The organism is Acinetobacter sp. 22301, from assembly GCF_052045285.1.
Classification (GTDB): Bacteria; Pseudomonadota; Gammaproteobacteria; order Pseudomonadales; family Moraxellaceae; genus Acinetobacter; species Acinetobacter pittii.
In genome coordinates this window covers 1-57,671 of the sequence record NZ_JBQEOR010000015.1, presented here as the reverse complement: position 1 = coordinate 57,671, position 57,671 = coordinate 1, and the positions used below count along the sequence as shown (strand labels likewise).

At 39.4% G+C, this 57,671-nt stretch carries 52 protein-coding genes, 4 tRNA genes and 1 pseudogene (1 of these 57 running past the window's edge); 13 read left to right on the top strand and 44 right to left on the bottom strand.

What is annotated here, in order from left to right; all coding sequences use genetic code 11:
• The 6 genes from ACTJJH_RS17080 to ACTJJH_RS17055 form a co-directional block, all read right to left on the bottom strand.
• A protein-coding gene (locus ACTJJH_RS17080) for a bile acid:sodium symporter family protein (protein ID WP_304595343.1) crosses the window boundary here: on the bottom strand, positions 1 to 146 show its 5' end (the start). Its footprint begins 742 nt before the window's first position; only the first 146 of its 888 coding nucleotides appear in the window; its start codon is at positions 144 to 146; the stop codon falls past the left edge of the window.
• Positions 147 to 177: 31 nt separating this feature from the next.
• Positions 178 to 1,563 carry an outer membrane protein transport protein gene (locus ACTJJH_RS17075; protein WP_440601498.1) on the bottom strand — a complete coding sequence of 462 codons (1,386 nt, stop codon included), beginning with the start codon at positions 1,561 to 1,563 and terminating at the stop codon, positions 178 to 180.
• Between the two features lie 160 nt (positions 1,564 to 1,723).
• A complete protein-coding gene (locus ACTJJH_RS17070; RefSeq protein WP_440601497.1) occupies positions 1,724 to 2,770 on the bottom strand; it encodes an AbrB family transcriptional regulator in 1,047 nt (348 codons plus the stop codon).
• Positions 2,771 to 2,819: 49 nt separating this feature from the next.
• A complete protein-coding gene (locus ACTJJH_RS17065) occupies positions 2,820 to 4,319 on the bottom strand; it encodes a tripartite tricarboxylate transporter permease (RefSeq protein ID WP_000382837.1) in 1,500 nt (499 codons plus the stop codon).
• 12 nt (positions 4,320 to 4,331) lie between these two features.
• Positions 4,332 to 4,778, bottom strand: coding sequence for a tripartite tricarboxylate transporter TctB family protein (locus ACTJJH_RS17060; RefSeq protein ID WP_440601496.1), 447 nt, complete (start codon positions 4,776 to 4,778; stop codon positions 4,332 to 4,334).
• Positions 4,779 to 4,830: 52 nt separating this feature from the next.
• Positions 4,831 to 5,883, bottom strand: coding sequence for a Bug family tripartite tricarboxylate transporter substrate binding protein (locus ACTJJH_RS17055; RefSeq protein WP_005071167.1), 1,053 nt, complete (start codon positions 5,881 to 5,883; stop codon positions 4,831 to 4,833).
• A 793-nt stretch (positions 5,884 to 6,676) separates the two neighbouring features.
• On the opposite strand from ACTJJH_RS17055, the gene ACTJJH_RS17050 reads away from it, so the two are divergent.
• The 6 genes from ACTJJH_RS17050 (at position 6,677) to tcuB (ending at position 13,775) form a co-directional block, all read left to right on the top strand.
• On the top strand, positions 6,677 to 7,606 hold the full coding sequence (locus ACTJJH_RS17050) for a LysR family transcriptional regulator (RefSeq protein WP_002115857.1): 930 nt from the start codon (positions 6,677 to 6,679) through the stop codon (positions 7,604 to 7,606).
• 277 nt (positions 7,607 to 7,883) lie between these two features.
• Positions 7,884 to 9,194: an MFS transporter gene (locus ACTJJH_RS17045; protein WP_014208455.1), complete on the top strand. Its 1,311-nt coding sequence runs from the start codon at positions 7,884 to 7,886 to the stop codon at positions 9,192 to 9,194.
• A 91-nt stretch (positions 9,195 to 9,285) separates the two neighbouring features.
• Complete coding sequence (locus ACTJJH_RS17040) at positions 9,286 to 10,080, top strand: substrate-binding domain-containing protein (RefSeq protein ID WP_368579262.1); 795 nt, start codon at positions 9,286 to 9,288, stop codon at positions 10,078 to 10,080.
• 132 nt (positions 10,081 to 10,212) lie between these two features.
• A complete protein-coding gene (locus ACTJJH_RS17035; RefSeq protein ID WP_440601495.1) occupies positions 10,213 to 11,142 on the top strand; it encodes a LysR family transcriptional regulator in 930 nt (309 codons plus the stop codon).
• Positions 11,143 to 11,245: 103 nt separating this feature from the next.
• Positions 11,246 to 12,652, top strand: coding sequence for an FAD-dependent tricarballylate dehydrogenase TcuA (tcuA, locus tag ACTJJH_RS17030; RefSeq protein WP_032036853.1), 1,407 nt, complete (start codon positions 11,246 to 11,248; stop codon positions 12,650 to 12,652).
• Positions 12,642 to 13,775 carry a tricarballylate utilization 4Fe-4S protein TcuB gene (gene tcuB / locus ACTJJH_RS17025; RefSeq protein ID WP_086266006.1) on the top strand — a complete coding sequence of 378 codons (1,134 nt, stop codon included), beginning with the start codon at positions 12,642 to 12,644 and terminating at the stop codon, positions 13,773 to 13,775. Before tcuA ends, tcuB begins: the two co-directional genes overlap by 11 nt.
• Positions 13,776 to 13,853: 78 nt before the next feature.
• On the opposite strand, the gene ACTJJH_RS17020 is transcribed toward tcuB, so the two are convergent.
• The gene (locus tag ACTJJH_RS17020) at positions 13,854 to 14,387 is read right to left on the bottom strand and encodes an HPP family protein (protein ID WP_005129579.1); all 534 of its coding nucleotides are present in this window, start codon (positions 14,385 to 14,387) and stop codon (positions 13,854 to 13,856) included.
• A gap of 97 nt (positions 14,388 to 14,484) precedes the next feature.
• Here ACTJJH_RS17020 and ACTJJH_RS17015 point away from each other — a divergent pair, with 97 nt between their 5' ends.
• Together ACTJJH_RS17015 and ACTJJH_RS17010 are read left to right on the top strand one after the other, a co-directional pair.
• Positions 14,485 to 15,033, top strand: a complete 549-nt coding sequence (locus tag ACTJJH_RS17015) for a TetR/AcrR family transcriptional regulator (RefSeq protein ID WP_322977301.1) — start codon at positions 14,485 to 14,487, stop codon at positions 15,031 to 15,033.
• 14 nt (positions 15,034 to 15,047) lie between these two features.
• The gene (locus ACTJJH_RS17010; RefSeq protein ID WP_322977303.1) at positions 15,048 to 15,707 is read left to right on the top strand and encodes a VOC family protein; all 660 of its coding nucleotides are present in this window, start codon (positions 15,048 to 15,050) and stop codon (positions 15,705 to 15,707) included.
• A gap of 88 nt (positions 15,708 to 15,795) precedes the next feature.
• Here ACTJJH_RS17010 and ACTJJH_RS17005 read toward each other — a convergent pair whose 3' ends face one another.
• The 3 genes and pseudogenes from ACTJJH_RS17005 to ACTJJH_RS16995 form a co-directional block, all read right to left on the bottom strand.
• A complete protein-coding gene (locus ACTJJH_RS17005) occupies positions 15,796 to 17,025 on the bottom strand; it encodes a CaiB/BaiF CoA transferase family protein (RefSeq protein ID WP_440601494.1) in 1,230 nt (409 codons plus the stop codon).
• Positions 17,026 to 17,077: 52 nt separating this feature from the next.
• Positions 17,078 to 18,399, bottom strand: a pseudogene (locus tag ACTJJH_RS17000) (MFS transporter).
• 227 nt (positions 18,400 to 18,626) lie between these two features.
• Positions 18,627 to 19,847, bottom strand: a complete 1,221-nt coding sequence (locus tag ACTJJH_RS16995; RefSeq protein WP_002055095.1) for an acyl-CoA dehydrogenase — start codon at positions 19,845 to 19,847, stop codon at positions 18,627 to 18,629.
• A gap of 245 nt (positions 19,848 to 20,092) precedes the next feature.
• Here ACTJJH_RS16995 and ACTJJH_RS16990 point away from each other — a divergent pair, with 245 nt between their 5' ends.
• Complete coding sequence (locus ACTJJH_RS16990; RefSeq protein ID WP_440601493.1) at positions 20,093 to 21,040, top strand: LysR substrate-binding domain-containing protein; 948 nt, start codon at positions 20,093 to 20,095, stop codon at positions 21,038 to 21,040.
• Between the two features lie 89 nt (positions 21,041 to 21,129).
• On the opposite strand, the gene ACTJJH_RS16985 is transcribed toward ACTJJH_RS16990, so the two are convergent.
• Positions 21,130 to 22,305, bottom strand: coding sequence for a zinc-binding dehydrogenase (locus tag ACTJJH_RS16985; protein WP_033848162.1), 1,176 nt, complete (start codon positions 22,303 to 22,305; stop codon positions 21,130 to 21,132).
• Positions 22,306 to 22,708: 403 nt separating this feature from the next.
• Between ACTJJH_RS16985 and add the strand changes: the two genes are divergently transcribed.
• Positions 22,709 to 23,704, top strand: a complete 996-nt coding sequence (gene add, locus ACTJJH_RS16980; protein ID WP_440601492.1) for an adenosine deaminase — start codon at positions 22,709 to 22,711, stop codon at positions 23,702 to 23,704.
• 210 nt (positions 23,705 to 23,914) lie between these two features.
• Here the strand turns inward: add and ACTJJH_RS16975 are convergent.
• From ACTJJH_RS16975 to rpe, 14 genes are all read right to left on the bottom strand, one after another.
• Positions 23,915 to 23,991: transfer RNA gene (locus ACTJJH_RS16975), tRNA-Pro, on the bottom strand.
• Between the two features lie 4 nt (positions 23,992 to 23,995).
• A tRNA-His gene (locus ACTJJH_RS16970) sits at positions 23,996 to 24,071 on the bottom strand.
• A gap of 33 nt (positions 24,072 to 24,104) precedes the next feature.
• Positions 24,105 to 24,181, bottom strand: a tRNA-Arg gene (locus ACTJJH_RS16965).
• 56 nt (positions 24,182 to 24,237) lie between these two features.
• Positions 24,238 to 24,314 (bottom strand) — tRNA-Pro (locus tag ACTJJH_RS16960).
• Between the two features lie 142 nt (positions 24,315 to 24,456).
• Positions 24,457 to 25,521, bottom strand: a complete 1,065-nt coding sequence (gene nadA, locus ACTJJH_RS16955) for a quinolinate synthase NadA (RefSeq protein WP_002115913.1) — start codon at positions 25,519 to 25,521, stop codon at positions 24,457 to 24,459.
• Between the two features lie 144 nt (positions 25,522 to 25,665).
• Positions 25,666 to 26,886 (bottom strand): bifunctional glutamate N-acetyltransferase/amino-acid acetyltransferase ArgJ, encoded by a 1,221-nt coding sequence (gene argJ, locus ACTJJH_RS16950; RefSeq protein ID WP_304595334.1) that lies wholly within the window; start codon positions 26,884 to 26,886, stop codon positions 25,666 to 25,668.
• A gap of 133 nt (positions 26,887 to 27,019) precedes the next feature.
• Positions 27,020 to 27,499, bottom strand: a complete 480-nt coding sequence (locus tag ACTJJH_RS16945; protein WP_005071208.1) for a methylated-DNA--[protein]-cysteine S-methyltransferase — start codon at positions 27,497 to 27,499, stop codon at positions 27,020 to 27,022.
• A 12-nt stretch (positions 27,500 to 27,511) separates the two neighbouring features.
• A complete protein-coding gene (locus ACTJJH_RS16940; protein ID WP_044102872.1) occupies positions 27,512 to 27,832 on the bottom strand; it encodes a DMT family transporter in 321 nt (106 codons plus the stop codon).
• Between the two features lie 149 nt (positions 27,833 to 27,981).
• Positions 27,982 to 28,977, bottom strand: coding sequence for a cation transporter (locus tag ACTJJH_RS16935; RefSeq protein WP_033848156.1), 996 nt, complete (start codon positions 28,975 to 28,977; stop codon positions 27,982 to 27,984).
• A gap of 28 nt (positions 28,978 to 29,005) precedes the next feature.
• Positions 29,006 to 29,761, bottom strand: coding sequence for a copper resistance protein B (locus ACTJJH_RS16930; RefSeq protein ID WP_320124611.1), 756 nt, complete (start codon positions 29,759 to 29,761; stop codon positions 29,006 to 29,008).
• The gene (locus ACTJJH_RS16925; RefSeq protein ID WP_320124612.1) at positions 29,748 to 31,685 is read right to left on the bottom strand and encodes a copper resistance system multicopper oxidase; all 1,938 of its coding nucleotides are present in this window, start codon (positions 31,683 to 31,685) and stop codon (positions 29,748 to 29,750) included. Before ACTJJH_RS16925 ends, ACTJJH_RS16930 begins: the two co-directional genes overlap by 14 nt.
• A gap of 41 nt (positions 31,686 to 31,726) precedes the next feature.
• Entirely contained in the window at positions 31,727 to 32,122 is a 396-nt protein-coding gene (locus ACTJJH_RS16920; protein WP_320124613.1) for a hypothetical protein, read from the bottom strand.
• A gap of 103 nt (positions 32,123 to 32,225) precedes the next feature.
• Positions 32,226 to 33,047 carry a Cof-type HAD-IIB family hydrolase gene (locus tag ACTJJH_RS16915; RefSeq protein WP_440601491.1) on the bottom strand — a complete coding sequence of 274 codons (822 nt, stop codon included), beginning with the start codon at positions 33,045 to 33,047 and terminating at the stop codon, positions 32,226 to 32,228.
• A gap of 356 nt (positions 33,048 to 33,403) precedes the next feature.
• Complete coding sequence (gene rpe, locus ACTJJH_RS16910) at positions 33,404 to 34,090, bottom strand: ribulose-phosphate 3-epimerase (protein WP_000043044.1); 687 nt, start codon at positions 34,088 to 34,090, stop codon at positions 33,404 to 33,406.
• 184 nt (positions 34,091 to 34,274) lie between these two features.
• On the opposite strand from rpe, the gene ACTJJH_RS16905 reads away from it, so the two are divergent.
• Positions 34,275 to 34,547 (top strand): DUF2218 domain-containing protein, encoded by a 273-nt coding sequence (locus ACTJJH_RS16905; protein WP_000843456.1) that lies wholly within the window; start codon positions 34,275 to 34,277, stop codon positions 34,545 to 34,547.
• A 5-nt stretch (positions 34,548 to 34,552) separates the two neighbouring features.
• On the opposite strand, the gene fghA is transcribed toward ACTJJH_RS16905, so the two are convergent.
• The 6 genes from fghA to ACTJJH_RS16875 all read right to left on the bottom strand — a co-directional run bounded on the left by fghA (position 34,553) and on the right by ACTJJH_RS16875 (position 39,732).
• The gene (fghA, locus tag ACTJJH_RS16900; RefSeq protein ID WP_320124615.1) at positions 34,553 to 35,398 is read right to left on the bottom strand and encodes an S-formylglutathione hydrolase; all 846 of its coding nucleotides are present in this window, start codon (positions 35,396 to 35,398) and stop codon (positions 34,553 to 34,555) included.
• The gene (locus tag ACTJJH_RS16895; RefSeq protein WP_005071224.1) at positions 35,367 to 36,818 is read right to left on the bottom strand and encodes a C13 family peptidase; all 1,452 of its coding nucleotides are present in this window, start codon (positions 36,816 to 36,818) and stop codon (positions 35,367 to 35,369) included. The genes fghA and ACTJJH_RS16895 overlap by 32 nt, the downstream gene beginning before the upstream one ends.
• A gap of 135 nt (positions 36,819 to 36,953) precedes the next feature.
• Positions 36,954 to 37,745 carry a class I SAM-dependent methyltransferase gene (locus tag ACTJJH_RS16890; RefSeq protein WP_440601490.1) on the bottom strand — a complete coding sequence of 264 codons (792 nt, stop codon included), beginning with the start codon at positions 37,743 to 37,745 and terminating at the stop codon, positions 36,954 to 36,956.
• 9 nt (positions 37,746 to 37,754) lie between these two features.
• Positions 37,755 to 38,420 carry a tRNA (adenosine(37)-N6)-threonylcarbamoyltransferase complex dimerization subunit type 1 TsaB gene (tsaB, locus tag ACTJJH_RS16885; protein WP_044102883.1) on the bottom strand — a complete coding sequence of 222 codons (666 nt, stop codon included), beginning with the start codon at positions 38,418 to 38,420 and terminating at the stop codon, positions 37,755 to 37,757.
• Positions 38,421 to 38,555: 135 nt separating this feature from the next.
• On the bottom strand, positions 38,556 to 39,083 hold the full coding sequence (locus ACTJJH_RS16880) for a gamma carbonic anhydrase family protein (RefSeq protein ID WP_079284351.1): 528 nt from the start codon (positions 39,081 to 39,083) through the stop codon (positions 38,556 to 38,558).
• A gap of 22 nt (positions 39,084 to 39,105) precedes the next feature.
• Positions 39,106 to 39,732 carry a CoA pyrophosphatase gene (locus ACTJJH_RS16875; RefSeq protein ID WP_014208431.1) on the bottom strand — a complete coding sequence of 209 codons (627 nt, stop codon included), beginning with the start codon at positions 39,730 to 39,732 and terminating at the stop codon, positions 39,106 to 39,108.
• A gap of 114 nt (positions 39,733 to 39,846) precedes the next feature.
• Between ACTJJH_RS16875 and ACTJJH_RS16870 the strand changes: the two genes are divergently transcribed.
• A complete protein-coding gene (locus ACTJJH_RS16870; RefSeq protein ID WP_035360780.1) occupies positions 39,847 to 40,395 on the top strand; it encodes an NUDIX hydrolase in 549 nt (182 codons plus the stop codon).
• Between the two features lie 58 nt (positions 40,396 to 40,453).
• Here ACTJJH_RS16870 and filF read toward each other — a convergent pair whose 3' ends face one another.
• The 6 genes from filF to filA all read right to left on the bottom strand — a co-directional run bounded on the left by filF (position 40,454) and on the right by filA (position 48,673).
• Entirely contained in the window at positions 40,454 to 42,454 is a 2,001-nt protein-coding gene (gene filF / locus ACTJJH_RS16865) for a putative pilus system protein FilF (RefSeq protein ID WP_081405191.1), read from the bottom strand.
• A 12-nt stretch (positions 42,455 to 42,466) separates the two neighbouring features.
• A complete protein-coding gene (gene filE, locus ACTJJH_RS16860; RefSeq protein WP_284087879.1) occupies positions 42,467 to 43,753 on the bottom strand; it encodes a putative pilus assembly protein FilE in 1,287 nt (428 codons plus the stop codon).
• A gap of 17 nt (positions 43,754 to 43,770) precedes the next feature.
• Positions 43,771 to 45,435 (bottom strand): putative pilus system OmpP1/FadL family transporter FilD, encoded by a 1,665-nt coding sequence (gene filD, locus ACTJJH_RS16855; protein WP_017387473.1) that lies wholly within the window; start codon positions 45,433 to 45,435, stop codon positions 43,771 to 43,773.
• Between the two features lie 12 nt (positions 45,436 to 45,447).
• Positions 45,448 to 46,644 (bottom strand): putative pilus system protein FilC, encoded by a 1,197-nt coding sequence (gene filC, locus ACTJJH_RS16850; protein ID WP_068906706.1) that lies wholly within the window; start codon positions 46,642 to 46,644, stop codon positions 45,448 to 45,450.
• A gap of 45 nt (positions 46,645 to 46,689) precedes the next feature.
• The gene (gene filB / locus ACTJJH_RS16845) at positions 46,690 to 47,523 is read right to left on the bottom strand and encodes a putative pilus system C39 family peptidase FilB (RefSeq protein WP_014208424.1); all 834 of its coding nucleotides are present in this window, start codon (positions 47,521 to 47,523) and stop codon (positions 46,690 to 46,692) included.
• 298 nt (positions 47,524 to 47,821) lie between these two features.
• Positions 47,822 to 48,673 carry a putative pilus system protein FilA gene (gene filA / locus ACTJJH_RS16840; protein ID WP_204085860.1) on the bottom strand — a complete coding sequence of 284 codons (852 nt, stop codon included), beginning with the start codon at positions 48,671 to 48,673 and terminating at the stop codon, positions 47,822 to 47,824.
• 355 nt (positions 48,674 to 49,028) lie between these two features.
• On the opposite strand from filA, the gene ACTJJH_RS16835 reads away from it, so the two are divergent.
• Positions 49,029 to 50,381 (top strand): anthranilate synthase component I family protein, encoded by a 1,353-nt coding sequence (locus ACTJJH_RS16835; protein ID WP_440601489.1) that lies wholly within the window; start codon positions 49,029 to 49,031, stop codon positions 50,379 to 50,381.
• Between the two features lie 3 nt (positions 50,382 to 50,384).
• On the opposite strand, the gene hisC is transcribed toward ACTJJH_RS16835, so the two are convergent.
• The 7 genes from hisC to ACTJJH_RS16800 form a co-directional block, all read right to left on the bottom strand.
• Entirely contained in the window at positions 50,385 to 51,470 is a 1,086-nt protein-coding gene (hisC, locus tag ACTJJH_RS16830) for a histidinol-phosphate transaminase (RefSeq protein ID WP_440601488.1), read from the bottom strand.
• Positions 51,471 to 51,539: 69 nt separating this feature from the next.
• Positions 51,540 to 52,829 (bottom strand): histidinol dehydrogenase, encoded by a 1,290-nt coding sequence (gene hisD / locus ACTJJH_RS16825; protein WP_262762618.1) that lies wholly within the window; start codon positions 52,827 to 52,829, stop codon positions 51,540 to 51,542.
• A 106-nt stretch (positions 52,830 to 52,935) separates the two neighbouring features.
• Positions 52,936 to 53,619, bottom strand: coding sequence for an ATP phosphoribosyltransferase (gene hisG, locus ACTJJH_RS16820; RefSeq protein ID WP_005071248.1), 684 nt, complete (start codon positions 53,617 to 53,619; stop codon positions 52,936 to 52,938).
• Positions 53,619 to 54,875 (bottom strand): UDP-N-acetylglucosamine 1-carboxyvinyltransferase, encoded by a 1,257-nt coding sequence (murA, locus tag ACTJJH_RS16815; protein ID WP_262762617.1) that lies wholly within the window; start codon positions 54,873 to 54,875, stop codon positions 53,619 to 53,621. Before murA ends, hisG begins: the two co-directional genes overlap by 1 nt.
• A gap of 6 nt (positions 54,876 to 54,881) precedes the next feature.
• On the bottom strand, positions 54,882 to 55,133 hold the full coding sequence (ibaG, locus tag ACTJJH_RS16810; RefSeq protein ID WP_002115399.1) for a BolA family iron metabolism protein IbaG: 252 nt from the start codon (positions 55,131 to 55,133) through the stop codon (positions 54,882 to 54,884).
• A gap of 138 nt (positions 55,134 to 55,271) precedes the next feature.
• Positions 55,272 to 55,610 carry a ribosome hibernation-promoting factor, HPF/YfiA family gene (gene hpf / locus ACTJJH_RS16805; protein WP_005071251.1) on the bottom strand — a complete coding sequence of 113 codons (339 nt, stop codon included), beginning with the start codon at positions 55,608 to 55,610 and terminating at the stop codon, positions 55,272 to 55,274.
• Positions 55,611 to 55,777: 167 nt separating this feature from the next.
• Positions 55,778 to 57,226 (bottom strand): RNA polymerase factor sigma-54, encoded by a 1,449-nt coding sequence (locus tag ACTJJH_RS16800; protein ID WP_016803219.1) that lies wholly within the window; start codon positions 57,224 to 57,226, stop codon positions 55,778 to 55,780.
• Positions 57,227 to 57,671: the final 445 nt, after the last annotated feature.

Genomic DNA, 57,671 nt, shown 5'->3' with positions numbered 1-57,671 from the left:
ATGAGCTGACAAAACAAAGCAATAAATACGGCTTTGGGATGCTGGCGAACACGTTTAAAATCCTTGAGGGTCAATTCCAACCCCATACCTGCCATAATAATCGCCAAGGCTATGGGTAAGAATACGGTAATTACCAATGAATCCATTCTCTATTTCCTCTTTTAATTTTTGTATTGTTTAGAATTTATATCCAATTTTTAAGCCATAGCTGACTGAGTGATTATCCTTAAACTCACCTACATAATAGTCACTACCCGCCTGTGCACCAAGCTGAGCCTTTGCATCGCCTAACCAGTAATACTTCACGCCACCAGAAATAAAGTATTGCGATGTCGGGCTATATTGAGCACCCACGCCCAAGTTGTAATATCCCTTGCTTGGGCCACCCGTTGACACTTTATCACCTGCTCCCGAGTCCCATCCAACCGACACAGAGCCTAACCATTTAGGTGAAAAGCGTTGTCCAACCCCCAAATTTAAAGACCATTGGTCGTCATAATAACGAACCAAATTAAAACCTTCCGGACGGCTTGGCGTTAATAGTACGCCAACAACTTTTGAGATCTCACCAAAGCGATAAGGCTGTAGAGCGAGATCACTCCAATTTACCCAGCGTAAACTACCAAACATTAACGTTCCCTGACGAAGTCCGGTCTGGAACTCCAAATTCACTGAATCAGGAGATTTAAATTTTGTTGTACCTGTATCTTCTTGTTCTGGCAAATTGGCAATAATCTGGTTTAAGTAAGCTTTCTTTTGTGAAGTCATCTGACCAATAGAAATCATGTAGTCTAGATGCTGATTAACTAAATCACGACCTTGTTGAGTGCTTAACATCTCAATGAGTGGAGCATTTTCAGTCGCGTTTAGTTTGTGAGTAATGGCTGAACGGTAGGTTAATGAGACTTTCACAGCTTTTTCCGGAATCTGGTAGGCAAGCCCTGCTAACCATCCCAAGTCATCTACAGTTTTGGTGTGAAAGTCATAGCCGTTGTAAAGACTAAATACATTACCTCTTAATTCAACCTGACTTTTAAAGGTTTGATAGACTGGCCCCGCATAAAGATTCCAGTTTTTTGTGGGTTGATACCCCAAAATAAAGCTTAAATTTTGTATATCAAATTCTGATTTTGCATTTCCTGTAGGAGCCTGACCAGAAGTAGCATTGGCAAGTCCTGCTGTTGTAATGCCGGGTAACATCACCGTGTCTTTTGGCGTTGCGACAAAGCCATTTAGTCCTGAATATTGTGTGTCGGCACCAAATGGTTGATCGTAAAGCAAGCCAAATGAATACTGCGGTGCTAACTGTAGTTTTAACGCTGCGGTAGGTCGATAATCGGTGTTGGCTATATCTGAAATTGAATGATGTGACGGGTTTGTGCCCGACTCTACACCACTTAAATCGGCATCTGTGATTCCTAAACTTGCTTCAAAATAGTTACCCGGTTGTAAAAATGCCGCTACAGACTGCCCTGTTTTATCAAATGCAGCAGCATGTAAAGTGCTTGTGCAAATTGAAGTTATTCCTAAGATCAATATTTTTTTATTCACAACAAAACTCATGGATCCATCCTGGATATTTTTTATTTTGATTCCTCACTTTATGTAGATTTGAATGCTTCTGCTTAGCTCCAAACGCCAATGATTTGACCGTAGATGCCATATTGAAAAGTTATGGTTTGTGTAGCAGCAAACACAACAAAGTTTTTATATTAAAAAGCTCTTACTTTTTAGATTTAAAAAATAATTGCAGACTGTATTGATAAAAAAAGCGTGTAGTGAGAATTACAAAAATTAATCTTGAAAGTTGAAAGGAAACGACGATGGGTACTGCGAGTCCGAGAGCTTTAGCCATCAGTGACATTTCTGCAATACCTCCGGGTGAAAGGCCTAAAATCAAGATTTGTTTTTCTGTATGACTTAAATTAACCAGTAATAAAGCAACGCTTATTGATAGCACTAAAGCTAGTAAATTGAATATCAGTGTGATTCCAATAAATTTTTTATTTTTCCTTAAAAAGCTAAATGGAAACTTGCTACCTAATGACCAACCAATACAGACTTGACCAAAGGCAGTAAACCATTCAGGCAATTTCATCTGAAGTATTCCACAAAATGACAATAACCCAATAATGGCAAGTGGCCCCAAAATCCAAGCATTCAAAAGATTAAAGAATTGAAAAACCTTACCCACAAACAGAGCTAGACAAAACAGTAAGATGACCTGAAAAAAGTTAAATTGATCCGACACTGGTATCTTTAAACCAGTCCATTCGACATGAAAATAAAGCTCCATAAAAATTGGAACCAGCACAACCAAAATCACAATTCTTAGGCTATGAGCGGCAACGACTTTATCGACTTGAGCTTGGTAGCGCTCTGCAATATTCACCATTTCACTGGCACTACCAATGGCCGAAGAAAACCATGCAGTAGCCCAATCCAAAGTATTAACTCGATATTGCAATCCAGCCAGCAATGTACCCAACACAAGTGACCATGCCAAACCTATGAGGATAAAGCCCCAATATGCTGCCACTGCCTGTACCAAAGCTGGTGAAAAGTATAGGCCTAAAGCCATACCAATAATGACCTGCCCTATGCGTCGCCACTGGGGATCACAGGCAAGTGAATGACCAACACTACCGAACAATAAGGCCGTCAATAAAGGTCCAAGCAACCAAGGCAAGGGAATATGCAAATATTTGGCAATTAAAGCTCCGACCAGAGCAATTGCTAATCCTTTGAGATTTGAGCTTATTTTTTCCATAATTCAGAGCAATAATAGCCAACCAATGCTGACTACTATTGCTGTCCTATTAAGCTTGCTGTTTTTTGATAAACAAGTATTTACGAACGATTGGCAAGATCAATAATAATCCTGACATGATCCAAAGTCCTATACTAATGTTACTGCTCCATAAGACATCAAGTTCCCCTTGAGAAATTGAAAGTGCACGGCGCAGATTCGATTCCATTAATTCGCCAAGTACAAAACCAAGAATCAGTGGAGCTAAGGGAAAATCAAATTTTCTGAGAATATATCCACATACACCTAAGCCCATACATAACAGCAAGTCAAAGATATTGCTATGAATAGCATACACACCAACAAAACTCACACTTGCGATGATCGGAATCAGAATGTAATTAGGAATACTCAGCATGCGGGCAAAGAAGCCTACCAATGGCAAGTTTAATACCAACAGAATGATATTACCTACCATAAGCGATGCAATCAGCGACCACACCAATACAGGTTGTTGAACAAATAACTGCGGACCTGGTGCAATATTGTACATAAGCAACGCGCCCATCATGACAGCAGTCGTCCCCGAGCCCGGCACACCGAGTGTCAACATAGGTACAAATGAACCACAAGCGGCTGCGTTATTCGCACTTTCTGGTGCAGCAAGCCCACGTAAGTCACCTTTACCAAACTTGCTACTATCTTTTGCCATTTTTCGTTCAGTGGTATAGGCCATCGCACTTGCAACGGTTGCACCTGCTCCTGGAAGAATACCCAAGAAGAAACCAATCACTGAACTGCGGATAATAGCAACCAACGAGAAAAAGAACTCTTTAAGATTAAAAAGAGAACGCTTTCCTTGTTTTAAGGCAACTTGACCAATTGTCGTACGTTCGAGCATTAATAGGATTTCGCTTACACTAAATAGGCCAATAACCAAAGTAGTAAAAGCAATACCGTCACTTAAACCCACACTGTTAAAGGTAAAGCGATATACACCTGTAATTGCATCCATTCCCACAGTTGAAAGTGCTAGGCCCATGAGTGCCATAATTAAGGTTTTAAAAGGCTGCGTACTGACCAGACCAGTTAAACAAACAATTGCAAAGACCATCAAAGCAAAATATTCAGCAGGACCAAATGCAATTGCCCATTTCGCCAATATAGGTGCAAACAATACAATCCCAATAAAGGCAACAGTACTTCCAACAAAGGAACTGACCGATGACAAAGACAATGCAATTCCTGCCTTACCTTGCTGTGCCAATGGATAACCATCTAACGTGGTCATAATGGCTCCAGCATCTCCGGGTACGTTTAACAGAATCGCTGAAATACGTCCGCCATATTCACACCCCAAATACACTGCTGCCAATAAAATCAAGGCGCTATCTACAGGTAAACCCAAGGCATAAGCAAACGGCAATAAAATTGCCACACCATTAATTGGACCTAAACCCGGTAATAAGCCAACAATCGTTCCAATAAATGCGCCAATCAAAGCAATTAAAAGATTCTGCGGCTGCAAGGCAACCTCAAACCCCATCATTAAAAAACTTAATACATCCATATCGGGTCATCCTTAACCAAAAAATCCAAGTGGTAATGGCACATCCAAGAAACGGTCAAACATATAGTAGGTACTGATGCTAAGTACTAAACCTGTCACCAAAACCGGTATGGTTTTGCCATGGAAAAGTTTGCCCACTGCAATGGTCATCAACAGGGTTGCAACAATAAAGCCGAGCCATTCAAAAACTAATGCATATAGCGTTAAAGCCACCGCACATAACGCTAACTTAACGACTAGATGTTCTGTCCATCCCAATTCCACGGGCTCAAACATAATGGCTGGTCGAATAGTGAGATACGCTGCACTCGCTGTAATTAAGCCCATTAATAAAATAGGAAAAGCTTTAGGGCCCACTGGATCGTAGGAAATTGGGGCTTCAAAATTGCTCGCATAAATCAACAAAAATAACCCGCAAACCGTAATAATGGCGGTAAGAATCCGTTCAGATTTCATCATCTATCCTCAGAAAAAACTGAGCTGAAAATAGTTTCTCAACCCAGCCAATTTGTTATTGTGATAATTTATATTCTTGCGATAACTGCCGCATTTCCGCGGTCTGTTTATAAACATAAGCTTTGAGTTCTTCACCTGTCAGCTGAAATGGGAGTAGATCCTGATTTTCACGGACTGCGTCAAATTTCTGGTTAGCCATCATTTTATCGAAGGCATTTTTCCACCAACCATAGGCTTCATCGCTCACCTTTGGTCCCATATAGAAACCACGGATGACTGGCCACTCAATGTCATAGCCTTGCTCTTTTGCAGTAGGTAATTTTGAGAACTTTCCGTCTAAACGTTTGTTAGCAAAAACAGCCAAAACCCGAATATCACCAGACTCTAGGTATGAACTGACTTCACTAATATTGCCTACCCCAACTTGAATATGCTGACCCAGTAATGAAGTCAGCACTTCCCCACCACCTTCAAGTGCAACAAATCTTAAATCGGCAGGACTAATACCTGCTTTTTTTGCCAACATTGCTGTTTGCATCCAGTCTTGACCGCCCACACTTCCAGCACCACCAAAGCTGAGTGCTTTTGGGTTTTCTCTGAGTGCTTTCATCAAGTCATCAAGGTTTTTCAATGGTGAGTCTTTATGTACCGAAACCAGACCATAATCGACGGCGACGCCAGACAACCATTTCACATCTTTTTCAGTGAAATGTCCGAATTTTCCTTGTGCTAAGTTCAAGAGTGAACCAGTGGAAAATGCAACCACGGCATTATTATTCGCAGGATCACTGTTTACGATTTTGTTATAGGCTACGGCACCTACCCCACCCGGCATATAGGTTACGCGTATTGGATCTTTAAGCTGGTCTGTTTGTTTAAAGCCAGATTGAATCAATTTACAGGTCATATCAAACCCGCCACCCGGCTTGGCTGGGGCTATACATTCCGGACGTTTTGGCTGACCCGCCTCTTTAGAAGCATTTCCTGATCCACACCCAGCCATTGTCACACTGACGCATGTTAATGCGAGTAAAGTTAAATTTTTCATGTTACATACATCCTTATAACGTTTTGCTCTATTCATATTTTGATTTTTACCAATCTCCATAATCGACCTCCTTGGCACGATCATGCTTATCGGTTTTTAGTTTTGGTTTTATGTTTTGAAATGCGCTTTTTCACAGCGAACTTCAGTAATGCAGCGTTACTATAAAAATTACGAATCAATCGACTGAAAAAAATCGCTAAGTAAAGGGAAAGTTAGGATAATCACCAGTTCTATAATGAGAATTAAAACCTTTGCAAAAATATCTAAAAATGCTTCGGTTAAATAATACTGATGAATAACAACAAGATAGTAAAAACGTAATCTATTGAGTTGTCTTTTGCATATCCATGCTATGGGTAACGTTAATATTCAAATAAATAAAACTCTTTACCCAATCTTCCCTTCTGATCAAATGAGCTAAATACTCATATATTGTTCCAATAGTTATTTAATCAGCTACTCTTCTTCATAATTTGAAAATCCATCATATTTTTTAATGCATCATGCATTTAATGTGCTCCTTTTTTCATTTGAAAAGATTAAAGCACAGATCAAGAAAACATCGTGATACCAATAAATTAAAGGGGGCATTAGTAAAATTAAATAGGTTGAAATTCTAAGAATAGGGAATGTAAAAGACTAAAAATTTAAGGGTAAATGTATCGTAATAATAAATAAAAGTTAGAGAATAAATTTTAATATTAAAGTTGAAAAAGATCGTTTTATTGTTTTTAGAATATCAAATTGAAGATCTTTTTTATGGATTGCTGTTAATATTAAAGCGCATGATAGATTTCCCAATCCTTCATATCTGTATCAATTAAATCAAGGATAATGAGCGAACACATTTATTATGGAAATCAAACAAATAAAGTATTTTTTGACTGTGGTTGAAGCGGGCAGTATTGGTAAAGCTGCCCAAAAACTTGATGTGGGCGCTTCAGCAATTAGCCAGCAAATTAGTAAATTAGAACAAGAGCTAAGCATTCGCCTATTACAGCGTAATGCCTTTGGTGTCACTCCTACTCCCGCAGGTCTCGCCTTTTTAAAACATTCTCAACTTATTTTACGTCAAGTGAACTTCGCGGTAGATGCTGCCCATTCTGCACGACTATCTGGACATGTCAGCCTTGGCTTTCCACCGACCATTACGGCTTTGATTGGTATCCCTTTAATGAAACTAATGTCTGAACGTTACCCAGACATTCGTTTAGAGATTGTGGAAACGCTATCGGGCAATCTAATTCAATCCATTAACTCGCGTCAGCTCGATATCGCGATTATTTTTACCAATGAAATTGATAAACAGTGGTCAATACAGCCTTTGGTACGCGAGCAAATGTATTTAATGGCACGCAAGGAAGTACTAGAAAAATATGGTCTTGCCGAATGCATCAAAAGTGGTGTGATTCAGTCTCAACAAATTGGAGACCTTCCTTTAGTATTACCACGCCAGCGCCATAGTTTAAGAAAGTTGCTTGAGCACAAGATTGGTCAGCTTAATGTCGTCTATGAAATTGATGGCCTACACTTACTCATGGACAGTCTAATTCACCTCGACCTTGCCAGCGTCCGCCCAGGTAGCGCTTGTCTGCAAGAGTACAAACATAAGCTTCAATTACTCAAGTTAGTAGACCCTGAAGTTGAACGAATCAATTACTTGGTAAGCCTTGCCGAAGAAGAATTATCACCTGCTGCACTTGCCGCAAAGTCAGCGATTAAGGCTTGTGTGAAAGATTTGATTCAAAACCAGATTTGGCCATGTTCTGAAATTATTTTATAAAGAGTCATTAATTTTATTAAATACCTAATTAATTTTGCCCTCTCACTCCCTCCTGCTTTTTGAGATTACATTTTCGTCCGAATGATAAGTGGTTTGCTACTTATCGAAATATAGATGTGTAGTTTGAACTGGAAACAAGGCATCACATTTTCTGCAAAGGACCTCGCTAAATCTCATCTCTAACCCATTTGCTCTTTAGATTTATTGATTGAATCAATTTAGGTCCAGCCTCGAAAATCGTGAATGTTTCCATTTTGTCAGGCCAAGGAGGTCTCCAATGGATGTCGTGAATAACCGTAGGGCTACTTTTAAAAAAATATTAAATGTAACGAGTGGCAACTTTTTAGAGCAGTACGACTTTTTTCTTTTTGGTTTCTATGCCACTTATATCGCGGCAAAATTTTTCCACTCTGAAAATGAATATGTCTCTTTAATGATGACATTTACCGTATTTGCTGCGGGCTTTCTTATGCGTCCTCTCGGCGCTATTTTCTTGGGCGCTTATGTCGACAGAGTTGGTCGACGCAAAGGTCTCATTGTTACTTTAAGTCTTATGGCCATCGGAACCATCTTAATTACCTTTGTACCGGGTTATGAAACCATAGGTATTATTGCGCCGATTTTGGTGGTGATTGGACGTCTATTACAAGGCTTCTCGGCAGGTGTTGAATCTGGCGGTGTTTCTATTTATCTAGCAGAAATTGCAACGGATAAAAATCGTGGATTTATCACAAGCTGGCAGTCTGGCAGCCAACAAGTTGCTGTTGTGTTTGCCGCATTACTTGGCTACTGGCTCAACACCATCTTAACTACTGCTCAAGTGGGTGAATGGGGCTGGCGTATTCCGTTCTTAATCGGTTGTTTGATTATTCCGTTAATCTTCTTGTTCCGTCGTACTTTAGAGGAAACCGAAGACTTTAAAGCACAAAAGACTCATCCTTCAACAAAAGAAATTTTCAGCACACTGGCAAGCAACTGGCGCATCGTACTTGCAGGTATGATGATGAGTGCCATGACTACAACCACGTTCTATTTCATTACGGTTTACACCACAGTATATGCAAAACGTACTTTAGAAATGTCAGTAACAGATAGCCTTTTAGCAACCGTGTTTGTTGGTTTGTCTAATTTCTTCTGGTTACCAATGGGTGGTTTGCTTTCAGACAAAATTGGTCGCCGCCCAGTTCTAGTCGGTATTACCACACTTGCTCTCTTTACAAGTTATCCAGTTTTAAGTTGGTTAGTGAGCAACATTAGTTTCTCAAACCTTCTAATTACGCTTGCTTACTTCTCATTCTTCTTTGGTATGTACAACGGAACCATGGTCGCAACCCTTGCAGAAGTGATGCCGAAACGTGTGCGTACAGTTGGTTTCTCTTTAGCGTTCAGCCTTGCAGCCGCTATTTTTGGTGGTATGACACCAATGGCTTGTACCTTCCTTGTCGAAAACACAGGCAACCCAAGTACCCCTGCTTTCTGGCTCATGCTTGCTGCGGTCTGTAGCCTCATCTCAAGCTTGTATCTATGCCGCGGTTCTAAACAGAAAAATACTGACGCGATTGCTGAACCTGCAAAAATTAGCGCTTAAAACAACAACTACTTAACCTGAAATTTTAATGAACAGTACGGCAGATCTTAAATCTCCGTACTGTGTTCTCCTGTCATTAAAGCGAGATACTATGAAAAAGTCCCCTATCTTCATGACCATTTGCCTAGCTGGTGCTGGCTTAGGCTCAACTCTTGCTAACGCAGATACAATCGAAGTGATTAGCTCAGGCGGTTTTTATTCATCTATGGAAAAACTCATTCCATTATTTGAAAAACAAACTGGTCACACGGTTCACCTTTCGTCTGGTTCATCAATGGGTGCATCACCAACTGCAATTCCAAATCGACTCGATCGTGGTGAACGTTTTGATGTCGTTGTGTTAGCTGCACCTGAACTCAACAAGCTCGCAGAAAAGGGTTATGTAGACCCAAATTCACAAAGTGCTTTAGTAAATTCAAGCATTGGCATGGCTGTGCCTAAAGGTGCACCAAAGCCAGATATTAGTTCTGCAGAAAAATTTGAAAAAGTTTTATTAAATGCCAAGCACATCGGCTATTCAGCAAGTGCGAGCGGTACACATCTTGAAAAAGATGTTTTCCCAAGCTTCCCACCTATCGAGTACAAAGTAATTTCGAGTAAAGCAGAAAAAGTGGTAGGCGACCGCGTTGCAAAACGTATTGCCGAAGGCCAGTTTGATATTGGTTTCCAGCAAATTAGTGAAATCAAACCTTTTACTGGCAAATATGGTCAAGTTGAATTAGTCGGCCCAATTCCTGCGCCTTATCAAAAAGTGACGGTATTTGCGGCAGGCATTGGTAAAAATTCGGAACATGCAAAAGTCGCAAAAGAGTTAATTAAATTTGTGAAATCGTCACAAGCAACACAAATTATTGAAGAACAGGGTCTTGAGCAGGTTAAAGAATAAAAGCTCTAAAAGGCAACGTCTTGAGGTGATGTTGCCTTTTCTCTTTTAGTGGTTTACTCAAAGCAATAGAACAAAAACTATAGCAATAAACCAGTGTAGAATTAATCCATAAAGGTTAATGTAGTATTTGCCGTGGAACTTAAACAATTAAAGTATTTTATTGCAGTGATCGAGTCAGGAAGCTTGGGGAAAGCTGCAAAAAATCTCGATATTGGAACTTCTGCATTAAGCCAGCAAATCTCAAAATTAGAAAGCGAGCTTTCTATTCGCCTTTTACAACGTACCGCTTTGGGTACGGTTCCCACCCCTGCGGGTTTAGCTTTTTTTCAACAAGTGCAGCTGGCGCTTAGGCACTTAGACCATGCTGTAGACTCTGCGCATTCCTCACGTTTAAGTGGTCACGTCACCGTCGGTTTTTCACCGAGTGTTGCAGCTGTTATTGGCACAAACTTTTTAAAACTCATGAGAAATCGTTATCCCGATATTAAAGTCCGTTTAATTGAAGGGTTATCGGGTGACCTCAAAGCCTTGGTAAATGCAAGGCAGCTCGATGTTGCCATCATCTTTAGTGACGATGTCGACCCACAGTGGGCCATACAGCCTTTAGTCAAAGAACAGATGTTTTTAATCTCGCCTAAAGAAGTGTTGAGTCAGTACCACCTTGAAAGCTGTATCGATACTCAGACCATTACTCATTCGCAGCTTAAAGAACTTCCCCTGATTTTACCGAGTCAACGACATGGGCTGCGCTTGTTGCTCGAACAGAAAATTCATCAGCTTAAAGTGGCCTATGAAATTGATGGGCTGCATTTGTTAATGGAAAGCATTAGCCAACTCGAAATGGCAACCATCCAACCTGCGGGTGCATCGTTAAACTCACGGCAAGACCTATGTTTACTGCGCATTGTAGAACCTGCAATTGAACGCATTAACTATTTAATTAGCCTCTCTGAAGAAGAAATCTCACCTGCTACTTTAGCCACCAAAGTAGTGATTCGCGCCTGTGTAAGCAACTTGATTAATGAAAAGCGCTGGCCCGGTGCGGAACTCATAAATACTTAAGCGCTTAGTGTTTATTTTTACTAAACACCCATTCAAGCTTAGCCTCTCACTTCACCTTTCCTTTTAAAGCTACATTAGCCCTAGCTGAGAAAGGGAGAAATCCATGCATGATGTGATTGTAATTGGTGGTGGGAATGCCGCACTGTGTGCCGCGCTCACGGCAAAAGAGAGTGGCGCTTCTGTGCTTGTGCTAGAAGCAGCACCTAAAGAATGGCGTGGTGGTAACTCACAACACACTCGTAACCTTCGCTGCATGCATGATGCTCCTCAAGATGTATTGGTCGATGCCTATCCCGAAGAAGAATATTGGCAAGACCTACTTAAAGTGACTGCGGGCAAAACCAATGAGCACTTAGCCCGTCTGGTCATTCGTAGCACGGCGACTTGTCGTGACTGGATGCGTAAACATGGGGTGAATTTTCAGCCGCCGCTATCGGGTGCTTTGCATGTTGCACGTACCAATGCGTTTTTTATGGGTGGTGGTAAAGCCCTCATTAATGCGTATTACCGTAGTGCCCAAGAACTTGGCATCGAAATTTTATACAACACAAAAATTAAAGATCTAAAGTTAAACCAAGGACATTTTGAAGCTGCAATTGCTGAAGATGGCCGTGTGTTTAAAGCCAAAAGCTGTGTATTGGCCGCAGGTGGTTTTGAGTCAAATTTGGAATGGTTAAGAGAAGCATGGGGACAAAATGAAAATGGCGAATGGCCTGCCGATAACTTCATTATTCGTGGTACCCGCTTTAATCAAGGCAATTTGCTTAAATTTATGATAGATCAAGGCGCCGATATTATTGGTGACCCATCACAATCGCATTGCGTCGCTGTAGACGCAAGAGCACCGTTATATGACGGTGGTATTTGTACTCGTATTGACTGCGTTTCCTTGGGAATTGTGGTCAATAACAAAGCTGAACGTTTTTATGATGAAGGCGAAGACTTCTGGCCAAAACGTTATGCGATTTGGGGCCGTCTTGTTGCCAAACAGCCACAGCAAATTGCTTATTCGATTATTGATTCAAAAGCGATTGGTCGCTTTATGCCACCTGTATTTGCTGGCGTAAAAGCAAATAGCATTCATGAGTTAGCCGAAAAAATCGGGCTAGATGTCAAAACCTTATGCCATACCGTAGAAGAATTTAATCAAGCCTGTGTGCAAGGCACCTTTAACCATACTGTTTTAGATGACTGCACCACCGAAAATATTGTTCCCAACAAAACCCACTGGGCCGTTCCTCTCGACCAGCCACCCTTCTATGCCTATGCCCTTAAGCCCGGCATTACCTTTACCTATTTAGGCTTAAAAGTAGAAGACGATGCTGCTGTGCGTTTTAACAATAAGCCAAGCAGCAACCTGTTTGTCGCAGGTGAAATGATGGCAGGTAACGTACTTGGTCAGGGTTATACCGCAGGCGTTGGTATGTCAATCGGAACGACGTTTGGACGCATCGCCGGAAAAAATGCAGCCCACTATGCACTTTCACAAGGAGTTGAACATGAATGCTAATAGCAAAGCCCTAATTCCAGTTGTTCAGCTCTCTGACCATGAGCAAGAAGTTCAAAGAGCCCTACAGATTTGTAATGCTTGTCGCTACTGTGAGTCATTTTGCGCTGTTTTTGCGGCCATGACCAAACGTCTTGAGTTTAATCAAGCCGATATTCATTACCTCGCAAACCTGTGCCATAACTGTGGTGCGTGTTTACACGCTTGCCAATATGCCCCACCGCATGAGTTTGGAGTAAACATTCCTAAAGCGATGGCACAAGTACGTTTAGAAACTTACCAAGAATTTGCGACCCCTCAGCCTTTAGGTCGACTTTATAAATCTGTGGGTATTCCTTTTGTCTCGGTGTTAACACTTATTTTCTTTTTTTGCATGTTAGCCGTAGTGTGGTACAAAGGCACCGACCTGTTTGCAGGCTATCAAGGTAATTTCTATGCGATTTTCCCGCATAACTTTTTAGCACTATTGTTTGGAGCGACCTTTACAGTTGCGATTGTTTTGCTCGGCATCGGGATTAGTAAATTCTGGCGACAAACCTCAAAAGTCATTCATGGCAAAGTTGAAAAACCAGACCTAGTTCAAGCCACCCAAAATGTATTAACACTTAAATATTTAGATGGTGGACATGGCAAAGGCTGTAATGAGCAAGATGACCGTTACACACAAATCCGCCGAGTGTTCCATCACCTGACTTTTTATGGCTTTATGCTCTGCTTTGCAGCTACAGGTGTAGCGACTTTATATCATTATTTTCTTGACCTACATGCACCTTATCCTTACCTAAGCTTGCCTGTGATTTTAGGAACTCTGGGTGGAATTGGCTTAGTGATTGGACCATCCGGTTTGCTCTATTTAAATCTTAAACGCCATCCGTTGCATGGTGACCGTGAGCAAAAACCTGTAGATCGAGGCTTTATTTTCCTTCTACTTATCGTTAGCGCTTCAGGGTTAGCACTCATGGCATTTCGTAATACCCCTTACATGGCACTTTTACTGATTTTCCATTTAGCTACGGTCATGACATTCTTTATTACCATGCCATTTGGAAAGTTCGCACATGGTTTTTACCGCAGCGCTTCTTTACTCAAATTTGCCATCGAAGAACGTATTTCTAAGAAGTCATAATTTCATTCAAAAGTATTCACTATCTTGGCGTAGTGAATACTTTTATTATTTTTAAGCTCAAAACACTTCATGCCATCCCTACTTTTTACTGTTTAAAATTCCCAAGCCATACATTGGCCACTTCGTACTCGCTTTAATATTATTAATGAGCATCGCCACTAAAACTAAAGACACTGCACCAACCAAAACAGGGAAAATTAAGAAACTCCACTCATAATGTATGCTGCTTGCGGTGAGTAAAATAACCAAAGGATTGGCCCCAGCAGGTGGATGAACGCATTTAAAAACTTGCATGAGCGCAATGGCACAACCCACTGAAAAAGCAATTGTAAAAATGGAAACACCGACAAATTTTAGAAAAAACAAACCCACAAAAGCCGAAATAAGATGCCCAAATATGATATTTCTCGGCTGTGCCAAAGGTGACTGCGATACGGTATAGAGCAATACACAGGTTGCACCAAACGGCGCCATGATAAAGATATTGTGTGTGAGCTTACTCAACCACAACAGTATAAAAATACTGAGTGTCCCCCCAACAAGGCTTCTTAAGACATCAACTTTAGTGGGCGACGGAGCCAGTTTTTCTTTGCCATAAAAGATCGAGAACATGGTTTTATTCCTTAAACAGACATTGCTTTTTAAAAAGCATATAGATAAAATTTCAAATAGTACAGATCTGTACTATTTTATTTTTTGGAAAAGTTTTATGTCAAAATCTGCCTTAAAAATATTAGATACAGCCGAGAAGTTATTTAATGAAAATAGTTTTGGCGGGGTTGGCGTTGACTTGATTCGTGATGAATCTGGCTGCTCTAAAACCACCATGTACACGTACTATAAAAATAAAAATCAACTGGTTAAGTCTGTGCTCGTTGCACGTGATGAGCGATTCAAGCAAAGCCTTTTGGGCTATGTAGGAGATACAACAGGGTTAGAGGCCATAAATAAAATTCTGGATTGGCACACCAATTGGTTTAGACAAGATTTTTTTAAAGGCTGTTTATTTGTAAGAGCAGTCGCTGAATCTAACCAAGATGATCAAGACATTATTTCTATTTCTAAAGCCCATAAACAATGGATTAAAGTGTTGATTGCGCAAAACTGCAATATACCCAATGGTGAAGCTTTATCTGAGCTGATCTATACGGTGATTGAAGGGCTAATTAGCCGCTTTTTAGTCGATGGTTTCGATGAAATACTTGCGACAAACATGAAAAACTCTATTAATCAATTATTTAATATTCATAAACATTAGCATGAGAACTTAAAATGGAAGTGGACCATATTTTTATTTGTGTACAATCAGGCGCTCCCGAAGCTGAAACTTTAAAAAAATTCGGTCTAACAGAAGGTTCATCCAACAAGCATCCGGGTCAAGGTACAGAAAACAGACGCTTTTTCTTTAAAAATAGCTTTATCGAATTAATCTTTTTAAATAACCCAGAAGAAGCCTCAAGCGATCTCACCAAACCAACTCTGCTTTTTGAACGACTCAGTGCTCAAGATAATATCGCATCCCCTTTTGGTATTTGTTTTCGCCCTAAAAATAAAGATGATAACGGCGCAAAATTTCCTCATTGGGTGTACAAGCCAAGCTATTTACCAGCCAGCTTAGAAGTAAATGTTGCCAAGGATGCTGTGGTATCTGAACCGATGTGGTTCTTCCTTTCATTTGCTTCACGACCAGACCTTGCTGCAAAAGAAAAACAACAACCACTTGTGCATAGCAAAGATTTATCAGAAATCACCGCGATCAAAGTTTCTATTCCAAACCTCGAACAGCACCCTACTTCGTTACTGTTCAACGCGCTCGATCATTTTGAAGTGACAGATGGATCAGAGCATTTAATGGAAATCAGTTTTGATCATGAGCCTCAAGGAATGATTCATGATTTTAGACCAGAACTACCGCTTATTTTTAAATATTAAGGCTCTTATTTTCCAATAAAAAAAAACTGTGATTTACTTCAAATCACAGTTTTCATTAAAATTAAATAACATTAAAAACCACAATAGCTTAAGCAATTTTCCCATCAATAATGCCCTTCTCTTTTAATGCAGCAAGCTCCTCTGCTGTTTTAAATCTCGATAAGATTTGAGCGGTATGTTCACCTAGTTCTGGTGGTGCATGATGATATTCAACGGGAGTATCAGACAACTTCATGGGTGAACCAATCGTTTGAAAGTTTTTATTTAAACGATGAGGAATGTTCACCACCAAATTACGATGCACAATTTGTGGTTCAACTAAGGCATCTTCAATAGAGTTGATGACACCTACGGGAACTTTTAAAGCATGAATCATGTCGACCCATTCTTTAGCAGTTTTTTGCAAAAAGTGCTCCGACAATAAAGGAATCAGTTCATTTCGATGTTTTACGCGGTCCTGATTACGCACAAATTTTTCATTTTCGAGTAACTCTGAATAACCAATCGCAATACACAAATCTTTAAACTGTTTGTCGTTACCGCAAGCAATAATAAATTCTTTATCCCTAGCCTTAAAAGTTTGATACGGCACAATACTTGGGTGTTGATTACCCATGCGCTGTGGGGCTTTACCTGAGGCTAAATAGTTCATTCCCTGATTTGCCAGTGCCGCGACCTGTACATCAAGTAAGGACATATCAATATACTGACCGCGCCCCGTGTGTGAGCGTGCAATCAATGCGGCCTGAATGGCAATGGTGGAATATAGACCAGTTTGAATATCTACCACAGCCACTCCAACTTTTTGTGCACCACCGCCTGCCACATCATCAGGCTCGCCAGTAATGCTCATTAAGCCAGACATACCCTGAATAATAAAATCATAACCGGGTTCTTCTGCACGTGGGCCATCTTGCCCAAAACCGGTAATCGAGCAATAAATAATATTTGGGTTTAGCTCACTTAAGGAAGCATAGTCCAAACCATATTTAGCCAAAGATCCTGTCTTATAATTTTCAATCACGACATCGGCAGTCTTGGCAATTTCATAAATTAAGGCCTGACCTTCGGGTGTGGTTATGTCTACCGCAACCGAATATTTATTACGGTTGGTACACTGGAAATAACCAGACTCACGGGTCATGTTTCCATCTTGATCGGGCATCCATGGTGGACCCCACATACGGGTATCATCACCTACTCGAGGACGTTCAATTTTAATCACTTCTGCGCCAAGGTCTGCCAAGATTTGCCCACACCACGGCCCAGCAAGCACACGACTTAAATCTAAAACCCGAATTCCTTGTAATGCACCCATAACGATACCCTTATCCTTTTAGAAGGTACTCAACGCACCTTCTTGTCATTGTTTATGATTGTCTTTGTGGATCGTACTGACGATCTTTAATAAATAGACCCGGCAATACACCCGCAACAAAATACGCAGCACCCATCACAATAAAGGCCATGGTAAACGTACCGCCCGACGCTAAGAATCCAATCGTGGCTGGTGCAATCGCTGCCCCAACACGACCAATGTTATAAGCACCGCCAATGGCTGTTCCGCGCACATCGGTTGAAAAACTTTCAGCCATATAAGTCGCGTTCACACCGTATGGAATGCCATATAAGAAGCCAAAAGTGATTAATAAATACAAAATATTGTCAGGGGTATTGAAGAAAATAATGATTGGCAAGAACACAGCGCTGGCAATTGTTCCAAACACAAAAACAGCACGACGGTTAAATTTGTCAGCAAGATAACCTGCTAAAATTTTGCCTAAAATCATTGCAGTGTATGAACCCACCATATAACTGGTTAAGTTTTTAAAGTTCATATGCACTTCTGTTTCTAAATAACTTGGCATCCAGTTGTTAATGCCGTAATAACCAAACTGTAAGAAGAATGCTGTGGTCATCCACAACAGAAACATTTTACGGTGCTTAAAATTATTAAAGATTTGTTTGTAGATACTGCTACTTTTCGGCTTTTCAGCCACCACTTTTTCTTTAGGTTGTCTATTGCCTTGCAAGCTTTCAATTTTGGTGAGCTGCCAAGATTTTGGCTCTGGCACAAATCGTTGTAGGAAAATATTAACAAAAGCAGGTACTACAGTCAGGAAAAATAAAACACGCCAGCCATGATCTGGAATAATTGCGCCAGCTAATAGCGTCGCAGCAATATAACCTACGGTCTGACCAGTCTGTAATGTACCCAATACCGTTGTACGGTAAGTGGTCGGCACATATTCAGCCATTAAGGTATTACAGGCCATATAGAGTGCTCCGATTCCCAAAGCACCAATAAAACGTAAAGCCATAAATTGCTCGAAGCTTTGCGTAAAGCCTAATAAACAGGTCGCTACCGAAAAAAAGTCACCGAGTTAGCAATGGTTCTTACACGACCAAACTTGTCACATGCCCAGCCACCCAAAATACCGCCAATACCCATACCTGCCAAAGAAGCACTGCCTAATGCACCAGCCTGAAAGGTACTTAAACCAAACTCTGCCTTTAAGCTGGTCAAGCTATAAGACAGCAGCATAATATCAATGCCATCGACCACCATTGCAAAATAGGCAAATAACAACGCCCATTTCCATGTATGAGGTCCAATCCTTTCGTATGTCCCAAGGTTACTTGGAAATGTATTTCTTAATTCTTTCGATATTACTTGAACGTCATTGTTCATCTTTAGTTCCTCATTTTCCCAAATGAGTCATCGGTAGCTTACTTATGTTTTCTGTATGACTTAATCTTCTATACTTTTCATCAACTTACTTTCAAATTTAAGTACACAGAGGTACATCTTCACATGAGTATCCTTACGATGAATCTTGTCATTTTCCATAAATTTTTGCGTAAAAATCCCTAAAGGTGCTCCCGAAAGAACATCTCTATCTTTTAAAAATTAATGAGTTAGTTACTAAATGCGGCTATGCCTGTTTGTGCACGACCTAGAATTAAGGCATGAACGTCATGTGTGCCTTCATAGGTATTTACGACTTCAAGGTTAACCAAATGACGTGCTACGCCAAACTCGTCACTAATACCATTTCCACCCATCATGTCACGCGCCATACGAGCAATATCAAGCGCCTTTCCACAGTTATTACGCTTAATTAGAGATGTGCCTTCAACTGATGCAATGCCTTCATCTTTCATACGGCCAAAACGTAAAGCTACTTGCAAGCCTAATGCAATTTCAGTTTGCATATCTGCCAGTTTCTTTTGAATTAACTGATTTGCAGCCAATGGACGGCCAAATTGTTTGCGGTCCATGGTGTATTGATGTGCGGTATGCCAGCAGAACTCGGCAGCACCCATTGCGCCCCATGCAATACCATAACGGGCACTGTTCAAACAGGTAAATGGGCCTTTTAAACCTCGAATTTCAGGGAATGCATTTTCTTCAGGTACAAATACGTTATCCATTACAATTTCACCTGTAATCGATGCACGTAAACCAACCTTGCCATGAATGGCAGGTGCAGATAGACCTTCCCAGCCCTTTTCTAAAATAAAGCCGCGAATATCACCCACGTTACCTTCAGCAGAAACTTCTTTTGCCCAAACGACAAATACATCGGCAATTGGACTATTGGTAATCCACATTTTGGCGCCAGTCAAACGATAACCACCGTCAACTTTTTTAGCACGGGTAATCATACTGCCCGGGTCTGAGCCATGATCAGGTTCGGTCAAACCGAAACAACCAATGTATTCACCCGTAGCTAGTTTAGGTAAGTACTTCTGCTTTTGCTCTTCAGTACCAAACTCATGAATCGGAACCATGACCAATGAGCTTTGCACGCTCGCCATAGAGCGGTAACCCGAATCGACATATTCAATTTCACGTGCAACCAAACCGTAACTCACATAGTTCAAACCCGCGCCGCCATATTGCTCAGGAATGGTTGGACCCAGTAAGCCGAGCTCTCCCATTTCACGGAAAATAGATGGATCTGTTGTTTCATGACGAAATTGTTCAAGTACACGTGGTTGCAAACGTTCTTGGCAATAGGCATGAGCTGCATCACGAATCATGCGCTCATCTTCGGTAAGCTGTTGCTCAATTAAAAATGGGTCTTGCCAGTTAAATTGAACTTTTGCTTTTTTTGTTGTCACCATGTGATTCATCGCATCCTCTGCTTGATTTGATCTTCTTTATTTAACTCGATGTTATGCGTGAAAAATGCAGTAATCAAACGATAAATGTTCATGCAGATATGCGACTTACGCATATTTAAAATAAGATGCATTAAATTTAGATATTTAATTCGTTGTATTTCATTAAAAATGGCTTATTTTTATACTAAACTCTGCTCTCTGCATTTAGGTCATATGCTGTTTTGAAATATGACGACAAATAAAAGGATTTATTTATGCGAAGAAGTATCCCATCCATTCAGGGTCTAATTTGCTTTGAAAGTGCAGCAAAACATCTAAGTTATACCTATGCTGCCCAAGAGTTATGTATTACCCAAAGTGCAGTCTCGCGCCAAATTCAGCAGTTAGAAGATTTCTTGGGCGTTGAACTCTTTATACGTACTCGGCATGGTGTTGAACTCACCATTGCAGGTCAGCAGTATTTTAAAAGCATTAAACCTTACTTGTTAGGACTAGAGAAATGTACAGCCGATGTGATTTCTCATAAAGGTTTAGGTGGCACACTAAAGTTAGGTGTAGTACCTACCTTTGCAACGCGCTGGTTGTTACCCAAGCTCCATCTTTTAAATCAAAAACACCCTGAAATTACGGTTCACTTAGAAACCAGTACCAAGCCCTTTTTATTTAATGACAATATTTTTGACGCTGCTATTTTTGCAGGTACGCAGCAGCAAATTGATCACTGGCCCGGCATACAAGCACATTATTTAATGGATGAAGAAATTGTACCCGTGTGCTCGCCGAGACTCATCGAAAAGTATTTTCCAGATGCAGTCATGATCAATGAAAATACCTATGATTTAAGCTCTGAAGATTTACTGAAAATCCCCCTACTTCAACAAACCACTCGGCCTAGCATTTGGCAAGAATGGTTTCTGACCCATCACATGCAGCACCCGAAACCTTTTGATGGACAACGCCATGAGTTATTTTCGATGCTTGCCGTTGCTGCCAGTCATGACATGGGAATGGCTCTAATTCCACAAATGTTGATTGAGTCTGAACTACAAAAAAAGGAACTGGTGATTGTTTCTAATAAAAAACTAAAAGGTAGCCGAAAATACTATCTCATTCACTCAAGCCAAGACATCTCACCGACTATTCAAAAATTTGTTGAATGGATTTACCAAGAACTAGAACTACTAAAGAGTAATTCAAATTAGCTGAGCCACTTTGTGCGATCTATACGCATAAAAAAAGATTGTGATTGATAAGATCACAACCTTTTAGTTAAGCATAAATGACTTTGGAATTAATGACTCATTAATTGAATATCTGAACCGCTACGTTTAGGGTCAATCAAAATTTTGGCATGCTGTTCAGGATCACGTAATGCTTCAAATGCATTAGTAACACCTTCTAAGCCAACAACACCGGTAATGAGCGGTGAACAGTTCACTTTACCTTCTGCAATCATGTGTAGCGCATCTCGGAACTCAAGCGGTGTATAGCCCAACACAAACTGAATTTCTAGCTCTTTATTAATCGCAAGTGCGGGTTCTATTTTGTCACTTTGCATGCACACGCCCACCCCAACAATTCGGGAAAACAAAGGTGCACCTTCAATAATTTGCTGCAAAACACCCGGTACACCCACACATTCAAAAATAACAGGACGTTTTGGCAGAGCACCTAACTTATCAATCATGCGCCATCCATGCCACCACGGTAAGCGTGTCGCTTGCAACTTATCAAATAGTCCCATGCCCATATTAATTGCGTCAGAAACATTGCCAAGCAAACCAAACTCTTTCCAGTTGGCAAATGGCGATGTCTCTTTAGGGTCTACCACAATATCCGCACCACATTGCTCGGCAAGCTTACGGCGGTTTGGTGAAAAGTCACTGGCAACTACAGTTTTAACCCCAGCCGCTTTAAGCATTAATATGACACCTAACCCGACAGGACCACAGCCAATCACAATTGCAGGTTCACCAGTTTTCACACGGCTACGGCGAACAGCATGCAATGCAACCGCCATAGGTTCAGTCATGGCAGCACTATCGGCATCTAGACCGTTGGGTACTTCAAACATCAAGCTCGATTGAGCCAATACTTGCTCGGCATAGCCACCCGAAGCATTTGGAGAAAGCCCTGTAGATAAATAACCATGCTGATCTACATTTAAAAGAGGCATTGCGCAAACAAGTGTATCGGCTTTAAATTTATGACGTGTTTTTGGACCATAATCCAAAACCTTGCCACAGAACTCATGTCCTAGTACAAACGGGTCTGTAGACTTCGCTAAACCATTAAACCCTACACGTGCAGCTAAATCATGCATGTGGTCGCAGTGATGCTGCATATGCAAATCAGAGCCACAGATCCCACATCGCACCACTTCCAATAAAACCTGTCCTTTAGCAGGGGTTAATTTTGGTTGGTCCACCACTTGTAGTTTTGCTTGATGACAAAGTACCGACTTCATTTGAGTGCTTCCTATTTCTTCTTTTTCATTTACTTGCCAGAAATAGATTTCTACAGATAAATTAATCGCTTTATCAGTTTGGTCTTTAGCAAGCCTTTATTCATATTTACAAGTAAAAGCCAAAAATACCAATGACCATTCTTCAGCCAATCCACTCTTGAAGAGTCAACAAAAAATAGGCTCAGCGAAATTAAAAACAATAAAAATCTTGGTGCTCGTATCTTACACAGACTGCGTTGTCTTCTTAGGCCAGAACAATGTCATCAAAATTAAAACTAATACAAATATAGTAAGTTCAAAAAACTCAACTCAACGCTTTTCACAAAAACATAGCAAATCCAAACTTTTATCAGCGCAACTAAACAGGCATGATGAATTGATGCAAACAGAAAAGAAGAAATTTATGATTACAAAAACGCTTCCGCTTACAGATATACACCGCCATCTTGATGGCAACATCCGCATTCAAACTATTTTAGACTTGGGGCAACAATACCATTTAGATTTACCTGCCTACGACATTGAATCTTTACGCCCGCATGTACAAGTAATGGATAACCAACCTGACTTATTAAGTTTTTTATCTAAGCTCGATTGGGGCGTAAAAGTATTAGCAAGTTTAGATGCCTGCAAACGTATTGCTTTTGAAAATATGCAGGATGCAGCACAGCAAGGCCTAGACTATGTAGAACTGCGTTTTTCACCAGGTTATATGGGCATGACACATCAACTCTCCCTTGAGGGAGTTGTTGAAGCTGTGATTGCTGGAGTAAAAGAAGGTAGTCAAGCTTACGGAGTAAAAGCGAATTTAATCGGCATTATGAGTCGTACTTTTGGTCAAGAAGCCTGCGAAAAAGAATTAAATGCCCTACTTGCCCATAAAAATGATATTAAAGCGTTGGATCTCGCTGGAGATGAGCTTGGTTTTCCGGGCAATTTATTTATTGACCACTTCAAAAAAGCACGTAATGCAGGTTGGCACATTACCGTACATGCAGGCGAAGCTGCTGGTCCCGAAAGTATTTGGCAAGCCATTGAAGAATTAGGTGCTGAACGAATTGGACATGGTGTTAAAGCAGTTCAAGATTTAAAACTTTTAGATTATTTGGCTAAACATGAGATTGGTATTGAATCTTGCCTGACTTCGAACATTCAAACCAACACAGTGCCTTCTTTAGCAGAACACCCATTAAAGACTTTTTTAGAACATGGTGTGCTTGCCACCATTAATACAGATGACCCAGCAGTTGAAGGCATTGAGATACAGCATGAATATTTAACTGCTGCCCCACTAGCAGGTTTAAGCCCTGAGCAAATTTATACAGCTCAAGAAAATGGACTTAAAATCGCATTTTTATCAGATCAAGAAAAAGATGAGTTAAGGCAGAAATATCAATAACAGAGAACAGAGAACAGAGAACAGAGAACAGAGAACAGAGAACAGAGAACAGAGAACAGAGAACAGAGCTTATATAAAGAAGTTCAAAGATTGGAGTATGTATGAATTAAAATTTCGAACTAGAAAACAAAAAAATTCCTTCTATCTGTAAGACTAGAAGAAATGATTTTAATATTTGGGATATTTTTAAAGCTTGAACGCTTTTAAATATGGTCGGAGCAGTAGGATTCGAACCTACGACCCCCTGGTCCCAAACCAGGTGCACTACCAGGCTGTGCTATGCTCCGAAATTGGGGTGAATGACGGGATTCGAACCCGCGACAACTGGAATCACAATCCAGGGCTCTACCAACTGAGCTACATCCACCATCAAATAAGTTCTATGTACCAAGCTACCAAATGGCGCGCCTGACAGGATTCGAACCTGTGACCATCCGCTTAGAAGGCGGATGCTCTATCCAACTGAGCTACAGGCGCTTAACCGATGATGCTTATCATGCGATACTTCGCCGATCTTAAAATATTATTTTAAGTGGTCGGAGCAGTAGGATTCGAACCTACGACCCCCTGGTCCCAAACCAGGTGCACTACCAGGCTGTGCTATGCTCCGATCTATCTCAGCTTTTGCTGTATCGCACATCGTGCGGTACGGTGTGCATTCTAGGCGCGACGCCCTCAGACGTCAACACCTATTCTCAAAAAAAGTTAAAAATCCTTATCAAATGTATATTTAACAAGCATTTTGAGGTTTTTTAACGTTTTAACGATGCACTAAAGGCTAACATTCGATCTAAAGGCATTTTGGCACGTTCAGCAAGCGCTGGATCGACGTGTATTTCCTGATCACCTTTTTGTAAAACTTCTAAAATTCCGTCAAGTTCATTCATTGCCATCCACGGACAGTGCGCACATGAACGACAAGTTGCTCCCTCACCCGCTGTTGGCGCTTCAACTAAAATCTTATTGGGTACTGCTTGCTGCATTTTGTAGAAAATACCGCGGTCTGTTGCCACAATGAGTCTTTCGTTTGGCAAAGTCTGCGCAGCTTTAATGAGTTGAGACGTACTACCTACCGCGTCTGCAATTTCTACAACCGACTCTGGTGACTCAGGATGTACCAATACAGCAGCGTCTGGGTACAGTGCTTTCATGTTGGCAATACCACGTGCACGGAATTCTTCATGCACAATACATGCGCCATCCCAAAGCAACATATCTGCACCTGTTTTCTTTTGAATATAGCGCCCTAAGTGCTGATCTGGTGCCCAAATAATTTTTTCACCTAAGCTGTCTAGATGCTCAACAATTTCGACCGCACAGCTTGATGTCACGACCCAATCTGCACGTGCTTTAACAGCAGCCGATGTGTTGGCATAAACAACTACAGTGTGGTCAGGGTGCTGATCACAAAATGCCGTGAACTCATCAACTGGGCAACCCAAGTCGAGTGAGCAGGTTGCTTCAAGTGTCGGCATTAAAATTGTTTTTTCAGGAGACAGGATTTTTGCTGTTTCTCCCATAAACTTAACACCAGCCACAACCAGTGTAGAGGCTGCATGATCTCGTCCAAAACGGGCCATTTCTAAAGAGTCAGAAACGCATCCACCTGTTTTTTCGGCAAGTTCTTGTACTTCAGGGTCGCAATAGTAATGAGCAACAAGGACAGCATCACGTTTTTTGAGCTCTGCTTCGATCTGCGCAAACTTTTGTTGTTTTGCTTCTTCACTTAAGCGATTGTCTTTTGGCTCACCTAAACGGTCTAAATGCGCTTGTACAATGTTTTTTGCATCGTTGGCAATTAAAGTCGCATCACTCATAAAACGTCTTCTCTATCCTTCATGCTGGCATACCTGCTCGCATATAACGTTACTGCTTAAATGATTTACGGATTGAATCATTTAATATCAAAAGATGGGGCTAATAAAAAAGCCTCTTTGTCGAGGCTTGATTATAACTGATATTTAAGAACGGTAATCAGCATTAATTTTGACATAGTCGTAAGATAAGTCACAGGTATATACCGTGTCTTTGGCCTGACCACGTCCTAAATCAACACGAATGGTAATTTCGGTTTGTGCCATAACGCGCGCACCCGCTTCTTCGGTATAGTCCTCAGCTGCGCCACCGTCTTTACAGATTTGTACATCGTCTAACCACACTTGAATTTTAGACACGTCTAGGTCTTTAACGCCTGCATAGCCAATCGCAGCTAAAATACGTCCCCAGTTCGGGTCCGATGCAAAAAGTGCAGTTTTGACAAGTGGTGAATGCGCAATACTATAAGCAATGTCACAACATTCTTGAGTATTCGCGCCGCCTTCTACAGCAACAGTAATAAATTTCGTCGCACCTTCACCATCACGGACAATTAACTGTGCTAAACGATTCATTACACGAGCAAGAACTTCTAACACTTTAGCGTAGCGTACATCACTGTCCGATGTAATTTCAGCGCCACCCGCCTGACCTGTTGCTACGAAAATACAAGAGTCATTAGTCGAAGTATCGCCATCAATCGTAATACGGTTAAATGAATGCTCAACCGTGGTTTTTAGTAGCTTTTGTACTAAATCACGGCTAATAGGTGCATCTGTTGCCACGAAACTTAACATGGTTGCCATGTTCGGGCGAATCATTCCAGCGCCTTTACTAATACCTGTCATGGTATAAGTAATGCCATCAAGCTCAAATTGTTCAGATGCTCCTTTAGGCACAGTGTCTGTCGTCATAATGCCAGTTGCAGCATCATTCCAAGCCGCATCTTGTACGCTATTTAATGCAGGCTGAAGTCCAGCAAGTAAACGCTCCATTGGAAGCTGCTCGCCAATCACCCCCGTAGAAAACGGAAGTACTTCAGAGCTATTTACTCCAGCAAGCTCCGCTAACTTCGCACAAGTATCCTGAGCGTTTTTCAAACCCGTAGGTCCGGTTCCCGCATTGGCATTACCCGTATTAATCACTAAATAACGAGGATTACCTTCGGCAAGATGGGCTTTAGAGACATGAACAGGCGCTGCACAAAATGCATTTTGCGTAAATACACCAGCAACATTTGAGCCTTCTGCAAACTCAAAAATGACTAAATCTCGTCGGTTTTGGTAACGTACATATGCTTCTGTTGAGCCAATTTTTACACCTTTTACCACATGCATTTGTGGCATTGTTACGTCACCGACAGCCATTTTTAGAACATCCAAAGTTTGTTGAATAAGATCAATATTTCAAAAAAAGCGATGCAATAAAGCACCGACCTTATGAAATATCATTGTGAACAGCTTAGTAGAAAAGACTAAAAAAATCGAGCGCAAAAACGGCTCATTGTTGCTCTAGTTTTAATAAAATATCTTTCTTATCAAGCCCACCAGCAAAACCAACTAAAGCTCCACCCGCACCAATGACTCGGTGACAAGGTGCAACAATTGAAATCGGGTTTTTGCCATTTGCAGCGCCAACTGCTCTCACCGCTTTTTCATTGCCAATTTGAACAGCAATATCTTTATAGCTTCTTGTTTCACCATAAGGGATGGTCAGTAAAGCAGACCAGACCTGCTTTTGAAATGCAGTTCCTTCGAAATCTAACGACAATGTAAATTCACGGCGTTTGCCTTCAAAGTATTCTTGTAATTGTTGTTCCGTCTTTAATAAAACTGGATGCTCAAGTTGTTCGACCAGCTCGGCCAGTCGAACACGTTTTGGATTTTCATTGTCCCAGAGTATTGCCACCAAAGCATTTTCATTCGCAACTAGTTTTAATTGCCCAACAGGCGAATTGATATACTTATAAGACAGCAACATAGTTTTATTCTCTTAAGACGGCGATGAAATTTTCATTAAAACCAAACCTGACACAATTAATACAGCGGCAATCATTCGTATAGCTCCAATAGGTTCATGAAGAAAAAATATACCTACAAGAAATGACCCAATTGCGCCAATGCCTGTCCAAACCGTATAAGCAGTGCCAAGAGGTAAAGTTTTCATTGATATTGAAAGCAGAACTACACTCAAAATCATAAAAACTACGGTAATAACACTAGGGGTTAAACGTGTAAAACCTTCGGACATTTTCATAGAATATGCCCAAATGATTTCAAATACACCTGCTAAAATTAAAATAGCCCAAGCCATAACATTCACTAATTTTTATAGCGTCAGGTCGTCCCGACATGATGTCCCATTATGGGGGAGGTCGTTCCTCCTTTATGTGAGGACTCAGTTTACTTTAAAATAAAAAATGAAGGCAAACCCTGACACAGGCTTGCCTCTATCAGAAAATATTATTCATTTTTTAACTGTAAAATTTTTCGTGCACCATTTAAAACAAACAAAACAATAATCAATCCAATCATTAAATCAGGATAACGCGAACCTGTAATGGCAACCAATATTCCCGCGACAATGACACCCAAGTTGACGATGACATCATTTGCAGAAAAGATATAACTCGCCTTCATGTGTGCCCCGCTCTCCTTATGGTCTCTCATTAAATAAAGACAACTAATGTTGGCCGCAAGAGCTAATCCGCCAATTAAAATCATGAGAATTGAAACGGGTTCACTACCGTAAATAAAACGGCGAAGTACATCAACTAACACGATCATGGCTAACCCAAACTGCAACCACCCCGAAAGATGCGCAGCCTTTAATTGCGCATTTAGATTTTTACCCACCACAAATAAAGCAATGCCATAAATTGCAGCATCGGCAAACATATCGAGCGAATCGGCAATTAATCCTGTAGAGGAAGCAATGATGCCTGCCATTAACTCAATAACAAACATGACCCCATTAATCAGTAACAACCATTGTAAAACTTGTTTTTGTGCTGCATTCGTTGAAGTACTTGGTCGAACCTTTTTAGGTTTTTCAACAGGTTCATAATGTGGCTGTGTTTGTTGTAACTCGGCTCCTAATCCTAAACGCTGTAAACTTTGAGTAATCCTTTCAGCTTGAAGACTGTGATAAATCGCTAAATGGCGTGCAGGCAAATCAAAATGAAGTTCTTGAATATCGTCAGTGTAAGAGGCTAAAGCCATCCGCACCATTTGCTCTTCGGCTGCACAATCCATGCGGGGAATATGATAATAACTTACCCATTGACTCTTTTTAGTCACAGGTTCACTAGGTGTGAAACACTCCTGAGACGACATGCTTGAGCATTCGCAGTTAGAGCTATTTTTACTTAAATGTATTTGATTCTCTTGTTTTTCTAAAGCCATCTTTGCACCATAACTGACACAAAAAACAATGCCATTAGTATAAACCAATGGCATATGTTTAAGCTTACTTTTTGTTCGGCAATTAGAATTTTAGTGTTAACCCAGCTCCATAATACCAACCATGTTCGGAGTCGGTTCCAGTTTGCCAAGCAGTTTGTTTTAAACCTTTTTCATAGCCGTAACCAACATCAACAAATGGCATGACCTTTTTGTTGATTTCATAACGGGTTTGAAAGCCAACTTGTAAACTAGATAGCCCTGTTTTATTGGCATAGCGAGATTCATCTTGCAAAACGACATCTGCTTTTAAATAAGGTTTACCAATTAACTTTTGGGTAAAGAGCAAGTCCCTTTCTGTTTCTAAACTTAACTTCCATAGCTGGTCTTCACCTGCATAAAGATATGCATCGGTTTCAAAAAAGTAAGGCGCCATGCCATGTAAACCCACGACACCAGCCCAGCGATCTTGCTTTTCATCTTCCCGTTGCAAACGTTCGTAGTTTACACCGGCCTGTACATCCCAATAGTCAGCTACATTTCGACTATAAAGTACTGAACCGCCATAATTGGCATCTTCTGACTCTGCTTTTTCAACGTGGGCTTTAATGAACAATTTATTTTCATCCGTTCCCACCCAAGTTTCTAATTCAGAAGAAAAACTATCTTCTCCTTCTTCATTTTGAGTCCAGCCAGTATCAATTTTTGTTGCTTGATAGATCTGTCCGCCATGTTCACGTAAATGATCATGAGTTAAAGGCTCTTGAGCAAAAGTAAATACTGATATGCTTGAGAAAGCACCGTAATATATCATTTGAGAAAATAACTTAGTGATGCGCATGACTAGCTCCTTTCTCATTTTCAGATTGAACAGATGGTTGAGCTTGAGCAGGTTGTTGTCCATCATTCACTTGAGCAACAATCAACTTATTCATCATTCCCGCACTCATGTGGTAGAGCAAATGGCAATGAATCGCCCATTCGCCTAATGCATCGGCTGTCAATAACGCAGTAACGGTTTTTCCAGGTGGAACAATAAGAGTATGTTTATTTGGTAAGTTTTCAGCTTTTTGGCCATTTTCTAATTGCATGAACATGCCATGTAAATGCATTGGGTGAGCCATCATGCTGTCATTCACAAACTTCAAGCGAATACGTTCGCCATACTTAACTTGTAATGGCTCAGCTTCGCTAAATTTTTTGCCATTAATGGTCCAGATATAACGCTCCATGTTGCCACCTAAACGAATAACTAATTCACGTTCTGGTGCACGCGTGTCTGGCTGAGGTGTTAAAGATTGCAAATCACTATATTGCAGTGCTTTCATACCCTCTGGTGTTGAAGCATTTGCCCAGCCATAAACGGGTTCATCCTTTTTAGGCTTATTCTCAGATTGCGCAGGCATCTCATGATTCATATTCATCATAGCGTGGTCATGCTCGCTAGCTGACATTGCCTGCATATCATGCTTCATTTCAGGCATCGCTGACATGTCATGCTTCATTTGCATCATGGAATGATCATGTTCGCCAGATGCCATATTTTTCATGTCATGATCCATGTTCATCATTGTAGAATTATGATTAGCATGGCTCGCCTCTTTTTTCATTTCAGGCATAGCCGACATGTCATGTTGCGTGTTCATTTGATGGCCAACATGTTCATCACTTGCCCCATTGCCATGACTCATGCCCATATCATCCATAGTTAACAAAGCACGTGGACGCGGCTGCGGCATTTGAATTGGCCCTAAAGCTTGCGTATTTTCATTGTGCAAAGTCCCAATGGCAAAACCACTGCGGTCAATAGACTCTGCTTCAATCTGATAATTTGATTGCGTAGGTTCTACAATGACATCGTAGGTTTCGGCTGTACCGATACGAAACTCGTCAATTGCAACTGGCTTAACTGGCTGCCCGTCTGCACTCACAACAGTCATTTTCAAATTTGGAATTCTGACATCAAAAAATGACATCGCTGATGCATTAATAAATCGTAATCGCACCTTATCGCCAGTCTTAAAGTTAGCTATCCAGTTTTGCTGAGGTGTTTTGCCGTTGACTAAGAATGTATAGCCCGTCACATCAGACATATCGGTTTTTAACATCCGCATCTGATTCCACATCGAACGATCTTGCCAAGTTGCTTTTAAACCTTGCGTTTTAACTTGCTTCAAGACATCAGATACCGTTTCACGGCGGTTTTGATAATACTCAGCAGATTTCTTCAAATTCCTCATAATGCTATCGCTAGAAGAATTATGAAAATCTGAAAGCATCACCACATAATCACGATCCGTTTTTTCATGTGCAGCTACGGGTATTTTCCCTTTCGGGTAAATCACAAGTGGCCCATATAAACCATCTTGCTCTTGGCCTTTGCTATGGGCGTGATACCAATAAGTGCCGTTTTGTTTCACCTTAAAGCGGTAAACAAAATCTCCGTTTGGCGCAATTCCTTTGAAATTATTAAAACCAGGTACGCCATCCATTAACCCTGGCAGTAATAAGCCATGCCAGTGTAAAGACGTATCTTGATTCTTTAATTGGTTATGGACGTGAATAACAGCTTCATCCCCTTCCTCAAACTCGAGGAGTGGTGCTGTAAACTTTCCATTTACGGTAATTCGTTTAAGGGGTTTGCCCGTAACATTGACCTGTTGTTCATTAATATTAAGGTGATATTCCTTAATTGCTGCGAGTGACCATGGTGAAACCAATAGTCCAAATACAGCGACTAAGCTGCTAATTGTTTTATGAGACATTGCTGTGACCCTTTTTAATTAAAAAAATAAGTAAATAAGGATCAAGCTTTAGGAGGACGTAAAATCTCTTGCCAGTATCCGGCTAAATGTTGAGCCTGATAAATACTGCTAAATTGATATAAAATAGGAATAAGTGGGGATTCAACGTCAGGTACAGCTTGCTGCAGAGCTAAATTCACCATTTGGCAATGGACTGGGTTACAGTCCTGACAATGCTCACCATGCGAATGAAGAGACTGAGTCATCTTTTGATGACATACGGTCTGATCATTTGCTTGAGTATGCATATTGTTATGCGAAGATTTTTCACTATGACACGGCATAGTATTAAGATCATGTTGCATAGGCGTCTGTGCAATAGACACACCACTCCACCCAATGACGAAAGCCATTAGGAACACAAACCAAGCATACTTGCGTAAGTGTTGTAGAGCCATTGTGATTTATCACCTAGAGCCAATGAGTGATCTTAATGCCATTAGCATAACGAAGTTTTAAAAGAGATACAATTTTCTATCTTAAATGCTTGTTATAGAGCAATTAAGCAAATGGGGGTTGATGCTGAAGTACTAAATCAATCACCTCTAATGCACCTTCTTTTTCATTACTTACAGTGGTATAAAGCGCCACCGCTTTTAATGCTTCTACTGCATTTTCAACTGCAAACCCATAACCCACAGCTTTAATCATCTGCATATCATTGTTGTTATCACCAATCGCAACCACTTGATTAGGTTCAACCTGCCATTTTTGTAGTAACAGCTTCAAACCATGTGCTTTATGCTGGTCGGGAAGAATCAAATCGATAAAATTAAAACCACTTGAAACAGGTACCAAAACTTTATCTGCTACAAAGCTTTGCTTCTGAAAATGCTCAAAAATCGCAAAGCTTTCGTTTTCCTGAGCGGTAAAAGTAATTTTGCACACTAAGTCATCTAGTGCATAAAAGTCATCTACAACTGTCAGTTTTTCAAAATATCGGGCAACTTTGGCATAGTCTTCTGCGTTCATACATCTATGCACGTAAGCATTTTGTTTTCCACAGATCACCATTGTTGAGGTATATGAAGGGTCGATTGCTTTTAGAATCTCAATGTATTGTTGTTGACTTAAATGAGCAAAAGCTATTTCTTGCCCAGCATCTACAACATGTGCGCCATTTTCTGCAATAAATGCAATCTCATGATTAATCTCTGGAAAATAGGTAACAAGTTTTGCAAGTTGATTACCACTGGCTACCACAAAATGAATATTATTTTGTTTTAGTTGTTCGTATTGTTTTAAAAAACGTGCTTTGTTGTACTGCTTTTTGGAATTAAGAAAAGTCCCATCCATATCTACCGCTAAAATTTTTACTGTCATTAATGATCAAGGTCTCTTACTAAAAACTTATTAAACCAAATTTAGCTTTATTTTTCATGACACTTTTACAGTTTTATACGTATCTATGCACAAAAAGTTTTACACAGAGCTGCATCGTTTTTTGCACAGGTTATTTTTTAGCAAAGCTTAATAAAAAACCAGCTAATAAATTATTCAACACGCATAAAAAAAGAACGCCAAGACGTTCTTTTTTCATAGTTTTTGTCTATAGAATAAACGGTTGATCTAATTTTGTTTATTTTACCAACATCTTATCCATACGGTTATCAACACAGTTATCCATACAGTTATAAACAAAGTTATCCACAAGTCTATTTTAGATTAACTCTATCTTTTTAAGCATCAACACTGCCTACTTTCGCAAGCTCTGCACGCATTTGGTCAATCACAACTTTATAATCGGGTTGACCAAAAATTGCGGAACCCGCAACAAACATATCTGCACCAGCTTCTGCAATTTCACGGATATTTGCAGGGCCAACACCACCGTCAACTTCTAAACGGATATCACGACCACTTGCATCGATAATTTTACGAGCTTCACGTAATTTTTCTAAAGTCATTGGAATGAACTTTTGTCCACCAAAACCAGGGTTTACACTCATTAATAAAATTTGGTCAACTTTATCAAGTACATAATCTAGATAATGCAATGGTGTTGCTGGGTTAAAAACCAAACCTGCTTTAGCACCACCAGATTTAATCAGCTGTAATGAGCGGTCAATGTGGTGAGATGCTTCTGGGTGGAATGTAATAATATCTGCGCCTGCTTCCAAAAAGTCTCCAATAATTCGATCAACTGGAGATACCATTAGATGCACGTCAACAGGAGCTGTAATCCCATAGTTTTTTAAAGCCTTACATACACCTGCACCAAAAGTTAAATTTGGAACATAGTGATTATCCATAACGTCAAAATGCACTACATCTGCACCTGCGGCTAACACTTTGTCTACATCTTCGCCTAAACGAGCAAAATCGGCAGATAAAATAGAAGGAGCAATCAAATAAGGCTTGGACATAGGTGGATGACCTGGCTAGAAGTTTAAGGAGAGGCTAAAAATTATAACAAAAAAGAACCTAATTGGCCCGCCCTTCCTTGCTTAAATGACAACATTTCAAACTTGAAACGTAACGTTGCAACAATAGAATGCTAACGGCGAAACGAATTTGTTAAGGTACATTAAACCAATGTGAGGATTGATAATGAAAAGCACAACTCATCTATTAACAAACGATGGAAAACGCATTGCAAAACGTCTAGTTAATCATTGGAAGCACAAGTTTGAAGTACAAGAAACTGAACAAGATTTTAAAATCTTAATGCCTACAGCAACGATTACGCTTGCACCAGAAACAGAGCAGTTAAACGTTGCTATTGATAGCCAGTTAGATGACCACAACCACTTAGAAAAAGTGGTGCTTGATCATCTAAACCGTATGGCTCAACAAGAATTTCAAGTTGAATGGCAACACTAAACTAATTAGCCAGATACTTTTTCTAACTGGATTGCATGAAACTGTAAATGCTCATCCATAAAGGTTTGAATAAAATAATAACCATGGTCATAGCCAGCATGTTGTCTTAAAGTTAAAGGCTGTCCTGCTTTTAAACATGCTTGCTTAAATTTTTCAGGGTGAAGTTGTTCATAAAATTGGTCATCCAATCCCTGATCCACCAAAATTTCGCTAAATATTGCACCATTCTTTGAGACTAAAGCTGTAGCATCATGAGCTAACCAGCTATTGCGATCTGCACCTAAATAATGGCTAAACGCTTTGTTTCCCCATGCACACTCTGTTGGTGCACAGATCGGAGCAAAAGCAGATACCGACTTAAATTTCTCAGGATATTTAAAAGCCAAAGTCAATGCGCCGTGGCCACCCATTGAGTGCCCAAAGATACCAACTTGTTGATCGTTTACAGGAAAGCTTTTTAAAATGAGTGGATATAGCTCATCAATTAAATAACTTTCCATTTGATAATGCTCAGACCAAGGTGCTTCTGTAGCATTAATATAAAAGCCCGCACCTTGACCTATATCCCAATGATCCCCTGCCGCAACCTGTTCGCCACGAGGAGAAGTATCAGGTGTAATCAAGATAAGACTAAGTTGTGCTGCCATATGTTGCGCATGGGCTTTAATGGCAAAAGTTTCTTCAGTACACGTTAAACCCGCTAAGTAAAACAAAGTTGAGCAAGCTTTACCCTCTAAAGCTGCCGGTGGTAAATAAACACCAAACTTAGCAGGCCCTTTTAAATAAGAAGATTCAAATTGATATATGCGCTGCTCACCCTCAAAGCAGCGGTTTTTTTGCAGGAGTTGCATCGTTTTTAGCCTCTGTTTTTGTTTGAGCAATATCTACACTACCCGTATTTTGCTGAGGAAATAGATACTTTTCCAATTGAGGTAGCATAAGTTCCATATTTTTACCGATCATCCACTGAGGTTCTGAAGGTTCAACACCTTGAGCCACTTCCCATTTGGTTACTGTTTGCTTAGCTGTGTTAAACGAATCTTTCATCGACGATTGCTCTCGCATAGCCAAATCAAAGAAAGCTCGACCAAAATAGGTATAGTCAGCTTCGTTATTACACCCAAAAGAAGTTTTATCAGCAGCCGATGCAGTAATAATTAAGGTATCAGGAGACTGTAAAGCAGGAATAAAGCTTCCTGAATAACAGGCTGAGATTACAATTACACGCCAGCGAATACCGGATTTGTCCAGTGTTTCACGTAACCATTTCGGGTCTACTTGCCCTAAATCTAATGGTGCATTTTCAATTTCAAAGTGATTTTGTTCCCCGTGTGAAGTCATATATAGAAATAAGACATCACTATCACGGTTCATTTGCTGCCCCATACGGCGTAGGGCTAACTCGATACTGGTTTTAGAGGCAATTGGAATCTCTGTACGGGTATCTGGATTATTGACCAGCATCATTGAGCGACCAATTGTTCCGAAACGTGTATCAAACTGTTCTTTAATACGGACCACTTCCGATTTAAAAACATCTTGATAACTATCGCCAGCAACACCTAGAAAATACCAATGGCTTTTGGCGAGCTCACCATATTGAACTTGCTCTAAAGAATCATTTAACAGTTTACTTTGCGCATAAAAAGCATCTTCAGCAAACGTTGGAGCCGAATCTTCGACCTTCCAAATCGGTTGATCTTTTACAGAAAGTTGCCAAACCACCATCGTTGCAATGGTCGCAACCATAACCAGTGCACGTTCCCACCATGGCCACTTAAGCTCACGTGAGAAAACCCAAATTACGGCTAAACTTTGCCACACGAATAAAGCTACAAATAAACTCGGTAAAATTCCGTTATAAATAGCATCGGGAATAAAGTTGAGATAACCGTTAGACCCCAAATACTGGATTAAACATTGAATTAATAAGATATTTGTATCTAGAACCAGCCAAAGTAAAGCAGGAACTAGCATTAAGCGAGGTTGGTTGGTTCGCTGTGATAAGAAAATACCAACAATTAAGGCAATGAATGGCCAAAGTGCATAACCAATTAGACCTTGTGAATTAAAATCACCGATTTGACCAGCTACAAGCCAGCTATAAAGAGAGTTGGTACATCCTCCTAAAATTCCCCAAACAATAAGCTGAAGAATAGATGGATGTACAATCTGTAAAGAACGTCTTGACCCCAAAAACAGCCACATTCCGGCAATTTGGTTGCTTTTAAAATCATGCCAAAAGTTAATGGAGGGTTTAAGATCAATCATAAAAGGTTTTCAAAAATTTCGTTTTGACAGGCATCTTAAGTGTATGCCTGCTAAGAATTTTAGCAATCATGCTTTTGAACTATATCACATATATTTGTGCATTATTCAAGCAATAAAACCTAACCTTACATAAGCCTACTGAAAATACGCATCAAAACGACAAGCATCCCCTTGCCATTGATGAGCTGGCTCTTGATTTGCCAAGAAAATAGCATGGCGTGGTCGCTTAACGACTACACGTTTAGCAACTCTCTGTGCCAAAACTAGCAAATTATCCCCCAAATCCATCTCACCATCTTCAGGTAAAAGAAGATGTAAAAGCTGCATTTGTTTTTTGACTTGAGCTTGTTTTTTAATTGCTTGTTGATTCTGGTCGCGCTGTGGGAACATCGGGTCAAGGTAGACTACATCAACCGTTTTTGCTTCTTGATGTAATTGCTGTAAATAGCTTCCAGAGTCAGCAAAGATCAGTTGAATACGATCCATAAATTGACTTAAAAATGGATCACGTTCCGCCAGAGCTTTTGAATCTTCAAGTAAAGTAAATAAAATCGGATGGCGCTCAACAAGCTGGATTTGGGCACCTAGATAAGCCATAAGTAAGCTGTCATGGCCTAAACCCGCTGTTGCATCAACCAGTACCGGCTTTTCACCTAACTGACAAGCACGGGCAATCATTTCCGATTTAAGACTTGCACGTTTTAAACGTGGAATTTCTGCTTTCCAGTCGGGTTGCATTTTCATGCCATTAGCAGATAACCATAATCCGTTTTCATCTACACAAAGGGCAATTTCAGGATTGAAGCGTAAAAACCGTGCATTCAACTTTTCAATTGGCTGTAAATCGACAGTCACATCTCTAGAACAAAGCACAGCTTGGTAGTGCTGTGCTTGTTCTTGAAAATCTACTTCAAAATATATGTGCATGATTAGCCTTTATTTTACTTTACCCTGATCCGCTATTTTTTTCCATGCATCATCACGTAAATAAACTGGCAAAGCATGTTCGGCATCCACCCATTGCTTTTGTGCAGCATAGACACGTGCAATAGAAGCAATATCCTGTGCAGTTGCGGTGATTGTTTGATGCTCTGCATCAGCTTGAAGTAGCTTGGCGCCCGAACCAATTAAGCAATGTTTTGCATAAGCTGCTGCTGGCTCATAGCTCATTAATTTTTCTTCATCAATACACTGCATAATTCCTTGTTCATCTAGAACAAAACTTGCAATGTAAACTTCGTTCATACGTGCATCGAGCACCGCAGTCACCTGCTCCAAACCTTCAAGTCGGTATGCCGCTTGTGCTAAAGCTTGCAATGTAGAAACTGGAACCACAGGTAAATCTTGTGACCAAGCTAAAGCTTGGGCAACAGCAGCATTAATTCGAACACCACTAAAAGAACCAGGTCCACGGCTAAAGGCAATCGCATCCAAACCAGCAACTTCAAGACCTGTTTGTTGTAGCCCTTGCTCAATCATAGGCAAAATGGTCTGTGTTTGTGCTTTCGCCCGCGTATCGAGTTGAAAAAACAGTTCTTGGGTTTCATCGACTAATGAAATAGAACACTGCTCATTTGCAGTTTCCAACGCCAGCAATTTCATGCACAACCTTAGTATTAAATCAGATTAAAAACGAGGGTTATGATACCCCACTCGGCTCTGATAGGCGAGTTGTTCTCTTTCTAAATAAAAATGCCAAGCTTGTGCTTGGCATAGAAAATAACTTATTAAAAGATTTTAAAAGTGAAACTCTTTTAAATCTGTATAGTTCTTAAAGTGCTCAGCATAATGCAATGCACTCAAACGTATTTTTGCAGCGCCATCTTCATCTAAAGTTTTGACAATTTTGCCAGGTGAACCCATCACCACTGAATTATCTGGAATTACTTTTCCCTCAGGTATTAAAGCATTAGCACCGATAATACAATTTTTACCAATCACCGCCCGATTTAAAATTACGGCGTTCATACCAATCAAACTATTATCACCAATCGTACAACCATGCAGCATGACTTTATGACCGACTGTGACATATTCACCAATGTTTAGCTCAAGTCCAGCATCGGTATGTAAGACAGAATTTTCTTGAATATTAGAGAAATCACCAATCCGAACGACACAGTTATCAGCACGAACTACCGCACCAAACCAAATGCTGACCTGACGACCTAATTCCACTTGCCCAATCAGCGTTGCTGTTGGAGCAACCCAGCCATCCCATGGTTCATGTAATGCTTTTGGGTGCTGTCCTTGATAGCTATACATCATAATTTATCAATCCTGATCTTTATTTTTTATGAGAAAACTTTGGCATTCCAAAGGTTGGTGAGTTGAGTAAAAATGGCCAATCTTTTTGATAACCCAATCCATATTTAAACAGAGCAACTAACATACGAGCAGTTAAACCCCAAATAATTTCATTATCAATCTGTAAGCTTGGGAAGTATAAAGACTGATGAGCATATCGGACTTCGTAAGGTGTGGGCCGCGTCTCGATAAGCTGCTGTAATGGGACAAAGAAAATTCGATCAATTTCAGTAGGCTGAGGTATTAAAGTGACCTCAGGAGGAATAAGCCCAACGATCGGTTTTACAGACAAACCGCTTCTTGCACGCTGCATCGGCAAATCACCTAACAACTGTACATCAAATGGATTTAAAGCTGTCTCTTCTTGAGCTTCTCTCAACGCTACAACAATATTACTCGTATCACTAGGATCACGCTTTCCCCCAGGAAAAGAAACTTCCCCCGCATGGTTGTTCATATGTATTGAACGGCGTGTAAGCAGTACCTTTGGATCATTCTCATTCGTAATTGCAATAAGTACTGCTGCTTGTGCTTCTTGTATGCGGGTGGAAAAGCGCAATCTTTGCTGTAACTTTTGTGTTAGCAAGTGCTCTTCCATACCATTCACCTATTATTCTGTCTCTCTTTGCATCATATCTGAAAATCAAAGTTAGGGAATAGAGTTGATGCGTAAGTCTAAAAATTCAGTTATGCTGAGGCATCTCTATACTCGATGATAATTATGAGTTTCTGTGTAGCGTGTGGGCATAAAACCGAACAAAAAATTCCTTTAGGTGATCATAAAGTACGCCGTGTTTGTACTCATTGTGGAAATATTCATTATGAAAACCCCAAAGTAATCTGCGGTGCCTTAGCGTTATGGGAAGACAAAGTATTACTTTGTCGTCGTGCGATTGAACCTCGTTATGGTCTGTGGACATTACCTGCTGGTTATATGGAATTGTTCGAAACCATGGAACAAGGCGCAGCACGCGAAACTCGTGAAGAAGCAGAAGCCGAGATAGAAATAGAACAACTTTATTGTATGTACAATATTCCGCGTATTGGCCAAATTTATGTACTTTTTAAAGCACAGCTGAAAGATGGAGTTTTTGGTGCAGGTGAAGAAAGCATTGAGAGTCGCCTGTTTGAAGAACATGAAATTCCATGGGGTGAACTTGCGTTCCCTAGTGTTGAACATACACTAAGACATTATTTTGAAGACCGTAAAAAACAAGTGTTCCCAACACATCTTGAAACTTTGGGGACTCGTTTAGACCATACAGGTTAATCACTTGAACCATAAAAAAGACCGCTCTCGCGGTCTTTTTTTATATGTTTTTTATTTTTTAAGATTTAGTCTTAATTGCATTACAAGCTGGAATAGACTGATTGGCTAGTTTAATAGACACCGTGCCAGACAAGCGTTGAGCCAAAGCTTTTTCAGCATCTGTTGGTGCTGGGCTAATATCCTTAATATTATTATAAACAGCTTGATAGAAAGCATAAAGGTTAATCCAACGTGCGGTCTTGTTTTCATAATCACTTAAATTAATACTATTACTGCTGTTTTGACCTGCTAATAAGTTATAGAGGTTAATCTTGGCTCCATTTACCGAAATTGAATCATTTACATTATCATCTGGATTAGTATCCAGTCTCACCACAGAGTTAAGTCCCATCAAAATCCCATTAAGGTTACCTAGCTGAGGATTCGATAAAATCATACGAACAGTAATAGAGCTATCATTATCCGATGACTCTGTTCCACCAGTAGTACCAAGTCGGTATTGTTGCACACCATTACTATCAATTAAGCTGTTGTCTGTTACTGTTGCACATTGACCAGACATATCGGTTGCAGTTGCATTTGGTTTAATATCCGTACGAATATTTCCCTTTTCATCAACAACAATGCCTAAATCGATAGGAGCTATCCCAGTAGTATCAAATCGGAATGTCAAAGTCGCATATAATGGGAAGACATAGCGTTGACCAGAACTCACGTTAGCTGCTGTTTTAAAAATTTCTTTTCCAAGATAACTAATTGGGTTGGCTTTAATAATATCAAGTGAACCCTTATAGTTTTCTGTGCCTACTGTTTGACGCCATAAACCATAATGCTGAATATTTCCTGTGGTCGAGCGTGTTAGTTGCTTATAAAAACCTTCACTTCCCGCAACAGCATAATCGTTCATAAACTTACCTTGATAGATTTGCAAATCATTATTTGCATTGCCATCAATGCTTAAACGTAAGGGTTGAGTCGATTGAATATCTTTTGAAATTGGGTTAAGCCAACCATTTTGTTGGGGAGCAACAAGCATTTGCATTGGTTTTGCTTTGGTCCACAATAAAACTGGTGGAGCAACACCAGTCACGTTTCCGTCCTTATCTTTATATAAAGTAGCATCACCACGCCATTGCAGACCGTAACCCATTGCATAACCTTCACGGTCAGTCAACATGAACATGTTAGCCATCATATGACGTAAATTAGTGGTAGATTTATTAAAGCAATCTGCTAATGCCTGATTACAGCCATAAAAACCCAGCGGTAACGGGGAACTAACAGGATCTACAATACCCGCATAAGTCGCTTCATTTGCTTGAAATAATGCAGCATTTGCTAAGTTTGTGACTTGAACCACGAGTGCATAAGCTTGTGCATCAGACACTTTACTTACATCTAACCAAGGTTTTAGAAGAGTTGCATATTGCCCATTCTTCCATTCTGTTGCAGTTATATCTTGTGTCAAACTAGTCAACAGATTTTTCTTATCTTGAGTAAATTGGGTTGGTTGTAAATCACCTACCACATTATCGCCACGTTCAACACCAATACTTTGGAATAACTTAACTAAAGCCATAGCTACTTTAATAGTTGGATCAGCGTTACTCATTGAAGCAGGAGGCTGACCAGTTAATGCTGTAGCCATATCCAGAACTGTTAAATGTGTTGTCCCGTATTTTCCTAATGTATCAAGTTTTATCGTACCTAACGCAATCTTGTGAGTATTGCTACCTTGTAGATAAAGCGTAATTGTTTCATCTGATTTACTGCCACTGATACTACAAGCACCGCCAACCGAGTTACCAACCAATTTAGTAATATAACGCTGATTCGGAGATAAACTACAGTCGAAATTCAAACCTGCTATTGGATAATTTAATTCAAAATTCAGACAGGTTTCATCTGTGGCTTTACAATCCAAATTAGTGGTCGGAATCGTACCCCCACCTTGAGTAGGATCTTCATTAATTGTTGAGCCACCACCACCGCAACCATTTAATACAATTGCCAATGTAGATAATGCAAAAGGTAATAAAATTTTTTTACTCATCATCATTCCTATTTATTTTTAACGTAATACCGAAATTTTAATTTGTCCCTGATTAGATAGTTCCTGATCTGGCATATCCACAGCCGACGATAAAGGCGTTAACATAATATAGTGTGTACGTTCTGGCACCTGTAAAACGCCTAAAATCGATGCATGTTGTAAAATCGTCGCAGGATACGACTTACTTTTAAAACCACTAGCACCTTCTATAACACACCCCTTTTCATCCAAGAAAACAGCGAGGGGCCAATAATATACAGGCTTATCATTGGTTGTAGCATAGGAAGCTACTTGTATATTCTTAATAGAAGAATCTACTTTTACGACTTCGTATTCAAATTTTTCTTTAAGAGGTTTTCTCGGCCATAACCCAACTTCTTTATTCTGGCTTAGCTTTTTAATTGATTTGTTATAGCCATTAATAAAACACAAATCATTTTCAAAAGTGCTTGCTAACTCTTTGTGCGAAAGTCTCACATAAGTAGGAGCTAATACCACAGAAGAGACTTGATCTTCTTGAGATCGATGCAATACGTTATCAAGGATAGACTGACCAACACCTTTTTTACGCTCAATAGATTCAGTACGACCTAAACCATCAGGCATAATATAAAAACGTTTTTTCCCTTCTAGATTAAATTCTTGATTCTCTAAATATTCATTATTAACGTATTCCACACCATCAATGGTAGTGTACTTCGTCTCATCGTTTTTTGGTGCTACTGGTGCTGATGAAGTAACGATATCCTTAGACAAGGGTGGAAGCGAATTCGGTTCTACTTTTTCTACAATCTTTTGTTGGGAAGCAGAATCCGTTATCACTGTTTTTTCTTTAGTAGTCGCAAAAGTAGACTTTTGATTAATAATTTTTGATTCTTCTTTGCTTATTTTTGTCTGTTTTGAAACTGTAGATTGTTTCTTTATCGAGACAGTTGGTGCAGTTGGTGCAGTTGGTGCAGTTGGTGCAGTTGGTGCAGTTGGTGCAGTTGGTGCAGTTGGTGCAGTTGGTGCAGTTGGTGCAGTTGGTGCAGTTGGTGCAGTATTAGACGATTTCGTAATTACTTTAGGCAATTCTTTTGATTTTAAAGATGTTTCTGGCAATACTTGCTGTTCTGGACGAGACGTCTTTATCTCTGGATTTGTTAACACCTTAGACGGTGTAGCAGTTCGTTCCACCCTTTTACTCGGAACAATCATCGGTCGACCATCAGGGCCAATAATCGTATAGAAACCATCCGCATAAATAGCAGAATTACTTGCTATTGCAACAAAAAAAATCGCAAAAGCAAATCTAGGTCGAGACATCCGTTCGCAATTTAATTTTACCATTTTGTTCTATAATTTAACCCGAGTACTGTAACTTTGGTATTGGTTTTAACATCCAAACCGGCATAAGGATTTAACAGGATATTATCAACTCCCGTTTTATTAGATAAGGTACTAGTCCCTGCTGGAATATTATCGCGGCTACGTAAGAAACCAACTGAAAGATCCAAATCTGTATCTGCATCAAATCGGTACCCAATACCCAAACCGAATAACTGCGCATTATTAATTGGAATCATGGTATTACGTTTGTCATTTGGAATAGCGCTAGCACGAGGCTCATAACCAGCACGTAACTTCAAACGATCTGTTGCGGAATACTCTAAACCAATACCCCAGCTCCATGGTGAGGTAAACTTTAGAGGCAAAGCTAATGATGCATCTGTCACATCATTTGATAAAAGTTTGGCAACTTTGAGTAAGGTAATCTGTCTATCAAATTCAAACTTGAACTTATCCCATGCAGAATAATCAGTCCAACCCACATCAAAGTTAACTTGCAAATCAGGGAATATTTTATATTTAATCCCTGCTTGAAAATGTGCAGGATATTCCAGATCCATCGCAGCCAGTCCAGACTCAGAGCTTGGTACATTCCCCGGTAAACCGAGAATTTGAGCCAAAACCGATCCTGTAGCAGAAGAATTTAGACCTTTAATTAACTCTTGAGGAGCCTTAGCATTATTAATTAGGTATTTCCCTTTCATACGCATTTTAGCGGCACTTTGATAAACCATACCAAAGCCAAAATCGTCCGTCGGTTCCCACATTAATCCTAAGTTATAGCTTGGGCTTAAAGACTGCTCCATAGAAACTTGAAGTGATCCCATTTTCTTGAATGGATTCATACCTTCTTGAGTATTACATAAACCAAATAACAATAGATTAGTAATCATATCGTTATTATCTTTAAAAGGCCCGCATACTACATCATCAACCATACGCAATACTCCAATCATATCATTGGGAAAACGTAAATCGGTTTTCATGGCAAGAGCGTTATAAGACATACCAACCGAAGCACCGATCGACAAATGGTCATTTACTTGATAACCAAAAGATGGAGACAAATAAGTAATCCGCTCAACAGCAACTTGCTGACCCATAAAGTTTCCTGCGTTACCATTTTCAGCGCCAAAACCTGCAATTAAAGGTGCATAAATTGCAGTAGCATAAGTCAGCTTTGAGCCTGGTGGTTTATAGGCAATCCCTGCGGTAGGAGCAGCGAGTGGATAACCCTCCCCTAAATCAACCATTTTTTTTAGAATTGGAATATATAAGCTAGCGTATTCAACATCACCACGCACAGGGCCTTTAAAATCAGTACAAATATTAGCTGTAACTTCTGGACCATCATTACAAACAAGAGGGTCATCTGAGTAGCCAAAAACGTTATAACCAGGGGGTGCCGAGAATTCACGCTGAATATCAAAGTTCGCTAAAATTCCTTGCACATCTGTCTGTAACCCATCAATTTTTGCTAACGCCGCAGGGTTAAAATGAATTGCACTAATACCAGGCGGATCTGCAGTTACAGCATTCCCCATCGATAGTGAACGAATATCAACAGCTAGGTTTTGTCCCAATTGAGCGTTGGCAAAGCTAGAAAAACCGGAGATCACAATTGCCGCCGTTAAAGGACATAATTTAGGATATTTCACCTGCCTATCTCCTTATTTTGTTTTTTTGCCAAAGCCTATAAAATCTAGCGGGAAAGATAGACCAAGCGAAACATCTGGTGCATCTTCGGTTAAACCAATACCCACTGTGCCATTAACAATCGTTTCAGGTGAAACACGTACACCTAAAGCAAAGGACAACATCGCGCTACTTTGGTCTGGCGACTGATATGACTCGCCATCCTTAAACTGGAACTCAGCATCCATGTTAAAGCTTTGTTGATATGACATGGTTAATGAAACGTCATAATTAAATGAGTAAGCAAAACCGAAAGAGAAACCACCACTAATACCAGGGTCAAAACTCTCTAGATAACGAGGACCATTCGCCCCACCACCACGTGCCTGATTTAAACCTGTTTCTTTAAATCCATAATTTGCAGAAGCAGAGGCAAATAAAACCACTGGATCAATATATTTACGGGTACTTGCTCCTACCCCAACAGAGTAATATCCTTTACCTGTTGAAAGCTCATCTAAACCAATTTCGTAAGGGCTATCCCCAGTTTTTGTTGATAGGTTACCAAATAATACCAATGGCAAACGGCCTTGCTTTAACGGGAAAGGTTCCCAGCGCGCCCCTAAAGAAATATCACCTAAACCCGCTGCAGTTGTATCTCTAACAATTTCAGATTTTGCAACGAAAGGAACTGTTGCAGATAATGTTAAGTTGTCCAATATCCCATATTGAACAGTAAAACTATTCGTTAAAGTATGGTTCGCATCTTCTTCAACACGTAAACGGTTAAGTTGAGATGAGTCATCAGCTAAAGCTAAATCAATTCGAGTATCGCGATAATAGGTATAATCGAGATCGTAATAGGCTGAAAATACGCCTCTTTTAATCAATGAATATTGGCGCTCATTTGAAGTAAATACTTCTTGCAAATTTGTCTCTTGAGTCGCATCACCTTCTTTTTTCTGTAAAGCAGTAGCAGCTTGATTAGCTCCAGTATTTGCTGCCTCAACAGGAGCAGGTTCAGTAGTTACAACGTCTGTAGCTGGAGTTGTACTCGCTTCTTGAACTGAATCTGTTGATGTTACTACTGATCCTGTACTCGCGTCAGAAACAACTGTGGTGTTTTGAACTTCAGCTTCAGTTTGTGCGACTTGGTCATTTGCATAAAGTGTGCCCGTAATAGCACTCATACTTAATGCCAACACACTCATCTTCATCCATCGATTATTCATGTTTCTTCCCACCTAATGTATTTATTTTACTCAATTCATATTTGATTATTTACGCTTATAGTAAAGACGCATATATGTTTCAATTGGCTGATTATAGGTTGCAGAATTTGGGTCTTTATCCAGTACCCTACGCATAGTTGATGCTTTATTTGCTAAACGGTCATAATTGAATGTTGGATATTGCACATCCACAAATGCATAACGGTTAACAGTTGCATCTTCCACATGACGCATATCTGAGTCTTTTAAGGCCAATAGGTCTTTACGTTGAGATTCAGGAACAGAAACAACGAATAATGTATTATTATCCCAAACCTCTTTAAAACGATTTTCATCAAAGCTGATATTCCCTAATGCAGGATCAGCAACATAGACTCGTCCATCTTTATAAGCTTTATATACGACAAAATGTTTAAAACCAGCATAAGAAATTGGAACGATTGCAGGTTGTCCAAGATTGACTAAATCAGAAAACTCCCCTCGATAACCACCACTATCCAAACCAATAGCAGTTACAAAGCGCTTCATATCAAGTAATGAGAAGCTTCGGCGTTCAATAATACGTTGATATTCACCATACTGTAGTAAACCACTCATAGTCTGCTGTTCAGTCAAACTTGTTCCTACATAACCATTTAAAAGTGTAGTAAGAGCAGCTGAACCACAGCTATAGTCATAAGCTTGTCGAACAATACCTCGGAACTGATCTTCTACAGCTGGTTTAATCTGAACTGGTTCAATATGATTACGGCGAAAAGATAAATTACGTGAATCGGCAGTCTCTGTATAATAAACAGTTCCCGGTGGCTTTTTTTCTATTTCGAAGGCTTCTGTCGCAAAGTAATATATCAATGCTGAGCCTAAAGCAATCTCTAACATAAGCACTTGTTCTAAATGGTGGCCTACTGGCCTTATTCATTTTATTCTTAGAGCAATAGCTCTACATCCCTGTGTGTTGAAGATACCTTTTTTTTTTGAAAAAAACAGCCTTTTTTTACTTTTTTTTGATGAACGTTTAGTTTTATAAAAATAGAGAGACTTGTGTGATTAATTTAAATAGATTTTTAATTTAACAGCTTATTTTTATCAATAAAAAATATATTTTTATATAGTTAAATTAGACAATTAATAAATAAAAAAGCGCGTAATAAACGCGCTTTTTTTATTAAAACTCAGATTAGTGACCTGAAATTGTAATTGTAGAAGTTCCTACATTTAAACCTTGAATTTCAACATCACCAATAGATGCATTAGCAGCAGCACCTAAATGTACACCCTGTACATAAACGTTCATACCTTGTGCACTATTATTTTGAATTTTCAAGCCAGTTGGTACAACTGAAATATTAGCATCAACATCTAAATTACCAGTTGTGTTACCAGCACCACGAACCATCACTTTGTCTAGGAAGATCTCACCACCACCTGCAGCATCTTTGATACCGAAGTTAGATAGTGTTAAACCGCCCTGTAAAGCAGAGTTCACTTTAATCATTGCACCTTGTGGAGTAGAACCTAATTGTACGTTGGCTGAAATTGCACCTAGAGACAAATCTAAACCAGAGATAATTTCAGTTGGAGCAGTTTCAGTGATACCACGTACAGCAGTAGTTGTATTTAAAGTACCAGAAGTACCCACACCAATAGAACCTACACTTACATTAACAGCACCCACGTTTGCAGCAACGTTTAAAAACGCGCCATTTGTACCCGAAGCACCAACGCTGTCAATTTTAAGGTCTAACAAATTAGCAGTTTGATCAACCTGTGTAACCTCTACTCCACTTACTACAATCGCACCCGCAGTTGCTGCAGCACCAGTAATACCTGTAGTAGGGTTTAAACCATCATTATCATGAATAAATACTTTATCGATAGAAATACCGCCAGCACCTAAAGCGATACCGATATTAATACCATCTTGACCTGTAGCAGCACTAAGTGCAGCATCATCCATTGACTGCATTGCCATTGCATTTGCGCTGATAGCTAAAGAAGAAACTAAAGCAAGTTTAGTAAACATTTTCATTGAGCACTCTCCCAAGAGCATTTATTTTTTGACTTAACCACTCTCATTGTCTCAAATTGCATTTTTCTTTATATGGCAACCGAAACTTCCAATCCTTGAGTAGTTTTGCTTAGCAATTACTAAATTACATCTACGTTAATTTTTGTTCAACTAGTGTTGTGCATTTTTTGCCAACTACCCGACAAACGGTACACTCAAGTTTTTCTACACAAACCTTGCTAAAAACAATAAATTCTCAGTTAAAATTTCGTTCATTTTATCAGCAAAAAGTTTAGTACTTAAAAGACTTTCTCCTGATGAAGTGCAACTTATAGTAAACTAACTACTCTCTTATTAAACACTCTTTTATTTAAAAATGTCTCAGTTAAAGAAAAAAATCTCTTTATATAGCAAAAATGCTGCCGATATTTTAAAAAAATTAGATGGTTTAACTGGGCTTATTTATTTAAATGACAATAACAACCCAACTATTGGATTTCTTCCGCAAGATTATATTATTATTCAAAATGAAAATTATTTAGAGTTTGAGCGCCAAAATTTCAATGAATATAAAAATAGATCAAAATCAAATCAACTTTTAAATTTCATTCAATTTAAAGAAAATAATTTAAATAAAAATATTGAATCAACAACAAGTTTTATGGGTGGTTATATTGGTTTTATCAGCTATGATTTCAGTGCACATCAATTTATTAATGGACAAAATCATATACAACCTTCTCTATTCCTAGGCCAATATCGATCTTTTTTAAAATATATAGATAATGATTGGTATTTTTTTAGTGATGAAGAAAATGCAATTGATCTATTCTCATATATTGAAAATAAAATAGAGAATTTTGGTTCCAATAACTCTAAAAATACATTTGAATTAAAAACCATTATTCAACCAAGATGGTCTAAAAAACAATATTTCGATGCTTTCTATAAAATACAAGAATATATTAAGGCTGGAGATTGCTATCAAATTAATTTAACCCAAGAGTTTAAAGCTAAATTTTCAGGATCCTTATTAAATAAAGCTAAAGACTTATGGCAACTTACAAATGCTCCATATGCAGGTTATTTAAAATTAGATGATTTTGAATTATTAAGTTGCTCTCCCGAGCTTTTCATCGAATTTAATCAAAATAAACAAATTAAAACTAGACCTATTAAAGGCACAATGCCTCGCTATAAGAATGCAGAAAAAGATTTTATTTCTAAACAAACCTTAAAAAACTCTCAAAAAGACCAAGCAGAAAATGTGATGATTGTCGATTTATTACGTAATGATTTGAGCATTTATGCCAATACAGGATCTGTAAAAACTACAAAACTATTCGAGATTGAAAGTTTTAATCAAGTACATCACATGGTAAGCGAGATCGTTGCCACTCTTAAAGATGATATCAATCCTATGCAAATGTTGCTTTCAGCCTTACCCGGAGGCTCAATCACAGGTGCTCCCAAAATTCGGGCAATGCAGATCATTGAAGAGTTAGAAGAATCAGCAAGAGGCGCATATTGCGGAACATTGGGTTACTTCAATTTTGATGGAACTGGTCGCTGGAATATTCTTATCCGTAGTTTTCAACAATATCAGAATCAGCTTTCTTTATGGGCAGGTGGTGGTATTACGATTGCATCAAATGCAGAAGCAGAATATCAAGAAAGTCTTGATAAAGTCTCTGCTATGCTGAACTTGATGAACAGCACAGCAGAGTAAAATTTAGAGAATATCTTCTTTTAATGTCTGTACTAAACGCTCATTTTGCTCATCAGTTCCTACAGTTATTCGCAAGAATTGATTAATACGAGGCTTATTGAAATAGCGCACAATAATGCCCTGCTCACGTAATTGCTGTGCAAGCTGACCTGCATCATGCGATGGATGTGAAGCAAAAATAAAGTTTGCTTTAGAAGGTAAAACTTTAAAGCCCAAAGTAGTTAATTCATCTACTAGCTTTTCACGACTAGAAATAACTTTTTGACATTGTTCTTCAAAATAAGTTTGATCTTCAAAAGAGGCTACCGCTGCTGCAATTGCAAAACGGTCAATAGGATATGAATTAAAACTATTTTTGACAGCTTCAAGTGCAGCAATTAGATGAGACTGAGCAATCGCGAAGCCAACGCGTAAACCCGCAAGAGAACGAGATTTTGAAGTTGTTTGACACACAACCAGATTCTCATAGCGATTTACTAAACTCACAGCTGATTCTGCACCAAAGTCAACATAAGCCTCATCAATGACAACCACTTGATCTGGATTAGCTTTTAAAATTTGTTCGATTTCTGCTAAGCCTAGTGCAATACTTGTTGGAGCATTAGGGTTTGTAATAATAACCCCACCATTTGGTTGCACATAATCTTTAACTTCTATCTCAAAATTATCATTGAGTGGGATTTCTTTAGTCTTTGTACCAAAAAACTGACTATAAACTGGATAAAAGCTATAAGTGATATCTGGATAAAGAATTGGTTCATCTTGAAGAAAAAATGCTTTAAAAATATGAGCAAGTACTTCATCTGAGCCATTACCAACAAAAACTTGTGAAACTTCAATATTCTGTTGCTTAGCAATCGCATGTTTTAATGCCGTAGCATCTGGGTCTGGATATAAACGCAATGCATCAGCCTGATGAGTTAAAACAGCTTGAACTGCTTCAACTACTTTTGGTGATGGCGGATATGGATTTTCATTTGTATTGAGCTTCAATAAATTCTGAATTTTAGGCTGTTCACCAGGAACATACGGCTCTAACTCACGAACTTCTGGACTCCAAAAGCGCATTTGTGCTGTAGATAAAGTCATGGTCTTATCTCAAAAAAGGGCTGAAAACCAGCCCTGAGTAATAATTAAAAAACTACAAGGTTTATAAGCTTATTGATAACGATAGCGAGCTGAGCGTGCATGGGCATCTAAGTTCTCTTGAACAGCCAATATATCTGCTGTCTTAGCTAACGATTTGACTCCATCTTTCGAACACATAATTAAGCTCGAACGTTTTTGGAAATCATAAACACCTAATGGAGAAGAAAAACGAGCAGTTCCAGAGGTCGGTAATACATGGTTTGGGCCTGCACAATAGTCACCAATTGCTTCAGGTGTATAGCGCCCCATGAAAATTGCTCCAGCATGGCGAATATCTTCACTCATAGCCTCGGCATCATCTAAGCAAAGTTCCAAATGTTCTGGTGCAACTTGATTAATCAAATCAATTGCTTCTGCACGGTCCTTTACTAATACCAAAGCACCACGGTTTTCAATCGAAGTTCTCGCAATGTCTGCCTTTGGCAATTCATTTAAATGCTTTTCAATTGCCAACTCTACCGCATTAAGCAAAGCTTCATCAGGAGTAATGAAAATAGCTTGAGCAACTGTGTCATGTTCAGCCTGAGATAAAACATCCATAGCTAACCAATCTGCATTATTTTCACCTTCTGCATATACTAAAATTTCAGAAGGTCCAGCAATCATATCAATACCAACCTGACCAAATACAGCGCGTTTGGCAGCCGCCACAAAACGATTTCCAGGGCCAGTAATTTTATCTACAGGTGGAATAGCCTGAGTACCATAAGCAAGCGCTGCTACAGCTTGAGCTCCCCCAATAGTGAATACTCGACTCACTCCTGCAAGGTAAGCCGCAGCTAGAACCAATGGATTTAGTTCACCGTTTGGTGCAGGAACAACCATAATAATTTCAGGTACACCAGCAACATGGGCTGGCACTGCATTCATTAAAACTGAAGACGGATAAGAGGCTAAACCACCTGGTACATAAATACCCACACGGTCTAGAGGTGTGACTTTTTGTCCTAATGTATTACCCAAATCATCTATATAAGTCCAGCTCTCTTGTTTCTGAGCTTCATGAAATGAACGAATACGCTTTGCAGCTAACTCTAGAGCATCACGAATTTCTGGGCTTAAATTATCAAAAGCGGTTTTAAGTTGTTGTTGAGATAATTCTAAATCTGAAAATTGATGCGCAGGATGTCGATCGAACTGTTGAGTAAGCTTTAAAACATGATCATCACCATGCTGACGAACATCAGCAATAATTTGATCTACTGTTTGCACTAAATTAAGATCATTTACAGTTTCAAATGCTAAAAGCTCAGCAAAAACCTGTTTGAAGTTCTGATCTTGAGTCGATAAACGTCGCATCAATTTACCCACAAGGCGAAAAAGAAAAACCAAGTTTACTCTTTTTCTAAGCACTTGTGGGCATCATCTGAAGCAACTATCACAAAAGCATGATGGGAAATTGCTTTTAACGTGATTGAACGGCTTGCTCAAGCTGTGAAATGATTGGATTTAATAGAGTTTGCTTACGTTTAAAACTAGCTTTATTTACAATTAAACGTGAAGAAACTTTGCAAATTTCCTCTAATGGCTCAAGACCATTCGCTCTTAGCGTATTACCAGTGTCGACCACATCGACAATGTAATCACCTAAACCTACTAAAGGCGCTAATTCCATAGAACCATAGAGTTTGATCACATCGACTTGCTCACCTAAGCTTGCATAATACTGACGTGTAAGATTGACGTATTTCGTGGCAATTTTTAAACGGCCTTTTGGACGTTCCATTCCCACTTTACCAGCAGTCATTAATTTACACTTAGCGATTTTCAGGTCAAGTAGCTCATATACATGCTGAGCGCCATGTTCCATCAACACATCTTTGCCTGCTACACCTAAATCTGCTGCGCCATTTTCTACATAGGTAGGCACATCAGATGCACGTAAAATCAAAATACGTACTTGCTTATGCGTAGTAGGAAAAATCAGTTTGCGGGACTTTTCCGGATCTTCGAGCAAATTAATACCCGCTGTAGCTAGTAAAGGTAACGTCTCTTTTAAGATACGTCCTTTACTGAGTGCCAAGGTCAAACCATGATCAAAATTGCCCATCACATCAAAATTAGGATCATCGTTTCTTACATCATTCATTAACTTACTCGCTTAATTTTGGCACCTAAACCTTGAAGTTTCTCTTCGACATGCTCATAACCACGGTCAATATGGTAGATACGGTCAATTAAGGTATCTCCTTCTGCCACTAAAGCTGCCAAAACTAGAGAGAACGAAGCACGCAAATCTGTTGCCATTACAGGTGCAGCCTGTAAAGTTTCTACTCCAGTCACGACAGCATCATGACCTTCAACCTGAATATTAGCACCCATGCGTGACAATTCAGGAACATGCATAAAACGATTTTCAAAAATCGTTTCAGAGATAGTTGCAAATCCACGAGCAATAGCATTTACAGCCATAAGCTGAGCTTGCATATCTGTTGGAAACTCTGGATGTGGCAAAGTTCTAAAACTTACAGCTTTAGGGCGTTTGCCTAACATATCAAGTTCGATCCAGTCATCACCACGAGTGACTTCGGCACCCATTTCTTCAAACTTATCCAAAACAGATTCAAGTAATGCAGGGTCGGTATGTGTAGTTTTGACACGACCGCCCGTAATTGCCGCAGCTGCCAAATAAGATCCCGTTTCGATACGATCAGCTACCACAGCATATTCACAGCCATGCAAACTTTCTACTCCAGTTACAACAAGAGTATCAGTATCAAGTCCTTCAATCTTAGCGCCCATTTTAATGAGCATTTGAGCAAGGTCAGTGATCTCAGGCTCACGAGCTGCATTACGAATAGTCGTAACACCATCAGCCAGTGCAGCAGCCATCAAGATGTTTTCAGTACCACCAACGGTAACCATATCAAAAACAACTTCGCCGCCTTTTAAACGACCTTCAACTGAAGCATGGACATAACCATTTTCAACTTCAATATGTGCACCTAAAGCTTCTAAGGCTTTTAAATGCTGATCAACTGGACGTGATCCAATTGCACAACCACCTGGTAAAGAAACTTTCGCATTACCGTAACGCGCTAATAATGGTCCTAAAACCAAAATTGAGGCGCGCATTGTTTTTACTAGTTCATATGGAGCAAACTGATTATCTAAAGTAGAGGTATCAGCTTTTACTGTGTCATTTTCATAGCCGATTGTAACCCCTAAACCACCAATCAACTTGACCAAAGTATTTACGTCTTTAAGATTTGGAACATTAGTGATCGTAATTGGAGAGTCTGCAAGAATAGTTGCAGCAAGTAATGGTAAAGCTGCATTTTTAGCACCAGAAATGCGCACTTCCCCGTCGAGCTTAACACCACCCGTAATTAAAAATTTATCCATTAATATTTAAGCTCCGAAAAGGCTTGCTTTACGCCATTCATCTTTGGTCATTGCACGAATTGTTACCGCGTGAACTTCGCCACTTGCAATATAAGTATTTAATGGTGCATAAACTAATTGTTGGCGAGCAACAGTACGCTTACCGTCAAATTGATCATCCACAATACGGAGGTCAAATTTTCCAGCCTGTCCGCTCACCGCTACTTCCGCTTCAGGGAAAGCTTCTTTTAAAATTTGAGTGAGCTGTTCACTATTCATTGCAAAGACCTCTGACACAACCTAAGGTGTAAAACGAAGTATTTTACTATAACTTTTTCAAAGAATTCAGTACGTGTTTATATTTTATCAATAAAAAAGAGGCTATGTTTCAAGCCTCTTTCAATTATATAAAACTTATTAAATAGAAACAGCAACTTGCGAATAAGTGCACTGCATTTTCCGATATTTTAATAATTGTTTTTTTAATTTTTCAGTTAGTTTTTTAATTGAAGTATACATATCATCAGCAGTTGCCTGAGCAAACAACTCAATTCCCGGCAATCTTACAATAGCCTCTGCAACATGGTTCGAACTACCTTTATGAGAGCGCTTATCAATTTGATGATCTTTTGTTAATTTAATCTGCATACTATTCACCTGATCTAAGTGTTTTGTTAACTGATTAAATTTTGATTTAATATTTTCTTCTATAGCTGGTGTAATTGCTAAATGATGTCCACGAATCGTTATTTGCATAATTCTATCCCTCACCTTTTTTAGGTTATCTAAAGAAGAACTAAAACGATTTAATGCTATCAAAAAGAAAACTTAGAACAATTAAACCATTTTAGTTACTCTCTTGGTGAAAATGAAATTTCATTATTTCGTCATAATGAATCTCTAGAATAGCCATACTTCAAAATTCAGATCAAGACTTTTCTTTCAGACGACGAAGGAATATGTAACGATTCTCGATATTTTGCGACCGTTCTTCGAGCCACTTCAATTCCCTCATCCTTTAACAATGTAGCAATTACATTATCTGACAAAGGCTTACGTGGATTTTCGTTGGCGACTAGTTTCTTAATCATTGCCCGAATTGCGGTGGAAGATGCCTCTCCCCCTGCTGTTGTTCCTACATGGCTAGAGAAAAAATATTTCAACTCAAATAGACCACGAGGCGTAAGCATATATTTATTTGTAGTTACACGAGAAACTGTAGATTCATGCAATTCGACTTCTTCTGCCACGTCTCGAAGAACTAGCGGCTTCATCGCTTCCGGGCCTATTTCCAAAAAAGCTTTTTGATGCTCTACGATACAAGAAGCTACTTTTAATAACGTTTTATGCCTTTCATCAATACTTTTGATAAAGTTTTTCGCCTCAAGCATTTGGTTACGTAAATATAAATTATCCTCACTCTGATCTGCTCTACGAATCATACTAGAGTAAAAAGAATTAATTCTTAATTTAGGAAGTACATCTGGGTTTAGCTGAACCTGCCAATGTAAATCTTTTTTTGAAACCACTACATCGGGAATTTGATAATCAGATTCTTGCTTATCAAAATCCATACCAGGATAAGGTTTTAACGTTTTTAAAAGATTGATTGCAAACTTTAATTGGTCTTTCGTTAAACCAGTTTGTTTGAGTAATTTATTAAGATCATTGGCTATCAAAAGCTCATAATACTGTAATAGATTTTTTGCCTCGTTTAGATATTCAACATCTTTGGGCAGAAACTCTAGCTGTATTTTTAAACACTCCGCTAAATTACGCGAACCAATCCCTAAAGGATCAAGTCGTTGAATGTGTTTTAAGACAACTAAAACCTCATCTTCTTCGATCTCTTCCTCAATATCCATTTCATTCAATAATTGTTGTGCCGCTAAAATTATTTCTTCAATTTCAGCATCTAAAAACCCTTTATCATCTAATGCATCAACAATACAATAAGCAATTAATTGATCTATTTTAGAAAAATGCAAAAGGTTAACTTGTTCTAGAATATGCTCCTTTAGCGATAATTGAACTTGGCGATTATCCTCTCGCTCTTCAAATTCTGGAGTAGCCAAAGCTGTTGATTGATGGGTATAAACATCATCCCACTCAGTATCAACGGGTAAATCATCAGGCAAATGATCTGCATTTAGCTCAGTCGTTAAGTCATCCGATTCTTTATTTTCTAATGCAGCCAGACTCTCCGTTAGTGATTCTTCTTCTATTTTTTCAAGTAAAGGATTACTATCTAGTTGAATCTGAATTTCCTGTTCAAGCTCTAAACTAGAGAGTTGTAACAAACGAATCGCCTGCTGCAATTGAGGTGTTAACGATAGAGAATTCGCTACTTTCAATCCAACAGATAATTTCATATATTTCATTTTCCATAAAACAAGCAAAAATCATGCCTATTCAATATTTATAACATATAGTCTCTATTTGTCATACATATCCAACTGAAATTTGTAGAAGAAAAAAGAGATTTTTCCAATTATAAAAATAATCTTATTAAATTAATTCTATCAAACATAGTTCCCATATGATGTCAGACGCGAAATCTTGTTATAAAAAGTTAATTAGGAGAAGCTAGCCCTCTTTTAATTTTGTTTAATTGATTACTCTTCGGTTGTATAGTTTTTTCTATTAAATTTAAAGATTTCAACTCATAGCTTACTATTTTATATTTATTCCCCGCACATATATTTTTTATCACAATAAAAAACACCCCCATTCATTGGAATGGGGGTGTTTAGAATAATGAGCTGGCGATGACTTACTCTCACATGGGTAACCCCACACTACCATCAGCGCTAAGAG

Excerpts from the sequence above, each read along its gene's own strand:
- ACTJJH_RS17075 (WP_440601498.1), bottom strand. The coding sequence starts at position 1,563 with ATGAGTTTTGTTGTGAATAAAAAAATATTGATCTTAGGAATAACTTCA.
- ACTJJH_RS17070 (WP_440601497.1), bottom strand. The coding sequence starts at position 2,770 with ATGGAAAAAATAAGCTCAAATCTCAAAGGATTAGCAATTGCTCTGGTC.
- ACTJJH_RS17065 (WP_000382837.1), bottom strand. The coding sequence starts at position 4,319 with ATGGATGTATTAAGTTTTTTAATGATGGGGTTTGAGGTTGCCTTGCAG.
- ACTJJH_RS17060 (WP_440601496.1), bottom strand. The coding sequence starts at position 4,778 with ATGATGAAATCTGAACGGATTCTTACCGCCATTATTACGGTTTGCGGG.
- ACTJJH_RS17055 (WP_005071167.1), bottom strand. The coding sequence starts at position 5,883 with ATGGAGATTGGTAAAAATCAAAATATGAATAGAGCAAAACGTTATAAG.
- ACTJJH_RS17050 (WP_002115857.1), top strand. The coding sequence starts at position 6,677 with ATGGAAATCAAACAAATAAAGTATTTTTTGACTGTGGTTGAAGCGGGC.
- ACTJJH_RS17045 (WP_014208455.1), top strand. The coding sequence starts at position 7,884 with ATGGATGTCGTGAATAACCGTAGGGCTACTTTTAAAAAAATATTAAAT.
- ACTJJH_RS17040 (WP_368579262.1), top strand. The coding sequence starts at position 9,286 with ATGAAAAAGTCCCCTATCTTCATGACCATTTGCCTAGCTGGTGCTGGC.
- tcuA (WP_032036853.1), top strand. The coding sequence starts at position 11,246 with ATGCATGATGTGATTGTAATTGGTGGTGGGAATGCCGCACTGTGTGCC.
- tcuB (WP_086266006.1), top strand. The coding sequence starts at position 12,642 with ATGAATGCTAATAGCAAAGCCCTAATTCCAGTTGTTCAGCTCTCTGAC.
- ACTJJH_RS17020 (WP_005129579.1), bottom strand. The coding sequence starts at position 14,387 with ATGTTCTCGATCTTTTATGGCAAAGAAAAACTGGCTCCGTCGCCCACT.
- ACTJJH_RS17015 (WP_322977301.1), top strand. The coding sequence starts at position 14,485 with ATGTCAAAATCTGCCTTAAAAATATTAGATACAGCCGAGAAGTTATTT.
- ACTJJH_RS17010 (WP_322977303.1), top strand. The coding sequence starts at position 15,048 with ATGGAAGTGGACCATATTTTTATTTGTGTACAATCAGGCGCTCCCGAA.
- ACTJJH_RS17005 (WP_440601494.1), bottom strand. The coding sequence starts at position 17,025 with ATGGGTGCATTACAAGGAATTCGGGTTTTAGATTTAAGTCGTGTGCTT.
- ACTJJH_RS16995 (WP_002055095.1), bottom strand. The coding sequence starts at position 19,847 with ATGAATCACATGGTGACAACAAAAAAAGCAAAAGTTCAATTTAACTGG.
- ACTJJH_RS16990 (WP_440601493.1), top strand. The coding sequence starts at position 20,093 with ATGCGAAGAAGTATCCCATCCATTCAGGGTCTAATTTGCTTTGAAAGT.
- ACTJJH_RS16985 (WP_033848162.1), bottom strand. The coding sequence starts at position 22,305 with ATGAAGTCGGTACTTTGTCATCAAGCAAAACTACAAGTGGTGGACCAA.
- add (WP_440601492.1), top strand. The coding sequence starts at position 22,709 with ATGATTACAAAAACGCTTCCGCTTACAGATATACACCGCCATCTTGAT.
- nadA (WP_002115913.1), bottom strand. The coding sequence starts at position 25,521 with ATGAGTGATGCGACTTTAATTGCCAACGATGCAAAAAACATTGTACAA.
- argJ (WP_304595334.1), bottom strand. The coding sequence starts at position 26,886 with ATGGCTGTCGGTGACGTAACAATGCCACAAATGCATGTGGTAAAAGGT.
- ACTJJH_RS16945 (WP_005071208.1), bottom strand. The coding sequence starts at position 27,499 with ATGTTGCTGTCTTATAAGTATATCAATTCGCCTGTTGGGCAATTAAAA.
- ACTJJH_RS16940 (WP_044102872.1), bottom strand. The coding sequence starts at position 27,832 with ATGGCTTGGGCTATTTTAATTTTAGCAGGTGTATTTGAAATCATTTGG.
- ACTJJH_RS16935 (WP_033848156.1), bottom strand. The coding sequence starts at position 28,977 with ATGCCATTGGTTTATACTAATGGCATTGTTTTTTGTGTCAGTTATGGT.
- ACTJJH_RS16930 (WP_320124611.1), bottom strand. The coding sequence starts at position 29,761 with ATGCGCATCACTAAGTTATTTTCTCAAATGATATATTACGGTGCTTTC.
- ACTJJH_RS16925 (WP_320124612.1), bottom strand. The coding sequence starts at position 31,685 with ATGTCTCATAAAACAATTAGCAGCTTAGTCGCTGTATTTGGACTATTG.
- ACTJJH_RS16920 (WP_320124613.1), bottom strand. The coding sequence starts at position 32,122 with ATGGCTCTACAACACTTACGCAAGTATGCTTGGTTTGTGTTCCTAATG.
- ACTJJH_RS16915 (WP_440601491.1), bottom strand. The coding sequence starts at position 33,047 with ATGACAGTAAAAATTTTAGCGGTAGATATGGATGGGACTTTTCTTAAT.
- rpe (WP_000043044.1), bottom strand. The coding sequence starts at position 34,090 with ATGTCCAAGCCTTATTTGATTGCTCCTTCTATTTTATCTGCCGATTTT.
- ACTJJH_RS16905 (WP_000843456.1), top strand. The coding sequence starts at position 34,275 with ATGAAAAGCACAACTCATCTATTAACAAACGATGGAAAACGCATTGCA.
- fghA (WP_320124615.1), bottom strand. The coding sequence starts at position 35,398 with ATGCAACTCCTGCAAAAAAACCGCTGCTTTGAGGGTGAGCAGCGCATA.
- ACTJJH_RS16895 (WP_005071224.1), bottom strand. The coding sequence starts at position 36,818 with ATGATTGATCTTAAACCCTCCATTAACTTTTGGCATGATTTTAAAAGC.
- ACTJJH_RS16890 (WP_440601490.1), bottom strand. The coding sequence starts at position 37,745 with ATGCACATATATTTTGAAGTAGATTTTCAAGAACAAGCACAGCACTAC.
- tsaB (WP_044102883.1), bottom strand. The coding sequence starts at position 38,420 with ATGAAATTGCTGGCGTTGGAAACTGCAAATGAGCAGTGTTCTATTTCA.
- ACTJJH_RS16880 (WP_079284351.1), bottom strand. The coding sequence starts at position 39,083 with ATGTATAGCTATCAAGGACAGCACCCAAAAGCATTACATGAACCATGG.
- ACTJJH_RS16870 (WP_035360780.1), top strand. The coding sequence starts at position 39,847 with ATGAGTTTCTGTGTAGCGTGTGGGCATAAAACCGAACAAAAAATTCCT.
- filF (WP_081405191.1), bottom strand. The coding sequence starts at position 42,454 with ATGATGATGAGTAAAAAAATTTTATTACCTTTTGCATTATCTACATTG.
- filE (WP_284087879.1), bottom strand. The coding sequence starts at position 43,753 with ATGTCTCGACCTAGATTTGCTTTTGCGATTTTTTTTGTTGCAATAGCA.
- filC (WP_068906706.1), bottom strand. The coding sequence starts at position 46,644 with ATGAATAATCGATGGATGAAGATGAGTGTGTTGGCATTAAGTATGAGT.
- filB (WP_014208424.1), bottom strand. The coding sequence starts at position 47,523 with ATGTTAGAGATTGCTTTAGGCTCAGCATTGATATATTACTTTGCGACA.
- filA (WP_204085860.1), bottom strand. The coding sequence starts at position 48,673 with ATGAAAATGTTTACTAAACTTGCTTTAGTTTCTTCTTTAGCTATCAGC.
- ACTJJH_RS16835 (WP_440601489.1), top strand. The coding sequence starts at position 49,029 with ATGTCTCAGTTAAAGAAAAAAATCTCTTTATATAGCAAAAATGCTGCC.
- hisC (WP_440601488.1), bottom strand. The coding sequence starts at position 51,470 with ATGACTTTATCTACAGCACAAATGCGCTTTTGGAGTCCAGAAGTTCGT.
- hisD (WP_262762618.1), bottom strand. The coding sequence starts at position 52,829 with ATGCGACGTTTATCGACTCAAGATCAGAACTTCAAACAGGTTTTTGCT.
- hisG (WP_005071248.1), bottom strand. The coding sequence starts at position 53,619 with ATGAATGATGTAAGAAACGATGATCCTAATTTTGATGTGATGGGCAAT.
- murA (WP_262762617.1), bottom strand. The coding sequence starts at position 54,875 with ATGGATAAATTTTTAATTACGGGTGGTGTTAAGCTCGACGGGGAAGTG.
- ibaG (WP_002115399.1), bottom strand. The coding sequence starts at position 55,133 with ATGAATAGTGAACAGCTCACTCAAATTTTAAAAGAAGCTTTCCCTGAA.
- hpf (WP_005071251.1), bottom strand. The coding sequence starts at position 55,610 with ATGCAAATAACGATTCGTGGACATCATTTAGCAATTACACCAGCTATA.
- ACTJJH_RS16800 (WP_016803219.1), bottom strand. The coding sequence starts at position 57,226 with ATGAAATTATCTGTTGGATTGAAAGTAGCGAATTCTCTATCGTTAACA.